53 protein-coding genes and 1 riboswitch are annotated in these 54,272 nt (G+C 68.0%); of the genes, 38 read left to right on the forward strand and 15 right to left on the reverse strand.

From position 1 onward, the window contains the following. The 3 genes from RJ03_RS01870 to RJ03_RS37720 all read left to right on the forward strand — a co-directional run. On the forward strand, nt 1-2,086 hold a 2,086-nt coding region (locus RJ03_RS01870), incomplete at its 5' end, for an ATP-binding cassette domain-containing protein (protein WP_051024144.1). A 213-nt stretch (nt 2,087-2,299) separates the two neighbouring features. Then, nucleotides 2,300-4,705 (forward strand): serine/threonine-protein kinase, encoded by a 2,406-nt coding sequence (locus RJ03_RS01875; protein WP_051024153.1) that lies wholly within the window; start codon nt 2,300-2,302, stop codon nt 4,703-4,705. Nucleotides 4,706-4,871: 166 nt separating this feature from the next. Continuing rightward, entirely contained in the window at nt 4,872-5,027 is a 156-nt protein-coding gene (locus tag RJ03_RS37720) for a DUF6131 family protein (RefSeq protein WP_086006819.1), read from the forward strand. A gap of 96 nt (nt 5,028-5,123) precedes the next feature. Here RJ03_RS37720 and RJ03_RS01885 read toward each other — a convergent pair whose 3' ends face one another. The 3 genes from RJ03_RS01885 to RJ03_RS01895 form a co-directional block, all read right to left on the reverse strand. Beyond that, nucleotides 5,124-5,975, reverse strand: a complete 852-nt coding sequence (locus RJ03_RS01885; RefSeq protein ID WP_036497421.1) for an alpha/beta fold hydrolase — start codon at nt 5,973-5,975, stop codon at nt 5,124-5,126. A gap of 42 nt (nt 5,976-6,017) precedes the next feature. Continuing rightward, nucleotides 6,018-6,875: a cyclopropane mycolic acid synthase family methyltransferase gene (locus RJ03_RS01890; RefSeq protein WP_036497422.1), complete on the reverse strand. Its 858-nt coding sequence runs from the start codon at nt 6,873-6,875 to the stop codon at nt 6,018-6,020. Nucleotides 6,876-7,051: 176 nt separating this feature from the next. Then, nucleotides 7,052-9,010, reverse strand: a complete 1,959-nt coding sequence (locus RJ03_RS01895; RefSeq protein WP_036497424.1) for a heavy metal translocating P-type ATPase — start codon at nt 9,008-9,010, stop codon at nt 7,052-7,054. A gap of 93 nt (nt 9,011-9,103) precedes the next feature. On the opposite strand from RJ03_RS01895, the gene RJ03_RS01900 reads away from it, so the two are divergent. Continuing rightward, on the forward strand, nt 9,104-9,466 hold the full coding sequence (locus RJ03_RS01900) for an ArsR/SmtB family transcription factor (RefSeq protein WP_036497426.1): 363 nt from the start codon (nt 9,104-9,106) through the stop codon (nt 9,464-9,466). 265 nt (nt 9,467-9,731) lie between these two features. Further along, complete coding sequence (locus RJ03_RS36885) at nt 9,732-10,076, forward strand: YrdB family protein (RefSeq protein ID WP_036497427.1); 345 nt, start codon at nt 9,732-9,734, stop codon at nt 10,074-10,076. 48 nt (nt 10,077-10,124) lie between these two features. On the opposite strand, the gene RJ03_RS01910 is transcribed toward RJ03_RS36885, so the two are convergent. Together RJ03_RS01910 and RJ03_RS01915 are read right to left on the reverse strand one after the other, a co-directional pair. Next, nucleotides 10,125-10,640, reverse strand: coding sequence for a L,D-transpeptidase (locus RJ03_RS01910; protein ID WP_051024145.1), 516 nt, complete (start codon nt 10,638-10,640; stop codon nt 10,125-10,127). A 172-nt stretch (nt 10,641-10,812) separates the two neighbouring features. Beyond that, on the reverse strand, nt 10,813-11,601 hold the full coding sequence (locus RJ03_RS01915) for an SDR family oxidoreductase (RefSeq protein ID WP_036497428.1): 789 nt from the start codon (nt 11,599-11,601) through the stop codon (nt 10,813-10,815). A 99-nt stretch (nt 11,602-11,700) separates the two neighbouring features. On the opposite strand from RJ03_RS01915, the gene RJ03_RS01920 reads away from it, so the two are divergent. From RJ03_RS01920 to RJ03_RS01930, 4 genes are read left to right on the forward strand one after another with little or no spacing between them, the layout of a single operon-like run. Continuing rightward, nucleotides 11,701-12,324 (forward strand): TetR family transcriptional regulator, encoded by a 624-nt coding sequence (locus tag RJ03_RS01920; RefSeq protein ID WP_146161177.1) that lies wholly within the window; start codon nt 11,701-11,703, stop codon nt 12,322-12,324. Between the two features lie 31 nt (nt 12,325-12,355). Then, nucleotides 12,356-12,544, forward strand: coding sequence for a hypothetical protein (locus RJ03_RS38910; protein WP_305080233.1), 189 nt, complete (start codon nt 12,356-12,358; stop codon nt 12,542-12,544). Further along, nucleotides 12,486-12,938 carry a DUF2752 domain-containing protein gene (locus RJ03_RS01925; RefSeq protein ID WP_051024147.1) on the forward strand — a complete coding sequence of 151 codons (453 nt, stop codon included), beginning with the start codon at nt 12,486-12,488 and terminating at the stop codon, nt 12,936-12,938. Before RJ03_RS38910 ends, RJ03_RS01925 begins: the two co-directional genes overlap by 59 nt. Nucleotides 12,939-12,967: 29 nt before the next feature. Further along, complete coding sequence (locus RJ03_RS01930) at nt 12,968-13,156, forward strand: hypothetical protein (RefSeq protein ID WP_036497470.1); 189 nt, start codon at nt 12,968-12,970, stop codon at nt 13,154-13,156. Nucleotides 13,157-13,172: 16 nt separating this feature from the next. Here the strand turns inward: RJ03_RS01930 and RJ03_RS01935 are convergent, their stop codons facing one another. Further along, complete coding sequence (locus RJ03_RS01935; RefSeq protein WP_083870542.1) at nt 13,173-14,639, reverse strand: aminotransferase class V-fold PLP-dependent enzyme; 1,467 nt, start codon at nt 14,637-14,639, stop codon at nt 13,173-13,175. 47 nt (nt 14,640-14,686) lie between these two features. Beyond that, nucleotides 14,687-14,800: riboswitch (SAM riboswitch) on the reverse strand. 107 nt (nt 14,801-14,907) lie between these two features. After that, on the reverse strand, nt 14,908-15,372 hold the full coding sequence (locus tag RJ03_RS01940) for a flavin reductase family protein (RefSeq protein ID WP_083870549.1): 465 nt from the start codon (nt 15,370-15,372) through the stop codon (nt 14,908-14,910). Between the two features lie 184 nt (nt 15,373-15,556). Between RJ03_RS01940 and RJ03_RS01945 the strand changes: the two genes are divergently transcribed. Next, nucleotides 15,557-16,378: a crotonase/enoyl-CoA hydratase family protein gene (locus tag RJ03_RS01945; RefSeq protein ID WP_036497431.1), complete on the forward strand. Its 822-nt coding sequence runs from the start codon at nt 15,557-15,559 to the stop codon at nt 16,376-16,378. Nucleotides 16,379-16,436: 58 nt separating this feature from the next. Here the strand turns inward: RJ03_RS01945 and ppa are convergent, their stop codons facing one another. Beyond that, entirely contained in the window at nt 16,437-16,928 is a 492-nt protein-coding gene (ppa, locus tag RJ03_RS01950; RefSeq protein ID WP_036497432.1) for an inorganic diphosphatase, read from the reverse strand. Nucleotides 16,929-17,197: 269 nt separating this feature from the next. On the opposite strand from ppa, the gene RJ03_RS01955 reads away from it, so the two are divergent. From RJ03_RS01955 to RJ03_RS01975, 5 genes are all read left to right on the forward strand, one after another. Then, complete coding sequence (locus RJ03_RS01955; protein ID WP_051024148.1) at nt 17,198-18,625, forward strand: D-alanyl-D-alanine carboxypeptidase/D-alanyl-D-alanine-endopeptidase; 1,428 nt, start codon at nt 17,198-17,200, stop codon at nt 18,623-18,625. A gap of 14 nt (nt 18,626-18,639) precedes the next feature. After that, nucleotides 18,640-19,776 carry an Rv3626c family coenzyme F420 biosynthesis-associated protein gene (locus tag RJ03_RS01960; RefSeq protein WP_083870543.1) on the forward strand — a complete coding sequence of 379 codons (1,137 nt, stop codon included), beginning with the start codon at nt 18,640-18,642 and terminating at the stop codon, nt 19,774-19,776. After that, the gene (tilS, locus tag RJ03_RS01965) at nt 19,752-20,771 is read left to right on the forward strand and encodes a tRNA lysidine(34) synthetase TilS (protein WP_051024149.1); all 1,020 of its coding nucleotides are present in this window, start codon (nt 19,752-19,754) and stop codon (nt 20,769-20,771) included. Before RJ03_RS01960 ends, tilS begins: the two co-directional genes overlap by 25 nt. Nucleotides 20,772-20,795: 24 nt before the next feature. Then, entirely contained in the window at nt 20,796-21,350 is a 555-nt protein-coding gene (gene hpt / locus RJ03_RS01970; protein ID WP_030517362.1) for a hypoxanthine phosphoribosyltransferase, read from the forward strand. 376 nt (nt 21,351-21,726) lie between these two features. After that, nucleotides 21,727-22,608 carry a LysR family transcriptional regulator gene (locus RJ03_RS01975; protein ID WP_036497434.1) on the forward strand — a complete coding sequence of 294 codons (882 nt, stop codon included), beginning with the start codon at nt 21,727-21,729 and terminating at the stop codon, nt 22,606-22,608. Between the two features lie 49 nt (nt 22,609-22,657). Here the strand turns inward: RJ03_RS01975 and RJ03_RS01980 are convergent, their stop codons facing one another. The 3 genes from RJ03_RS01980 to RJ03_RS01990 form a co-directional block, all read right to left on the reverse strand. Beyond that, nucleotides 22,658-23,986 (reverse strand): amidase, encoded by a 1,329-nt coding sequence (locus tag RJ03_RS01980; protein ID WP_036497476.1) that lies wholly within the window; start codon nt 23,984-23,986, stop codon nt 22,658-22,660. A gap of 479 nt (nt 23,987-24,465) precedes the next feature. Further along, the gene (locus RJ03_RS01985) at nt 24,466-25,305 is read right to left on the reverse strand and encodes an SDR family oxidoreductase (RefSeq protein ID WP_036497435.1); all 840 of its coding nucleotides are present in this window, start codon (nt 25,303-25,305) and stop codon (nt 24,466-24,468) included. Then, nucleotides 25,302-26,885, reverse strand: a complete 1,584-nt coding sequence (locus RJ03_RS01990; protein ID WP_051024155.1) for an aldehyde dehydrogenase family protein — start codon at nt 26,883-26,885, stop codon at nt 25,302-25,304. The genes RJ03_RS01985 and RJ03_RS01990 overlap by 4 nt, the downstream gene beginning before the upstream one ends. A gap of 389 nt (nt 26,886-27,274) precedes the next feature. Here RJ03_RS01990 and RJ03_RS01995 point away from each other — a divergent pair, with 389 nt between their 5' ends. Beyond that, nucleotides 27,275-28,666, forward strand: a complete 1,392-nt coding sequence (locus RJ03_RS01995) for a PucR family transcriptional regulator (RefSeq protein ID WP_036497437.1) — start codon at nt 27,275-27,277, stop codon at nt 28,664-28,666. Nucleotides 28,667-28,670: 4 nt separating this feature from the next. Here the strand turns inward: RJ03_RS01995 and RJ03_RS02000 are convergent, their stop codons facing one another. After that, nucleotides 28,671-28,922 carry a DUF2277 domain-containing protein gene (locus RJ03_RS02000; RefSeq protein WP_036497439.1) on the reverse strand — a complete coding sequence of 84 codons (252 nt, stop codon included), beginning with the start codon at nt 28,920-28,922 and terminating at the stop codon, nt 28,671-28,673. 184 nt (nt 28,923-29,106) lie between these two features. Here RJ03_RS02000 and RJ03_RS02005 point away from each other — a divergent pair, with 184 nt between their 5' ends. Then, entirely contained in the window at nt 29,107-29,928 is an 822-nt protein-coding gene (locus RJ03_RS02005) for a DUF1266 domain-containing protein (RefSeq protein ID WP_245552159.1), read from the forward strand. Nucleotides 29,929-29,932: 4 nt separating this feature from the next. Here RJ03_RS02005 and RJ03_RS02010 read toward each other — a convergent pair whose 3' ends face one another. Further along, a complete protein-coding gene (locus tag RJ03_RS02010; RefSeq protein ID WP_036497442.1) occupies nt 29,933-30,856 on the reverse strand; it encodes a hypothetical protein in 924 nt (307 codons plus the stop codon). 311 nt (nt 30,857-31,167) lie between these two features. Between RJ03_RS02010 and ftsH the strand changes: the two genes are divergently transcribed. From ftsH to RJ03_RS02115, 21 genes are all read left to right on the forward strand, one after another. Further along, nucleotides 31,168-33,558: an ATP-dependent zinc metalloprotease FtsH gene (gene ftsH, locus RJ03_RS02015; RefSeq protein ID WP_036497444.1), complete on the forward strand. Its 2,391-nt coding sequence runs from the start codon at nt 31,168-31,170 to the stop codon at nt 33,556-33,558. Nucleotides 33,559-33,633: 75 nt separating this feature from the next. Further along, a complete protein-coding gene (folE, locus tag RJ03_RS02020) occupies nt 33,634-34,305 on the forward strand; it encodes a GTP cyclohydrolase I FolE (RefSeq protein WP_036497445.1) in 672 nt (223 codons plus the stop codon). Nucleotides 34,306-34,315: 10 nt separating this feature from the next. Next, nucleotides 34,316-35,266 (forward strand): dihydropteroate synthase, encoded by a 951-nt coding sequence (gene folP / locus RJ03_RS02025; protein WP_083870545.1) that lies wholly within the window; start codon nt 34,316-34,318, stop codon nt 35,264-35,266. Beyond that, entirely contained in the window at nt 35,263-35,655 is a 393-nt protein-coding gene (gene folB / locus RJ03_RS02030; RefSeq protein ID WP_036497446.1) for a dihydroneopterin aldolase, read from the forward strand. The genes folP and folB overlap by 4 nt, the downstream gene beginning before the upstream one ends. After that, nucleotides 35,652-36,176 carry a 2-amino-4-hydroxy-6-hydroxymethyldihydropteridine diphosphokinase gene (gene folK / locus RJ03_RS02035; protein WP_036497448.1) on the forward strand — a complete coding sequence of 175 codons (525 nt, stop codon included), beginning with the start codon at nt 35,652-35,654 and terminating at the stop codon, nt 36,174-36,176. The genes folB and folK overlap by 4 nt, the downstream gene beginning before the upstream one ends. A 22-nt stretch (nt 36,177-36,198) precedes the next feature. After that, nucleotides 36,199-36,669 (forward strand): DUF3180 domain-containing protein, encoded by a 471-nt coding sequence (locus tag RJ03_RS02040; protein WP_036497449.1) that lies wholly within the window; start codon nt 36,199-36,201, stop codon nt 36,667-36,669. A 70-nt stretch (nt 36,670-36,739) separates the two neighbouring features. Continuing rightward, on the forward strand, nt 36,740-37,828 hold the full coding sequence (locus RJ03_RS02045; protein ID WP_157163319.1) for a DUF6779 domain-containing protein: 1,089 nt from the start codon (nt 36,740-36,742) through the stop codon (nt 37,826-37,828). A 90-nt stretch (nt 37,829-37,918) separates the two neighbouring features. Then, complete coding sequence (locus RJ03_RS02050; RefSeq protein WP_036497450.1) at nt 37,919-38,902, forward strand: AurF N-oxygenase family protein; 984 nt, start codon at nt 37,919-37,921, stop codon at nt 38,900-38,902. 197 nt (nt 38,903-39,099) lie between these two features. Further along, nucleotides 39,100-40,083: a Rossmann-like and DUF2520 domain-containing protein gene (locus RJ03_RS02055; RefSeq protein WP_083870546.1), complete on the forward strand. Its 984-nt coding sequence runs from the start codon at nt 39,100-39,102 to the stop codon at nt 40,081-40,083. Next, nucleotides 40,083-41,036: a pantoate--beta-alanine ligase gene (gene panC / locus RJ03_RS02060; protein WP_051024151.1), complete on the forward strand. Its 954-nt coding sequence runs from the start codon at nt 40,083-40,085 to the stop codon at nt 41,034-41,036. The genes RJ03_RS02055 and panC overlap by 1 nt, the downstream gene beginning before the upstream one ends. Before the next feature lie 14 nt (nt 41,037-41,050). Then, on the forward strand, nt 41,051-41,470 hold the full coding sequence (gene panD, locus RJ03_RS02065) for an aspartate 1-decarboxylase (RefSeq protein WP_030517343.1): 420 nt from the start codon (nt 41,051-41,053) through the stop codon (nt 41,468-41,470). Nucleotides 41,471-41,491: 21 nt separating this feature from the next. Further along, nucleotides 41,492-42,286 (forward strand): type III pantothenate kinase, encoded by a 795-nt coding sequence (locus tag RJ03_RS02070; RefSeq protein ID WP_036497452.1) that lies wholly within the window; start codon nt 41,492-41,494, stop codon nt 42,284-42,286. A 176-nt stretch (nt 42,287-42,462) separates the two neighbouring features. After that, a complete protein-coding gene (locus RJ03_RS02075) occupies nt 42,463-43,122 on the forward strand; it encodes a cupin domain-containing protein (protein ID WP_083870547.1) in 660 nt (219 codons plus the stop codon). After that, nucleotides 43,119-43,556 (forward strand): rhodanese-like domain-containing protein, encoded by a 438-nt coding sequence (locus RJ03_RS02080; RefSeq protein ID WP_036497453.1) that lies wholly within the window; start codon nt 43,119-43,121, stop codon nt 43,554-43,556. Before RJ03_RS02075 ends, RJ03_RS02080 begins: the two co-directional genes overlap by 4 nt. A gap of 165 nt (nt 43,557-43,721) precedes the next feature. Then, nucleotides 43,722-45,188 (forward strand): lysine--tRNA ligase, encoded by a 1,467-nt coding sequence (lysS, locus tag RJ03_RS02085; RefSeq protein WP_036497454.1) that lies wholly within the window; start codon nt 43,722-43,724, stop codon nt 45,186-45,188. 114 nt (nt 45,189-45,302) lie between these two features. Further along, complete coding sequence (locus RJ03_RS02090) at nt 45,303-45,668, forward strand: histone-like nucleoid-structuring protein Lsr2 (protein WP_030517338.1); 366 nt, start codon at nt 45,303-45,305, stop codon at nt 45,666-45,668. A 187-nt stretch (nt 45,669-45,855) separates the two neighbouring features. Then, nucleotides 45,856-46,479 (forward strand): FHA domain-containing protein, encoded by a 624-nt coding sequence (locus RJ03_RS02095; RefSeq protein ID WP_036497456.1) that lies wholly within the window; start codon nt 45,856-45,858, stop codon nt 46,477-46,479. 117 nt (nt 46,480-46,596) lie between these two features. Beyond that, nucleotides 46,597-47,562 (forward strand): esterase/lipase family protein, encoded by a 966-nt coding sequence (locus RJ03_RS02100; protein ID WP_036497457.1) that lies wholly within the window; start codon nt 46,597-46,599, stop codon nt 47,560-47,562. Nucleotides 47,563-47,855: 293 nt separating this feature from the next. After that, nucleotides 47,856-50,405, forward strand: a complete 2,550-nt coding sequence (locus tag RJ03_RS02105) for an ATP-dependent Clp protease ATP-binding subunit (protein WP_036497458.1) — start codon at nt 47,856-47,858, stop codon at nt 50,403-50,405. A gap of 154 nt (nt 50,406-50,559) precedes the next feature. Further along, nucleotides 50,560-51,345 (forward strand): phytanoyl-CoA dioxygenase family protein, encoded by a 786-nt coding sequence (locus tag RJ03_RS02110; RefSeq protein ID WP_036497459.1) that lies wholly within the window; start codon nt 50,560-50,562, stop codon nt 51,343-51,345. Nucleotides 51,346-51,420: 75 nt separating this feature from the next. Beyond that, nucleotides 51,421-52,329, forward strand: coding sequence for an LLM class flavin-dependent oxidoreductase (locus RJ03_RS02115; RefSeq protein ID WP_036497460.1), 909 nt, complete (start codon nt 51,421-51,423; stop codon nt 52,327-52,329). A 20-nt stretch (nt 52,330-52,349) separates the two neighbouring features. On the opposite strand, the gene RJ03_RS02120 is transcribed toward RJ03_RS02115, so the two are convergent. Further along, entirely contained in the window at nt 52,350-53,015 is a 666-nt protein-coding gene (locus tag RJ03_RS02120; protein ID WP_036497462.1) for a response regulator transcription factor, read from the reverse strand. 34 nt (nt 53,016-53,049) lie between these two features. Further along, on the reverse strand, nt 53,050-54,272 hold a 1,223-nt coding region (locus RJ03_RS02125), incomplete at its 5' end, for a sensor histidine kinase (protein WP_306304658.1).

A 54,272-nucleotide genomic window follows, 5' to 3' on the forward strand; every position in this document is an offset into this window, starting at 1 on the left:
GATGCTCGTCCCCGATCCCGGCTACCAGCTCGACGATGAAGCCACCATGACGACGGTCCATCCGGGGGGCCGCCCCCGCCAGGTCGCGCGGTCGTCGCCTCCGGCGGCTCGCCCCAGCGCGGTCGTCCCGATCGTCTCGGACACACTCCGGATCGGGCGGGCCTCCGACAACGACATCGTCGTGCCCGACCTCATGGTCTCCCGTCATCACGCCGAACTGCGAGTGACCGGCGCAGGCCGGTATCGGGTCGTCGACCTCGACAGCCACAACGGCACCTACGTCAACGGCGCCCGCGTCGATTCGGCGGACCTGTCCGAATCCGACTTGATCGGCATGGGGCATACCACCTACCGGCTGGTCGGCGACGAACTGCGGGAGTACGTCGACACCGGTGACGTGTCGGTCTCGGTGCAGAACCTCATCGTGCGGACATCGGAAGGCAAGGTTCTCCTCGACGAGGTGAGCTTCCCGATTCCGCAGCGCTCGCTCGTCGGGGTCATCGGACCCAGTGGAGCGGGCAAATCGACGTTGCTCGGCGCGGTGACCGGGTTGCGTCCGGCGACAGAGGGGACGGTTCGTTACGACGGACGCGACCTCTACACCGACTACGACGAACTCCGCCACCGCATCGGACTGGTTCCGCAAGAAGACATCCTGCACAGCCAACTTCCGACGCGGCGCGCGCTACTGTACGCGGCCGAACTCCGCTTCCCCGGTGACACGCGCCCCGAGGAGCGCGGGCAGCGGGTCGACGAGGTCCTCGCCGAGCTCGGCTTGGCCCGGCATGCCGACACCCGCATCGATAGGCTCTCCGGTGGCCAGCGCAAACGGGTGAGCGTCGCACTGGAGTTGCTGACCAAACCGTCTCTGCTGTTCCTCGACGAGCCGACCTCCGGCCTCGACCCGGGCTTGGACAAGACGGTCATGGACATGCTGTCCGAACTGGCCCACGACGGGCGCACCGTGATCGTCGTCACCCATAGTGTCGCGAACCTCGATTCCTGCGACCGCCTCCTCGTGCTGGTACCCGGCGGTCGGCTGGCCTATTACGGACCGCCCGCGGAGGGGTTGCAGCAGTTCGGGCAGCGCAGTTGGGCCGAGGTGTTTCAGTCCTTCGACCGCGAGGAGGACCGCGACTGGGCTGCTGAATTCCGGGAATCGCCACGCTTCGAGCAGTACGTGGAGATCGGGCCGACCGACGATGTCGGCCCGGCGGACGTACACGCACCGGCACCCCCGCCCGCGTCGCAGTCCAAGCTCAGCCAGCTCAGTACGGTGTGCCGGCGATACCTGGCGGTCATCGCCTCGGACCGAAGTTACCTGGCGCTGCTCGGCGTGATGCCGCTGATTCTCGGTGGCTTGATCGCCGCGGTGCCGTCGGGCGAGGGTTTCGCCGGGGCGCCCGGAACCAACACCGATGCCCCCACCAAGCTCATGATCTTGATATTCGGTGCCTGTTTCATCGGCACCGGCAACTCGATTCGCGAGATCGTCAAGGAGCAGACGATCTACCGCAGAGAACGCGCGGCCGGACTGTCCGCAGGGGTCTACCTGATGTCGAAGCTCCTGGTCTTGGGCGTGATCACCATCCTGCAGGCGGCGGTGCTGTTCTTGATCGGCACCATCGGGGTGAGCATGCCGGCGACAGGCGTATTCACCTCGGTCCCGCTGGAGTTGATCCTGGCGATGGCGATGCTCGGCATCGCCTCGCTGGCGTTGGGCTTGCTGGTCTCGGTGTCGGTCAACACCTCGGAGAAGACGCTGCCGCTGCTGATTGTGCTGTCCATGGCGCAACTGGTGTTCACCGGCGGTCTGGTACGGCTGCCCGGCACCCCTGTTCTGGAACAGCTGTCCTACCTGTCGCCGTCCCGCTGGGGCTACGCTGCGGCAGCGTCCACCCTCGACCTGGACACCCTGTCGCCGCACAACGGCGCACCCGACCCGCTGTGGCGACATACCCTGGGCACGTGGCTGATCGACATGGGGGTCGTCGCCGGCCTGGGGGCCGTCTTCCTCGCGCTGGCCGGATACCGGCTGTATCAGCTGCGTCCACGGCGGCGCGGCGCCCGCCCCGCGCGGATTTGACGCCGGCAAACCGATTACGGCACGACCTCGAAGACATCGCCCGGATCGACGTAGTCACAGCGGGCCTCGGCGCCCCGGGGGTCGACCGGATGCGGCCGTGCGATTTCTCCTCGATCGGACCGCCTCTCGGGGATGATGGTGTTGGGTGTGGCGGATCGCATCCATCGCTTCACCGACCGGCCAGTGTGCGGTTCGGATTCGACAGGAGCGGATATGACCGACGGCTCCGGCTCAGACAGCGACTTCGGACGATCAACGGCCGGACTCGAATCCGGCGCGGTGGCCGCCTTCGCAGCCGCGTGGGAATCGGACGCCCCGGCCCCGGCTATCAGCGATTACCTGCCCGACGCAGAGACCTTGCGCTTGGACGCGTTGATCGAACTGATCCGCGTCGACCTGCGCCAGCGCTGGCTGCGCCGGCCCGCGCTCACGCCGTCCGGCGGACCCGAGCCGCCGCCCCGCAAGCGGCTGCGGAACTACTGCGCGGAATTCGCCGAGCTGTCGCCGGACCGCGTTCCGGCCAGCCTGGTCTATGAGGAGTTCGTGATTCGCCGGCACAGCGGCGAGCGGGTCGATCCGAGCGAATATCTGCGCGAATATCCCGCGCAAGCGCCCGAGCTGAGCGAGTTGCTCAATGCCGACGACGAGGATCGGAGCACTCAACGCGCCGGTGCGGACCCGACTGCCATCGCCTCGACCATGGTCGCCCCCGAAGGCACCCGCACCCCGGGCGACGTGTTCGCCGAACAGGAGACGACCGGATCGCAGGTCGCTCGGCTGGACAGCATCCAGGTAGGCGATTGCATCGATGATTTCGATCTGCTCACCGGGCTGGGTAGCGGAGCCTTCGCGCGGGTGTTCCTGGCCCGGCAGCGCTCGTTGCAGCGGCTGGTGGCGGTGAAGATCTCCGCCGACCGCGGCACCGAACCGCAGACGCTGGCCCAGCTCGACCACGACTACATCGTCCGGATCTTCGACCAGCGGCTGCTGGGCGAACCGGACCCGCACGGTGATTCCCGCAGCCGCCGACTGCGGCTGCTGTACATGCAGTTTCTGCCCGGTGGCACCCTGCTGGGTGTGTTGCGCCGGGTCCGGTCCACCCCTGCCGACCAGCGCAGCGGTCGGTTGCTGCTGGACGCGGTCGACGCCGCGATGGAGGAGAAGGGTGAGATCCGCCCGACCGATTCCAGCGTGCGCGCCGAGATCGCGGCACTGTCGTGGCCGGAAACCGTGGCCTGGCTGGGCCGCCGGCTCGCGGAGGCGCTGGCCTACGCCGACGAGCACGGCGTGCTGCATCGCGACGTCAAACCGGCGAACGTGCTGCTCACCGCCGAAGCGGTGCCGAAACTCGCCGATTTCAACATCAGTTTCAGCCGCGAGGTGGCCGGCGCCAATCCGGTGGCGTACTTCGGTGGGTCGCTGTCGTACATGTCGCCGGAACAATTGGAGGCCTGCCATCCCGGCTACCACCGTTCCGCCGACGATCTGGATACCCGTTCCGACATCTACTCGCTGGGTGTGGTGCTGTGGGAGCTGCTGACCGGTGCCAAGCCGTTCGACGACAGCACCGCGGGTGAGCGCAGCGACTCCACCGCGCTGGGGGCGATGCTCGCACGTCGCCGTGCCGGTGTGGATTCGGCTGCGCTGCAACGGATTCCGTCCGATTGTCCGGCGGCACTGTGCAGGGTGTTGCTGACCTGCCTGGCGCCCACGCGTGACAAGCGGTGGTCCAACGGCAACGAACTGGCCCAGCAGTTCGAACTGTGCCTGGACGCGCGGGCCCGCGAACTGGTGGATCCGGCACCCACCAGCTGGCGTTTCCGGGCGCGGAGGTGGCTGGTGCCGCTGGTGGTGCTGGCCTTCGGCGCCCCGAATGTGATTGCGGCCGTGTACAACACGCTGCACAATCGAACCCTGATCATCGACCGGATGAGTGTGTCCGCCCAACAGACATGGTGGATTTTCACCAGCACGGTGAACGCGGTCTTCTTCCCGGTGGGTGTCGTGACCGTGCTGTACTTGTCGCGCTATCTACTCGCCGTTCCGCGCGGTATGCGGCGCGGACGCGAATACGACTCCCGGATACTCGCCCGCGCCAGATCCGATGCCCTGCTGTTCGGTGATCGGTGTGTGGTGGTGGCGTTCTCGCTCTGGAGCCTGTCGGCGATTCTGTTCCCGCTCGTGCTGCACTTCGCGACCCACGAGCTCACCGGACAGGAGATGGTGCACTTCGTGGGCGGGCTGCTGGTGTGCGGCGCGATGGCGGTGGCATATCCGTTCTTCCTGGTGACCTTCTACATGGTCCGCTGCGTCTACCCGCTGTTTCTCCGGCACGGCGACATCAGCCGCGAGGATGCGGTGCAGCTGCGCCGGCTCGATCGCCGCTGCAACGGATATCTCGCGGTGGCGGCGTCGGTGCCACTGCTGGCGGTGGCCGGGGTGACATTCCTGCCGCTGAGCGATACTCCGAAGATCATCGTCGCGGTGCGGGTGTTGTGCGTGGGGTCCATCGTCGCCTTCGTGGTCGCCTATGTGCTGTTCCGGGCGCTCGAGGCCGATCTGCGCGCGCTGGAGCGAGTGGTGGATCCCGAACATCAGGAGGCTGCCGGTCGGCGTTGAGCTTCCGAAACTCGCCGACTTCTCGACGCTCCGATCAGCGAATCGTCCCCGCAATGAAGAGAGTTCGTTTCACTCCCGGATATGCGGGTATCGGATGGTTCGAGCCACCGCTGATCGCAGCCGGTCGCCGGATCGGTGCGAGGTGAGCGAAAGTGAGGAGATTGCTGTGATCACTCTCGGGGTTGTCCTTCTGGTGCTCGGTTTCCTGCTCGGGATTCCGATCCTGTGGACGCTGGGCATCATCGCGCTGGTCGTGGGAGCTGCGCTGGCTCTGCTGGGAGCGCTGGGGCGCCCGGTGGCCGGCCGCGCGCACTACTACTGACGCGCGCGGCCGCCGCGGGCTGCGCGCGGCAGCGACGTGAACACGCGACCGCCCCGGAAGCCGATTTCCGGGGCGGTTTCGCATAAGTCGCGGACGTCAGCGCAGCAGGAATTCCATGGTGACCCGCTCGAACGCCTCCTTGGCCTCGATCATCACCCAGTGCCCGCAGTTCGGGAAGATGTGCAGTTCGGCGTCGGGAATCAGGCGCATCGGGATCATCGGCATATCGGGTGGGCACTGGCGGTCGTCGCGACCCCAGGTCAGCAGGGTGGGGCACTGCACCGTACCCAGCATGGACCAGTACGGCGGCACTCCGGAGGTGGCCATCATCTGCTGTTGCGCGGCGAACGCCCGGGAGCCGTACATCGCCGCGAGCGTCTTGTGCGAGTCCGGATCCTTCGCGGTTTCCCAGCGCTCCTCGATGCGTTCTTCGGTGATCAAGCTGCGGTCGTAGACCATGCATTCCAGCCAGCGCACCAGTTTCTCGCGACTCGGGGCGTCGGCGAAGTCCTGCAGCAGTCGCGTGCCCTCGCTCGGGTTCTGGCTGAAGATGTTGGGCCCCAGACCGCCGATGGTGACCAACTTGCGCACGCGCGCAGGGTGTTTCATCGCCACGTTGACGCCGACCACCCCGCCCATCGAGTTGCCGATCATCGCGGCGGACTCGATGCCCAGCGCATCCATGAATCGGACGACCGACGACCCCGCGGTCAGCACGGGATGCCCGTCGACGGGATCGCTCACCCCGAATCCCGGGAACTCCAGCACGTAGCAGTGGAACCGCTCCGCGAACGCGCCGAGGTTGCCCCGGTAGTTCCGCCACCCGCTGACGCCGATCCCGGAGCCGTGCAGCAGCAACAGCGGCGGACCGTTCCCGGCCTCGTGGTATCGCAGCACGCCCTTGTCCGTCGCGATCTCCCGCGCGGTCCCCTCGTAACTCACATCCATGCCGCCACACTAGAACACGTTTCAGTTCGGTGGCGGCGTCCGTCATGCCAGCAGGACGTGCTGGCGGACGTCGATGTAGCCGTCGCGGAAGAGGTCGGCGCAGCCGGTCAGGTAGCGGAGGTAGCGGTCGTAGACGGCCGGGGAGGTCAGGGCGACGGCTTCGGGCCGGTGGTCGCGGAGGGCCTGTGCCCAGAGGTCGAGGGTGTGGGCGTAGTGCGGCTGCAGCGATTGGACGTCGTGCAGGGTGAAGCCGGCTCGTTCGGCGTATTCGCCGATCCACTGCGGCTGCGGAAGTTGACCGCCGGGGAAGATCTCGTCGAGGACGAACTTGCTGAACGCCAGATATTCGTGGGTGAGGGGGATGCCCATCTCGCGGAGCTGGTGGCGGTGGAAGCCGATGATGGTGTGCAGCATCATGCGGCCGTCCGGGGGCAGCAGGTGGTGGCAGCGGTCGAAGAACGCGTCGTAGCGTTCGCGCCGGAAATGTTCGAAGGCTCCGATCGAGACGATCCGGTCGACCGGATGGTCGAATTCCTCCCAGCCGCGCAGATGCACCTCCCCGGTGCCGGGCGGCAACCGGTCCAGCAGGTCCCGCACGTGCTCGTACTGGTTGCGGCTCAGCGTCAGGCCGATCACGCGCACGTCGTATTTCTCGACGGCGCGCAGCATGGTCGAACCCCAGCCGCAGCCGATGTCGAGCAGGGTCATCCCCGGATGCAGATCGCATTTGCCGAGCGACAGGTCGATCTTGGCGAGCTGTGCCTGTTCCAGGGTGAGGTCCGGTTCACGGAAGTACGCGCAACTGTAGGTGCGCGTGGGATCCAGGAAGAGGGCGAAGAAATCGTCGGACAGGTCGTAGTGGGCCTGCACGTCGGCGTAGAACGGTGACAGATCGGTCATGGTGACCTCTGATGGTCGGTTTCGGGAACGTTCTGTCTCTGATACGAGGTACCCCGGCGGTGGGTTCGACCCCGGCCGCCGCACCATGCGCGCTCGATCAGTATGCGCCTCCCGCCACGGCGAAGGGACGCGATCGGCGGATCGGCCGAGGTCCGGGCAGGTGGCCGCCGAAACCGTCAGTTGCTCCCGTGCGTCGTCCCGCTTCCCCACGCGCTGCGCCGGAGCAGGCGCAGACCGTTGAGTCCGACGATGACCGTGGAACCCTCGTGTCCGGCGACGCCCAGCGGTAGCGGAAGGTGGCCGACGAGATCCCAGGTGATCAGGACGGCGATGAAGGTCGCGGCGATGATCAGATTGGCGATCACGGTGCGGCGCGCGCGGCGCGAGAGGGCGATGACCGCGGGCACGGTGGTCAGATCGTCGCGGATGACGACCGCGTCGGCGGTATGCAGGGTGAGGTCGGACCCGTTGCCGCCCATGGCGATTCCGGCGTGCGCGGCGGCGAGCGCGGGTGCGTCGTTGATGCCGTCGCCCACGGCGGTGACCCGGTCGCCCGCCGCTTCCAGTTCTTCGATCGCGGCGACCTTACCTTCCGGCAACAGCTCAGCCCGGACATCGGTGAGTCCGAGCCGGCCGGCGAGCTGCCGGGCGGCGGCGAGGTTGTCGCCGGTGAGCAGAACCGTTGCGGCTCCGGTGATTTCGGTGAGCGCGCCGACGGCATCGGCCGCTTCGGGGCGCGTCTGATCGGTGATGCCGAGAATCGCGATCGACCGGTGCTCGCGCCGCACGATCACAGCGGTATGCCCCGCGCCCTGTATCTCCGCTACGACGGACGCTGCGTCCTTGTCGGTCGAATCCAGCAGTGCGGCAGGCGATCCCACCTCGATGAGGTGACCGTCCACGGTGGCGGTGACACCGCGCCCGGGTTGCGCGCTGAAATGGTCGACGGGCGGCAGGTCGAGTCCGCGTTCATGACAGGCGCGGACGACCGCGGTGGCCAGCGGGTGCTCGCTGGAGTATTCCGCGCCCGCGGCCCAGCGCAGGACTTCTTCGACCGTGCAGGGGCAATCGGGCAGCACCCGGACATCGGTGAGTTCCGGGACGCCGCGGGTGAGCGTGCCGGTCTTGTCGAAGGCCACCCGGGTGGTGCTGCCCAGCCGTTCCATCACGACCGCGGATTTCACCAGTACGCCGTGCCGGCCGGCGTTGGCGATCGCGGCGAGCAGGGGCGGCATGGTGGACAGCACCACCGCGCACGGTGAGGCGACGATCATGAACGTCATGGCCCGAAGTAGCGAATCGCGCAGCGCCGCACCGAAGATCAACGGCACGGCGAACACCGCGAGCGTCACCGCGACCATGCCCACCGAATAGCGCTGCTCGATCTTCTCGATGAACAGCTGCGCCCGCGCCTTGGTCCGGCCGGCCTGTTCGACCAGGGCGGCGATCCGGGCCACCACCGAATCCTCGGCCCGGCGCCCGACCCGCACGCGCAGGACCCCGGTGCCGTTCGAGGTTCCGGCGAACACCTCGTCACCGGGTGTTTTGTCCACCGGCATGGGCTCGCCGGTGATGGTTGCCTGGTCGACCTCGCTCGCCCCCGCCACGACCGTGCCGTCGGCCGCGATGCGATCTCCGGGACGGACCAGGACCACATCGCCCACCTCCAGATCCGCTGCCCTGACGGTCGTTTCGACGCCCTCGTCGATCCGGGTGGCGGTATCGGGTGCCAGATCGAGCAGGCCGCGCACCGAATCCTCGGTGCGCGCGGTCGCGAACGCCTCCAGTGCGCCCGAGGTGGCGAAGATGACGATCAGCAGTGCGCCGTCGGTGATCTGCCCGATCGCGGCGGCGCCGATCGCGGCCACCACCATCAGCAGGTCGACATCCAGTGTCCTTTCGCGCAGGGCGCGCACGCCGGCCAGGGCGGGCTCCCAGCCGCCGGTGAGATAGCAGGCCAGATAGAGCGACCACCACACCTCGGGAGGTGTGTGCAGGAGCCGGGCCACCGAGCCGGCCGCGAAGAGCAGGAGAGCCGCTGCGGCCCAACGAATTTCGGGAAGTGCGAACGGCCGCGTCCGCCGCGCGGGTATCGCCGTGAGCGCGGCGGGGCGCGTGGCGGCCGGTGCGGACACGAAAACCTCCGAAGGTCGGGAGCGGACAACCCGAGAATAACAGAACACGTGAAGAGGTCTTCATGTATACCTGGTCGGCTAAACTCCACGGTTATGGGACATGGGGTCGAGGGCCGCGATCGGCCGGTTGCCCGGCTGGACAGTGAGTCCGCCGCGCATGTAGCGACCACCCTGCAGGCCCTGGCCACGCCGAGCCGGCTGCTGATCCTCAGTGAATTGCGCCAGGGGCCGCGGCCGGTCTCCGAACTCGCCGAGGCGGTGGGGATGGAGCAGTCCGCGGTCTCTCATCAGCTCCGTCTGCTGCGCAACCTCGGCCTCGTCATCGGAACTCGCGCCGGTCGCAGCATCGTCTACAGCCTCTACGACACCCATGTCGCGCAATTGCTGGACGAGGCGGTGTATCACAGCGAGCACCTGCGTCTCGGCCTGTCCGATCGACCGCGAACGGCCGGCTGAGGACGTTCCGGGACACTTCACGGGCCTTTCGGTCCTGTGGGGGGCCGGTGTCTCCGTTTTGTCCGCGCCGGCGGGAACCGGCCTGCGGGTGGCGTCGGTAAGTGCCGGCCATTTTCGCGGATGTCGACTCGATTCGTCCGATATCGCGCCGCTAGCGCGGCCCTTCCGTGCGCGATCCATCCCCGTTCCGGTTGACAACACCCCATCCCTCGCGCACACTGCTCTTATTAGAGAGCGCTGCTCTCCAGAAAACGAGAGGGCAGTCATGCAGGAACTGTGGAAGTGGGCCAACCTGACCGTCGCGTTCGCCGTGGAGCTCGGCGCGCTGGTGGTGCTGGGACTGTGGGGGTGGCGCGCCGGTGACAGCACCGTGATGAAAGTGATTCTGGCGCTGGGCATCCCGCTGGCCGCCGCGGTGGCGTGGGGAATGTTCGCGGCGCCGAAGGCGAGTTTCGATATTCCGCTGCTCGCGGTGATCACCAAGGTCGTCGTGTTCGGTGGCGCCGCGGCCGCGCTGTGGGGACTGGGCCATCGGGTGGCGGCGGTCGTCTTCGCGGGCGTCGTGATCGCGAATCTGCTGGCGATCAAGCTGGGCCACCTGAATTCGTAGCCCTGAATTCGTAGCGCGCCGGCCCGGAGTCCGGGCCGGCGCCCACGCTCACGGCACGACTTCGAAGACGTCACCCGGATTGACGTAGTCGTAGAAGGCCTTGGCCCCCTCGGGGGTCATCCGGATGCAGCCGTGGGACTGCTCCTCGATGGGCCCGATATGGGTGGCGATATCGCCGTTGAAGAAGACCGCCCAACGCATTTCGGCGTTGTGCATGGTGCTCCAGTGGTACGGCTCCTTGAACGCGACGTGGAAGGTGCCGGGCGGTGTCTCGTACCCGGGCCGCCCGTGCGAGATGGGGGTCGGGCCGTAGACCACGCGGCCGTTGTCCATCAGCCAGCCCTCATTGGTCGACAGGCGCAGGCAGGCGCGTGCGGCGGCCGAACACGGAGCCGAGATCTGGCCGGGCGGGGAAGGAACGAGTTGCGGAACGCCGGGGATGTCGGGGCCGCCGGGCCACACCGGATCGGCGCCCGCGGGCACCGTGACGGCGAATCCGGCAGCCGCGATCGCGGTCGCGGCCGCCGCTCGGATCGTCCATCGGGTGATGCTCGTGCAGTTCATATGCGTCCGACCTCTCTACCCGGCCCGCTGTCCGGCCGAGCCGGGCGGCGGGCACATTCGTCGACAAGCTGGGACGGCACCGTCAGCGATCGATGTGTGCTCGATCACGATGCATAGTTGATCATTGTGACCCGCCGCGGGCCCCGATGGTGCGGAAGAATCCGCCTTGTTATCACAAATCGGGCAGGCCGAGTTCCAGGTTGGGCGCGGCGATACCGCCGTCGATCTCGAGAATCTTGCCGGTGAGATAACTGCCCGCGGGGGAGCACAGGTAGACGATGCCCGCCGCGATATCGGTCGGATCGCCCAGCCGATGCAGCGGCGTATCGGCCTCCATCTTCGCCTTGACCTCGGGATTCTGTGCCACGACCTCGAGTGCGGAGGTCAGCACCGAGCCGACCGCGATGCCGTTGACCCGGATCCGCGGCGACAGATCCGCGGCGGCCAGCCGGGTCCAGTGCGCGAGCGCCGCCTTGGCCGTGCCGTAGGCGAGGAAGCCGCGCCCGGGCGCCCGGCCCATCATCGAGGAGATGTTGACCACCGAGCCGCCCTCGCCGGCGAGCATGTGCGGGACCGCCGCGCGGGTGAGGGCGTGCGCGGTGGAGACGTTGAAGCGGAAGGCCTCCTCGAGGAATTCCGGCGAGGTGGTCAGGAAGGTGTTCGGCATGGTGCCGCCGACATTGTTGACCACGATGTCGATGCGGCCGAATTCGGTGGCGGCGGCGTCGGCCAGTGCCGTGACGGCATCGAGATCCGACAGATCGCAGGCCACGGGGAGGGCGCGCCGCCCCGTCGCCCGGATCTGCTCGGCGACCGCGTCCAGTTGCGACTGCGTGCGCGCGGCGATCGCCACATCGGCGCCCGCCTCGGCCAGGGCGAGGGCGGTGGCGGCGCCGATGCCGCGCCCCGCGCCGGTAACGACGGCGGCGCGCCCGTCGAGTCGGAATTTGTCCAGGATCATCGCTAGTCCTCTCGGTTGTTGTCCTCGCAGTGTTAAGAATTAGCTCTTAACTGTCAAGGACTAGTGCTCAATCCGCTGGTAGGACGTATCGTGCTCAGGGTGGAAGCAGTGAGTGCCCGGGAGCGGTTGATGGTGGCGGGGGAGCGGCTGATCGCCGAGCGGGGATATCTGGTGCCGCTGCGCGATATCGCCGCCGCGGCCGGGCAGCGCAACAACTCGGCGATCCCGTATCACTTCGGCTCACGCGACGGACTCGTCGAGGCGGTGGTCCAGCAGCGGCTGGCGACTTTGGAGGTGCGCCGGTTGGAGTTGCTGGCGCAGCGCCCGGCCGCGGCCGCCGACGATGTGCACACTCTGCTCGACGCACTGGTCATCCCCATGTTCGAACTGGGAGCGCGTGACGAAAGTTCCTATTACGCAAGGTTTCTCGAACAGATCCGCACCCATCCCGCAGTGTCGGACGCGGCCAATCTGGACAGCGCCGAACGGACCTCGGTGCGAGTGATCGTGGGCGGGCTCGACCGCGCTCTTTCGGACCTGCCGCCGCGCCTGCGGCATCGCCGGCTGCGCAGCCTCACCACGGTGCTGTTCGCGCTGCTGGCCGACCACGAACGCGCCGTCGAGGCAGGCCGGATCGCCGCCGACGACCGGGAGGCCTGGGACCAGGTGATCGACATGCTCGCCGGCACCCTCACCGCCCCGGTGACGACGCGTACCCGCTGACCGTGTGACCATCGGTTAGAACCGAATTTCCCTGGATGCCCAGGTTTCGCGCTCGGACGCACGACAGCATCCGAGTGAGCATCACGGCGACGGCACCCCCGGATCGGTGGTGTGGAGCCGAGGCTGGCGGCTCACCACGCCCGCCGATTACCGTGAACCCTGTGGATATCGCGCGCGAGCTGCCCGGCGAACGGTCGGTGCCGCGTACTGGATGGCGTAGTCAGGGCGGGCCGCTACTGGCGGCCGGTGCGGTGGTCGCCGCGGCCGCGGTGCTGCACTTCCACGATCCGCACAGCCAGGGGGCATACGGGATATGCCCGTTCTATGCGCTGACGGGATGGTGGTGTCCGGGCTGCGGTGGACTGCGGGCTGTGCACAATCTCACCGAAGGCCGGGTACTCGACGCACTGCACAGCAACGTATTCGTGCTTCCGCTGCTGCTCACCCTGGTGCTGTGGTGGGGGCGGTGGGCTCTGAGCCGCTGGCGCGGCCGAGCCGACACCGCCTTCCCGTTCACCCTTCGTGGCCAGGCGCAATGGTGGCTGATCGGGCTGCTCGTGCTGTTCACCATGGTCCGCAATACCCCGTGGGGTACATGGTTGGCCCCGGTCTAGGCGGGCATGCTGGAAATATGACCCAGGAAATCGCTGATTCACTGAAGGCTCGGGTGCGCGAGAAGATGCTGCGCCAATTGAACGAGGACGGCGCGCCCGACGCCGAGCAGGACGATCCGCGCCAGATCGCCATCGAGAAGGATCTCGAGGCCATCGACTCCGTTCCCGACGGCGATCCGCTGATCGAAGAATTGGCCGCCCGCTACCTGGTGCCGTAAATCGGATCGTGCCGGATCAGATCGCGCAGGGTGCCGCGCCCTGCCCCGCCTCCGTCAAGCCGGGCCGGGTCTCCGGCAGCGGGGACCACTGGCCGCCGGCATACGTGTAATTCCACGAAGCGCCGTCTCGAACCAGTCGGCTCAGCGCCTCGAGCAGGCGATCCACATCCGCGACCGACGTGCCCAGACCGACGCTCGCGCGCACCGCGCCGTCGACACCGAGCCGCTGCAGCAGGGGATGTGCGCAGAAACGCCCGTCACGCACGCCGATACCGAATTCGGCCGACAGATACGCCGCGACCCGGCCGGGCTCGAACCCGTCGACGGTGAATGCCACGATGCCCACACTGTCGGCACTGTCGGAAAAGATGCGCAGTTGCCGAACGCCCGCAACGGTTTTCAGGCCGTCGCGCAGGCGGCGGATCAAGTGGTGTTCGTGCTCGACCACGGCCTGTTCGTCGAGGGCATACAACGTTTCGCAGGCCGCCGCGACGGCCGCCGCGCCCAACACGTTCGGGGATCCCGCCTCGTGCCGCTGCGGTGCGGGCGCCCAGTGCGCCTGCTCGGTGGTGACCGCGGTGACCGCCCCGCCGCCGGCCAGATACGGCGGCGCCGCATCCAGCCAGTCGCGGCGGCCCACCAGCACACCGGCGCCGAAGGGCGCGTACAACTTGTGCCCGGAGAAGGCCAGGTAGTCGATGCCGGTTCCGCCGGATTCCGCGAACGACTGCAGGTCGATTCGGCGATGCGGGGCCAGTTGCGCGGCATCGACCAGGATGCGGGCGCCGTGGCGATGCGCGATCGCGGTCAGTTCCGCCAGCGGCAGCACCTCACCGGTCACATTCGACGCGCCCGTAACCGCAAGCAGCGCAGCGGGTTCGGCGCACAGCGCGGCCTCGATCCGCCGCAGCGTCTCCACGATCGTCGCGGCGGCGGGAACCACCCGCCGACCGCGGCGCGTCCAGGGCAGGAGATTCGCGTGGTGCTCGATATCGAGCACCACGGTGTCGCCGGGAACGCAGCACGCCAGCAGATTCAGCGAATCGGTGGTGTTGCGGGTGAACACCACCACCTGGTCGTCGGCGCAGTTCACCGCCCGCGCTACCGCAACACGCGCTGCCTCGTAGCGGTCGGTGCTGATGCGGGAGGCGTATCCGGCGCCGCGGTGCACGCTGGCGTAGTAGGGGAGCAGCTCGTTCACGCGGTCGGTGACCTGGGCCAGGGCGGGGGCGCTGGCGGCGTAGTCGAAGTTGGCGTAGGTACGGAAACCGCCCTGTACGAACGGAACTCGCAGATCGCAGCCGGAGACGCGCGCGATCGGTTCACCGGTGCGGCAGGAACGGGTGGCATGGCCGGCGCAGTCCGGCGCCGAGCAGGTGCAGGAGGCGCCGGAGCGGGAGGCGTAGCCGCCGTGAGCGCAAACCTGTTCCGGGACAACGGTTTCGGCGGTAGCGGCGGCAATTGTCGAGACAGCAGTACGCATCGGGGCGATCCCTTTGTTCAGGGACTCCGGACGTGGAGGGTGATCGGAGTCCGCGCTTGCCGTGCTCGGTCGAGCATCGGCCAGGTCGTCACCCGGAGCACCCCACCGCGGAGGAGGGTTGCCGACCAGCTAGCCGGGGCTTGACGCTGGTACTCGTGACCTGAGCCGAGAGTGGCAGAACCGGCCCGGCGTTGTCAAGCACCCGACTCGAGCGAGCAGTGGCGCCGCGCCGCCCGCGAAATCGGCGACGCGTGAAAGGAATTGCGGCTCAGTCCAATCCGGCTGGGCGGTGATAGGTGCCGTTGTAGTACAGCAGCGGGTTGCGCATCGGCTCGCCACCGGTGTCGTCGTGCACCCGGGTGACCAATCCGACCACCAGGGTGTGGTCGCCGATGGGAATCAACCGATGCACGGTGGCCCGCACCCAGATCGGGGTGCCGTGCAGCACCGGCTCGCCCGTCTCCAGCGTCGACCACAACTCCGGGTCGGCGAAACGCTCTTCGGCGGCGCGCGAAAACCGTTGTGCCAGATGCTGTTGATGTTCACCGAGGAAGTGCACGACGACCGAATCGGCCTCGCTCATCGCGTCGATGGACGAGGAGGTGTGCGCGATGTTGAACGAGATCAGTGGCGGATCCAGCGACAGCGAGGCGAAGGAGGTGGCGGTGAAGCCCACCGGGCGTTCCGGCCGGCTCAGGGTGACGATCGTCACTCCCGCGGGGTAGTGGCGCATGGCTGCCCGGTACTGCGCTGCGGTGACGCCGTCGTGCTGAGATTCGAGATGCTGAGGGTCGAGATCGGCCAGCTCGGCGTCGGGTCGCTGGGAACTGCTCACGCCTCCAACCTACGTCGTGCCCGCCCTCCCGCAATCCCGACGCCGTCCCGGCGCCGCCGAACTGCCCCGATACGCTGGACGAATGAGTGATTGGAAGGCTTTCGACGTCGAGCGCACCGGTCACGTCGCGCGAGTGACGCTGACCGGACCCGGCAAGGGTAATGCCATGGGCCCGGATTTCTGGAGTGAACTGCCGCTGATCTTCGGCGAGCTGGACGCCGACCCGGAGATCCGCGCGATCGTGCTCACCGGTTCCGGTAAGCACTTCTCCTACGGCCTCGATCTGCCCGCGATGAGCCCGACCTTCGGTCCGCTGCTGGGCGAGAAGGCCCTGGCCGCACCGCGCACCGATTTCCTCTACGAGATCCGCCGCATGCAGGCCTCGGTGACCGCGGTCGCCGACTGCCGCAAACCCGTGATCGCCGCGATCTCCGGCTGGTGCGTGGGTGGCGGACTCGATCTGATCGCCGCCGCGGATATCCGCCTGGCCAGCGCGGAGGCCAGCTTCAGCCTGCGCGAGGCCAAGGTCGCCATCGTCGCCGACATCGGATCGCTGCACCGGCTGCCGGGCATCATCGGCGAGGGCCATGTGCGCGAGCTCGCCTATACCGGCAAGGACATCGACGCCGCGCGTGCGGAGAAGATCGGCCTGATCAACGACGTCTACCCGGACCAGGAGGCGGTGCTGGCCGCCGCGCACACGCTGGCGGAGGAGATCGCTGCGAATCCGCCGCTGGTCGTGCAGGGCATCAAGGACGTGCTGGATCAGCCCAAGGCCGGCAAGGTGGCCGACGGGCTGCGGTACGTCTCGACGTGGAACGCGGCGTTCCTGCCCTCGGAGGATCTGACCGAGGCGATTCAGGCCGTCTTCGAGAAGCGCAAGCCGAACTTCCAGGGCAAGTAGCGCACGTGCGACGGCGCTCGGCGGGACGCATACGCCCGCGAGCGCCGTCGACCGGCACTCAGTGCCCGCCCTGCTCCTGCAGCCGCTCGAACGCCTCGGTGGTGAGAGTCTCGGCCTTGGCCCGGCCGTCCCAGCCATCGACCTTGACCCACTTGCCGGGCTCGAGGTCCTTGTAGTGCTCGAAGAAGTGCTCGATGGCCTTGCGCTCGAATTCCGGGATGTCGTTGACGTCCTGGATGTGATCCCAGCGCTTGTCACCGGCCGGCACCGCGACGACCTTCTCGTCGCCGCCCGCCTCGTCGCTCATCAGCAACACGCCGACCGGGCGGGCCTCGACGATCACGCCGGGGAACACCGACTCCGGCAGCAGCACCAGGCAGTCCAGCGGGTCGCCGTCGGAGCCGAGGGTGTTCTCGATGTAGCCGTAGTCGGCCGGGTAGACCATCGGGGTGTAGAGGTAGCGGTCCAGCCGCACCCGACCCGTCTCGTGGTCGACCTCGTACTTGTTGCGCTGCCCCTTGGGGATCTCGATGGTGACGTCGAACTCCACGTCATCTCCTTCGTCCGATGCGTATGGCGTTGATGCGGTACGGCTGCTCGCCGGCGTGTGCCGCGGCCGACTCGCCGACCGGTCCGGTGGGCTGCCGACGCGCCAGCTCGTTCGGTGGAACGCCGGCGAGGTGAGGATAGTGTGGTCGATGCGCGCATGGGTGCGGCAGGGAGCGTCCGCCTCACACGGGTGAATAGGGAGACAGCTGTCACGTGGTAGGTCGAGGTAGGAAGAACATCGGTGGGCTGGCCGCTCGCCGACGCCGCAATATGTGGGTCGCGGTGCTGGTCGCAACCGTTGTCGCCGTCGTCGTGGCCACGGTGGCTCTGGTGACGGTGCGGCCGTGGACCGAGGAGTTCCGGCACGGGGGTTTGACGATAGCCGCACCCCCGGCCCCCGTGAAGCCCTTTCCCCAGCTGAATCCCGCCTCGGCGAGTGCGCCCGAACCCAGCCGCCAGGGTCTGGCCGCTGCCCTTGCCCAGGTGGCTACCAGTCCGGACCTGGGCAATTTCGCCGGATCGATCTCCGATCCCGACACCCGCGCCACGCTCTGGAGCGCCGATCCGGACAAGCCGATGATCCCGGCGTCCACCCTGAAGGTCATGACCGCGGCGGCGGCGCTGCTGGTGTTGCCGCCGGATCGTCGGCTCACCACGCGGGTGGTGGCCGGTTCGGCGCCCGGTGAGGTGGTGCTGGTCGGCGCCGGCGATCCGACTCTGACCGCGCAGGCCGACGGCAAGGGCTACTACCCGAACGGGCCGAAGTTGTCGGATCTGGTGGCTCAGATCCGTGCCGCCGGGCATCCGGTCGACACGGTCGTGGTCGACACCTCGCTGTATTCGGGTCCGACTTCGCCGGCCGGCTGGGATCCGGCCGATATCGCGGGCGGTTCGTGGGCGCCGATCGAACCGGTGATGATCGACGGCGGCCGCCTCGACCCGCTGGTCGAATATTCGCCGCGTTCGGCCACGCCCGCCCTGGACGCGGGTCGCCGGCTGGCGCTGGAACTGGGCGCCGACCCGGCGAAGGTACGGCTGGGCAAGGCCGCCCCCGGCGCCGCCGAATTGGCCCACGTGGATTCCGCGGAACTGCGGGACCGCTTGCGGGACATGATGATTCACTCCGACGATGTGCTCGCCGAGACGATCGGCCGGGAGATCGCGGCGGCGACCGGTGGCGAGCAGTCGTTCGCCGGTGCCGCCTCCGCCACCCTGACGGCGTTGAAGGCGGCGGGTTTCGACACCGCGGGCGTCACCCAGATCGACAACAGCGGACTGTCCACCGACGACCGGGTTCCGGCGCGACTGCTCGACCGGATCATCGCCGAATCGGCCGCGTCCGCGCAGCCGGGCGGTGCGGATCCGGGCGGCACCACACCGCCCTCGGTCGTGAACACCGGCGACGCCGCCGCGGTCGCCTCGCCGCTGGCGCCGCTGCTGGACTATCTGCCGGTCGCCGGTGGCACCGGATCGCTGGCCGTACGGTTCGTCGACGGCGGCCCCGAGCGCGCCGGAGCGGGCTGGGTGCGTGCCAAGACCGGAACTCTGTCGGTGTCGAGCGCGTTGGCTGGATATGTGTTGGATCGCGACGGCCGCGTCATGACCTTCGCGCTGATGTCGAACGACCGGCCCCCTGAGGCCAGCCGCCCGGCATTGGACGCCGTCGCCACCACGCTTCGCAACTGTGGATGCTCCTGACGGGTGGAAATGCGATGACCGGATCCGGTGACCCCGCCGATGGCCGTACCGCCGACGACGCCGTGGTCGCCGGTCGCGAAGCCACGGACGTGGCGAAGAACGCGTCCGCGAAACGCTCGGTGCTGGCCGGCTCGGTCGATTGGCAGCTGGCCGCACGAGCCGGTAGCGCCGTCGTGCCGTCCGGTCCGCGCACCACGCGGTATTCCGCCGAACAGGTCGTCGAGGAACTGTCCGAGGCGTCCGTGCGGGCCGAGGGCCCGGTGCGCGAGGTGAGTCTGCTCCTCGACGACCAGCCCGTTCCGCAGGCCACGATCGTCGATCGCCGCGGCTGGATCCGCGCGGCCGCCGAATCCATGTCCGAACTCACCGGATCCGCCGACGACGACCGTGGCCGCTTCGCCGGGAAACCGGCCGGCGTCCAGGCCGGGGCGATGCTGGCCTTCCTGTCCACCGCGATCCTCGGCCAATACGATCCGTTCAGCGGGCCGGACGGCACCCTGCTGCTGGTCGCGCCCAACATCATGGCCGTGGAACGCGCACTCGGCGTCTCGCCCAGCGATTTCCGGCTGTGGGTGTGCCTGCACGAGGTGACGCACCGGGTGCAGTTCTCCTCCGCGCCCTGGCTGGCCGACTATATGAAGCAGAACGTCGACACCCTCGGCGCCGTCGGCGACGAATCGGTGAACGAGGTACTCACCCGGCTGCTGGAGGAAATGCGTCGCCGCCGCGACAACGGGGTGAGCGACGATCCCGCCGATCGCGGCATCCTCGGCCTGCTGCGCGCCACCCAGCCGCCGCCGCAGCGCGACGCGCTGGACCGGTTGCTGATGCTCGGCACGCTGCTGGAGGGCCATGCCGACCACGTGATGGACGCCGTCGGCCCGGCCGTGATCCCCACCGTCGCGCAGATCCGCGAGGCCTTCGATCAGCGTCGCCGGCGCCCGGCCAATCCGGTCCAGCGGCTGTTGCGCGCCCTGCTCGGGGTGGACGCGAAGGTCGCGCAGTACGTGCGCGGCAAGGCGTTCGTCGACGAGGTCGTCGGCAAGGTCGGCATGCAGCGGTTCAACACCGTGTGGACCGACGCCGACACCCTGCCCCGGCCCGACGAGATCAGCACCCCGCAACGATGGATCGACCGAGTCCTGGGGTGACCCCGGCGGGCGCCGCCGGGGTCGCGCGCGCCCGGCTTCCGGAGACGGCGGCGGTGCTGGGGATGCGGCACGCCGTACGCGAGTGGCTGCTGCGGTATCGGCCGGAGGGCGCGGTGGCCGTCGCCCTGTCCGGTGGGGCGGATTCGCTGGCCCTCACGGCGGCGGCGCTCGCCGAGGCCGACCAGGTCGACGCGTTGATCATCGATCATGGATTGCAGGACGGCTCGGCGGCGGTCGCGGCGGAGGCCGCCGAGATCGCCCGGCGGCTGGGATGCCGGGCGGTGCGGATGCGCCGCGTGTCGGTGACCGGACCGGGCGGGCCGGAGGCCGCGGCGCGGCAAGCGCGCTACGCGGCACTGGACGAGCTGCGCGACGGCCTGCCGGTGCTGGTCGGGCACACCCTCGACGATCAGGCCGAAACCGTGCTGCTCGGATTGGCGCGCGGTTCGGGCCAGCGCTCGATCCAGGGCATGGCCGACTACGACGAGCCCTGGGGCAGGCCGCTGCTGGGCGTGCGGCGCGCGGTCACTCGGGAGATGTGCCGGGATCTGGGTCTCGACCCGTACGAGGACCCGCACAACGCCGCTCCGGAATTCGCCCGCGTCCGGTTGCGGACCGAGGTGCTGCCGCTGCTGGAGGAGGTCCTCGGCGGGGGTGTGGCACCGGCGCTGGCTCGCACGGCCGCGCAACTGCGCGAGGACGGCGAGGCGCTCGATGCGATTGCCGATCGATTGCTGATCGATGCGCGTGATGGTTCGTCGCTGTCGGTCGAGACACTCGCCACGGTTCCGCCCGCGATCCGTCGGCGTGTCATCCGGGCGTGGCTCCTCGGTGGCGGCGCAAAGGCCTTGACGGACAAGCATTTACGCGCGGTGGAGTCCTTGATCACCGATTGGCACGGGCAGGGCGGCGTCGCGGTCGGCGGAGGAATGCCGGGGATCAGGTTGGTTGCCAGGCGCGAACGTGGCAGGCTGACGTTGGCGTTCGCACGATAACGACCCGAAGGGAACCCAGCACACGTGTACGGGGACGACATAGCGTCGGTGCTGATCACCGAGGAGCAGATCCGAGCCAAGGTCGACGAGCTGGCCGAACTCATCGCGAAGCGATATCCCCCGGACGCGCCCGAGGGTGATCTGCTGCTGGTCGGCGTGCTCAAGGGTGCGATCTTCTTCATGACCGAGCTGGCGCAGGCGCTGCCGATCCCGACGCAGATGGAGTTCATGGCCGTCTCGTCCTACGGGTCGTCCACCTCGTCCTCGGGCGTGGTCCGGATTCTGAAGGATCTGGACAAGGACATCGCCGGGCGCAACGTACTGATCGTCGAGGACATCATCGACTCCGGTCTCACGCTGTCGTGGCTGATGCGCAACCTCTCCAGCCGCAACCCCGCCTCACTGGAGGTGGTGACGCTGCTGCGCAAGCCCGATGCGCTGCGCACCCACATCGAGGTCGCGCACGTAGGTTTCGACATCCCGAACGAATTCGTCGTCGGGTACGGGCTGGACTACGCCGAGCGTTACCGCGATCTGCCCTACATCGGCACCCTGAACCCGCGGGTCTACAGCGCCTGAACTGGGCACATGACCGAATTGGTGACCGAATTCCGCCGGAGTGTGGCGAAAATCACCGTTTGACGATGTTCCCTGCGCAATCGCTATCGATGGAAGTTGCTGATCGCCCGGGATGACGGGCCGCATCGGCGGCGGAACTCTCCGCGCCGCGCTGAACGTGACATCACCGCTGGTCGACGCCTGCGGTGATGTCGTTTCATCGGCTTCTCGCGACGGCTGTCGCGTTCGCTGAGAATTGACCGAGGCGATTGTGCTGGAGTTATGGCGGAGCCCTATGCTGTCAGTAACAAACCGTTTGGCTGTTTATGACCCTCTATTCAGACTTGAAGGTCTAAAGCGGCTAGATTTCCCTGACCAATTCTGATAGCAAGGTGCTATGGACCCGCATTTGCGCGACCTGCGGTACTTCGTCGCCGTCGCTGAGGAACTGCACTTCACCAATGCCGCGCAGCGGCTGCACATCGCTCAACCCACCCTCTCGCGGCAGATCCGCCAGCTCGAGCGTCAGCTCGACGTGGTCCTGTTCGATCGCAACCAGCGCAGCGTCGCGCTGACCGTCGCCGGTAAAGAACTGCTCGAGGGAGCCCGTCGCATCCTGGAGCTGTGGGAGGTCACCAACGTGGCCCTCCAGGAAGCCGGTGAGGTGTTGCGGGTCGGTATCCAGAGCTCGATCGGACGCGGTCTGATCGCCGAACTGGAAAGCGCCAGCGGACATCGGCTGGCCCTGCATTCGGCATCGTGGACCGATCCCTCCAGCGGCCTCGCGGGCCGGCAGGCCGATCTGGCGTTGATGTGGTTGCCGGTGCCCGATTCCGGGCGCTACCGCTGGCAGGTGCTGCGCACCGAAGCGAGGTGGGTGCTCCTCCCCGAGAACCACCGGCTGGCCGATCACGAGGCCATCGAATTCGCCGATCTGATCGACGAGCCGTTCATCGCGATGCCCGCCGAAGCCGGTGCGGCACGCGACTTCTGGCTCGGCGGCGACGCCCGCGGTGGGCGGCAGGCCAAGATCGGCGGCGAGGCCGCCACCGCAGAGGAACGGCTCGAGGCCGTCAGCCTCGGACTCGGCGTCTGCCTGCTGGCCGAGAACAACGTGCCGATGTATCGGTGGCCCGGGCTCACCGCCCGCCCGGTCGCCGGCCTCGCGCCGTGTGAACTCGCGATGGTGTGGCGCGCGGACGACGACCGGCCGACCATTCTCGATTTCGCCAATCGCGTTGTCGCCGGAGGGTTTTCCGTCGTCGAAGACGACCGGTGAGCGCTGTCGAAGACGACCGGTGAGCGCTGTCGAAGACGAGCGGTAGCGCTCAGGCGGTGCGCTGCCAGGGCTGAGCGGTCTCCAACTGGGCGGCCAGGCGTAGCAGCGTCGATTCGCTGCCGGGCGGCCCGGCCAGTTGCGCGGCCACCGGCGTCCCGGTGCGCGGGTGCAACCCCATCGGGACGCTCACCGCGGGCCAGCCGACCAGATTCCACAGCGGCGTGAACGGCGAGAAGCGAACGTTGGCAACGACATTGGCCAGCCAGCCCCGGGCGTGCCAATTGCGCGCCGCGAGGGCGGGCGTGGCCAGCGTCGGGGTGATCACCACATCGTGCTGCTCGAAGAAGTCGAGCAGCCGCGCCTCGATCCGGTCGACCTGATTCGGCTGGACCAGACCGGCCTTCAGCACCGCCCGGCCCAGCGCGATATGCACGCGGCTACGGCGTTGCAGCAGTTCCGGATTCGCGACCGCACCCGCCTCGCGCGCCGCATTGGCCAGCCAGCGCCACGCCAGCGCGGTGGTCGCGCCCTGATACGGCAGTGCGGCGGACACGACGCCGTGACCGGCCTCCTCGGCGAGCCGGGCGGCGGTCTGCGCGGCCGCGGCCCAGTGCTTGTCCACCCGGACCAGCGGAGACGGCGATCCGGGCGCGATCGCGATGCGCAGCGGCGTCGGCGGTTCCAGATCGGCCAGGGCCGGCCGGTCGGCCAGCACCGACAGCATGAGTGCCGCATCGGCGACCGTGGTCGCGAGCACCCCGTTCTCGGTCATGCCGCTCCAGGAGTCGACCCCCACCTGGGCCGGGACCACGCCGCGTCCCGGTTTGATGCCTAAGACGCCGCAGCAGGCGGCGGGTATGCGCACCGACCCGAGCCCGTCGTTACCGTGGGCCACCGGCACGAGTCCGGCACCGACCGCGGCGCCCGATCCACCCGAGGAGCCACCGGCGCTGTAGCGAATATTCCACGGGGAACGAGCAATTCGCTCGGGCGTGTCGGAGGTGCCCCACAGTGCGCCCTCCGGCATCTCGGTCAGGCCGACCACGACCGCGCCCGCGGCCCGCAACCGCCGCACCACCGGGTGATCCGTGGCGGCGGGGACGCCCGACCCCGCGCGCGAACCCGCGTCGGTGATCTCACCGGCCACATCGATGTTGTTCTTCACCGCGACGGGGACGCCGGCCAACGGGAGGATGTCGAGGTCGGCGCGGTCGGCCAGGGCGCGGCTCTCGGCCCGTGCCCGCTCCGCGCGGACGGTGTGGAAGGCGCCTACCCGCGTATCGCCCCCGGCGATGCGATCCAGCGCGGCGTCGACCACCTGCCCGGCCGTGACCAGACCGTCGCGCACCGCGGCGGCGATCGCGACGGCGGTCGTCAGCTTCGCCGGATCGGGGGCCTTCTCGGCGTCCGCGGCACCGCCGCCGGTGACCGGCTCACTGCTCGCGGCGGGGGGTTGCGCCCGGTCGCCCGGCGGGGTGCTCGACCCGGAACCGGTGCTGGAAACGTGCTGCGGTTCAGCGTTTTCCGCCGGCGACCCGGAGGTCTGATCCGCTGGTCCCGAACCGGTGGTTTCGTCTGCGTCCACTGCTACCTCCCGGGTGGCGCGCGAGACGGCGTTCGATGTCGCGTCGGCCAGTGCGGTGCCCTCGTTGTGCATATGTCGAAGCCCCCGTCGCGTTGTGGTCGATATGGGCTGTTTTCGATGTTGTCGCGCAAGTTATCACTTTCGGCGACGCACACCGTTGATGATCACGGGGCGTGGCGGATGGTGCTGTAAACCACGACCGCGATGCCCGAATGCACGGTGGCCGCGGCACCCACTGGACACCGCGGCCGGACAGCACATTTCGCTCCGCGCTATTCGGTGCCGTTGCGGACCCGTTCCTCGTAGGCCTTGCGGGCGGCCGAATCGACGTCGCCGAGGAAGGTCTGCTGCGCGCCCAGAGCACGTCCGATCGCATCGCCCACCGACTCCGGCAGCAATCCGACCACCTGCGAGATGGCGCCGGCCACCTTCGTCACGCGGACCTTCGACTTCGGTGCCACCAGGAGTTTCGCGATGGCCTCGGCAATCTCCTCCGGCTCGGCCGGGCGCATCAGCTTCGGCGCCGAAACACCCGATCCCAGTTCGGTATTGGTCAGCGTCGGCAGCACCGACGAGAACGACACGCCCGTATCGCGATACTCCTCCCGCAGCGTGTCGGTGAAGCCCAGGACCGCGTGCTTGGTGGCGTTGTAGGTCGCCAGACCGGGGATGTGGGTCTCCCCTGCGAGGGAGGCGATATTGATGATATGGCCGCTGCGCCGCGGCAACATCCGGGCCAGCGCCAGTTTCGAGCCCAGGATGACGCCGTAGACATTGATATCGATGATGCGGCGGGTCAACGCATCCGGTTCGTCGACCACCCTGCCGGTGGGCATGATGCCGGCGTTGTTGATCAGCACATCGACGGGTCCCAGCGCCCGTTCCACCTCGTCGAGGAAACTGCTGAACGACTGCTGGTCGGTGACGTCCACCCGGCCGTAGTGATCGAAATCGTGGTCGGTGCCGGACTGTTTGACGGCCGTCTCGTCCACATCGCCGATGGCGATCTTCGCGCCGAGTTGCTGCAGCCGCGTCGCGGTCGCCAGGCCGATACCGCGGGCGCCGCCCGTGATGACGACGACCTTGCCGCTGATCTTGCCGAAGTCGGTCACTTCTTCCCTCCGACCGTGTCGAGCACGTCCTTGATGCCCAGCCGGCGCATGCCGCGCGCACCCGCGGCGCGCATCGCGGCCAGCGCGAAACCGAGTTTGGTGGTGTTGTACGGGAACCACATGAGTTCTTTTTCCTGCGTGGGCAGGATCGGCACGGTGATGGCCTGTTTGCGGCAGTACTTGCGCACGCCGTCGGCGCCGCCCCAGCGCGCGCCCACACCGGACTGCTGCCAGCCGCCCATCGGCAGCGCGAAACTGAACATGTTGGCGAAGACGTCGTTGATGTTCACCGCGCCCGCATTCAGCCGGCGCGCAACGCGTTCCCCGCGGGCCTTGTCGCCGGTCCACACCGACGCGGACAGGCCGTAGATCGAATCATTGGCCAGCCGAACGGCTTCGGCCTCGTCGGCGACCTTCATCACCGGGATGGTCGGGCCGAAGGTCTCCTCGGTCATACAGCTCATCGAGTGGTCGACGTCGGCCAGCACGGTGGGCTGGTAGAAGGTGCCCACACCGGTGGCCTTGCCGCCGGTCACCGCTCGCGCGCCCTTGGCGATCGCATCCTCGACGTGGTCGGAGACGATGGATTTCTGCGCGTCGTTGGCCAGCGCGCCGACATCGTATCTCGGCTCCCGCCCGTCGGCGCCCTGACGCAGTTCGCGCACGTGCGCGGCCAGTTTCTCGACGAAGGTGTCGTAGACCGGAGCCTCGACGTAGACCCGCTCGACCGAGATGCACACCTGCCCGGCGTTGAACAGACCGCCGAAGGCGATGCCGTAGGCGGCGCGGTCGATATCGGCGTCGGCCAGCACGATCGCCGGATCCTTGCCGCCGAGTTCCAGGCTGTAGGGGATGAGCCGCTCCACGCAGGCCGCGGCGATCCGCTTACCGGTCTTGGTCGAACCCGTGAACTGCACGTAGTCGACGTTGTCGACGACCGCCGCGCCCGTCTCGCCGGCGCCGGTCACCACGGCCAGTACCGGCGGCGCACCGATTTCGGACCAGCCGCGCGCCAATTCCAGCGCCGACAGCGGAGTCACCTCGGACGGCTTGAGAACGACGGCCGCACCGGCGGCCAGCGCCGGAATCACGTCGATCACCGGCATCGCCAGCGGGAAGTTCCACGGCGTGATCACGCCGACCACGGGATAGGGCCGGTAGGCGGTGGTCAGCTTCTTGACCCGGGCCAGCGGGCTGTGCGGCGAGGGATGTTCGTCGGAGAGGAACTTGCCGGCGCGCCGGGCGTAATAGCCGGTGAGATCGACCGAGAAGCTCGGATCGATCAGCGCGTCGACGCGGGCCTTGCCGGTTTCGGACTGCAGCACATCGGCGAGATGATCGGTGTGATCGATGATCCAGTCCTGCAGCTTCAGCAGCCATTCCTTGCGGCCCTCCGGCCCGATGGCCTCCCATTCGGGCTGGTAGAGCCGCAATTCGCGGACCTTGGCGGCAACCGCGTCGGCCGATTCGGCGGGGACGGTGCCCACCAGCTCGCCGGTCGCCGGATTGCGCACCTCGATGTCGGTGACCAGCGCGGTCGCCGCTGTCGCCTGCCGCGCGGGTGCCGGGTCCTTCTTCACGGTTGCCGCCGGAGCCGATTTCGTCGCCGCCGGCGTGCTCGACTTCGCGGCCGGGGCGGACTTCGCCGCCTTCGCGGGCGTCTTCTTGGCCGCGGTCCGGCCCGCGGTCTTACGGGCGGCCGGCTTGTTTGCGCCGGTCGATTTCCCGGCCGTGGATTCGCCGGGTGACGGTTCGGTATTCGGCACGATGCTGTCTCTCCCCACGTGCGCTGCGCTGCGAACGGTTGACATTGTGAATCACTTCACTGATCTATGATCGTGTCACAATGATTCGCGTGCTGCTTGGTCTTTGCGGTCAAGGACTCGGCTGTAATTTGGCACCGGAGCACAAAAACTTCGCGGCCGCCGGCGGGCTGCACAACGAGATCGGGTGAACGAGGGGATCGGTGATGGCGACAGCCCCGTCCGATGTGGCGGTCCGGCAGTGGATGGCCGATTTCGTCGCCGAGACACTGCGCGGCGAGACCCTCGAACAGATGGTGGCCCGGCTCGACGCGCAGATCATCGGCCGCGTGCCGGAACTGACCGATCGCGATCTGCGCCGCGATCTGGAATCCAGCACCCGGGCACACGCCCTGGCCGTCCTCAGCGGCCTCACCCAGGACGCGATGGAGTACGCGGTCCCCGAACAAGCGCACGCCTTCGCCCGCACGCTGGCCCGCCGTGGCTACGACCTGCGGCTCCTGCTCCGCGTTTACCACGCCGGCCAGGAGGCCGCGATCGACTACATGACCGAGGTGATCGACGAGCGCCGGCTGCCCGAGCAGTTCGAACGCTCGGCGCTGATCCGGCTGTTCGAACGCTCCACCCGCTGGGTGAACACCTCCGTCGAGGCGCTGACCGACACCTATATGCAGGAGCGGGAGCGCGGCCTGCGCGCGGCGCTCAACCAGCGCACCGAGATCGTGCGGACCTTGCTGTCGGGTGAGGACATCGACGCGGACCACGCCTCGGCGCGGCTGGGATTCCGTCTCGGGCAACGCCAGGTCGCGATCGTGCTGTGGACCGATTCTGTTGCGCGCGGTGCCGGTGCGCTCCTGTCCGCCGCGGTGGACGGGTTCGCCCTCCCCGGCGCGGGCGACGGCCGGCGGGAAGGCCCGGACGCCGTGACCGGCCCGCAGGGCGATGGCCTCGCCGGCAACAGTGGCGCCGCGGGGGATATCGGCGCGGACGACCGGCTGGCGGCCGGCAGTGATGAACTCGGACGGCTGGAACGAACGGCCACGCGGCTGGCCACCGCGCTCGGCGGGGTCGGCGTCCTCACCGTGCCGGCGGGTTCGGCGGCGCTGTGGGCGTGGCTCGCGGCCGATGCCGAGGCGGTCGCCGCCGCGGCCGCCGATATCGTCGCCGCGCCGATCCGCCTCACGCTGGGCTCGTCCGCGACGGGTGTGGCCGGATTCCGGCAGAGCCATCGCGATGCGATCGCGGCCAGGCAGGTGGCCGAGCGGGCGGCCGTCGATCTCGGCCGGGTGCTGCCGTACGCGCGGGTCGAACCCGCCTATCTGGCCGGTGCGGACGTCGCGGCGATGCGCGCGCTGATCCGGCGGGAACTCGGAGCGCTGGCCGCACCGGATGCGAATTCGGCGCGGCTGCGCGAGACGCTGCTCGCCTATCTGCGCTGTCACCGCAGCCCGGAGGGTGCGGCGGCGCGTCTGGGCGTGCACAAGAACACGGTCCGCTACCGCATTCAGCGCATCGAGGAAACGCTCGGGCGTCGCATCGAGGAATGTGGCCTGCGGCTCGAGCTGGCGCTGGAATGCGTGGCGGTCTACGGGGTGTGAGCGCTCAGACGCGGTCGCCGGTCGCGCGCAGCGGCGGTTCCGCGGCCGCGGTCACCGGATGGTCTGGCAGTTCGGCCAGCAGCGTCGTCGTCGCCGCGGCCACCGCGGCCACCGCCTTGTCGAAGGCCGGTTTCGTGACATACGACAGACCGGTCAGGCCACCCACCTTCCGCACGTATTCCTGTGCGGCAGCGAAGATTTCCTGGTCGGTGGCGCGGGGTTCGAGCCCGCGCAGCACGGTGATGTTGCTACCCATGGCGCCGAGAGTAGCCCTAGTCAGGGGCTTACGGCGCCCGATGAAACGGCAAATGTGAAAAATGTGTGTATCGGACTGTGGCGGTATGTCCAGAAGCGCCGGAATCCGGCCTTCCGGGTCACAGTCGACACGGCATCGGGAGATAACCGAACCCCCGGATGGCCGATGCGACACAATCGGAACCATGGCTGCCCGCGACATGCCGACCCTGACCACATTCCCCTATCCGGAACTGGACGAGCGCGAGGACGACCACTGGTCCGGCGCTCAGGTTTCCGACGACGAATTGCGCGCGCTGTCCCTGGGGGCGTTCTATTCCGCCCGCTGGGACGCCTTCCACGATGCCCTGCTGCTCGGACCCGAACGAGAACATCCGCTCGGCGACCGCCGCGAACTGGCCATCGACACCCTGACCGGGGCCTGGGGCATCACCGACGGGACCGAGGCGATGGCGTCGATGGAACAGCTGCTCGACGGGATGCACGCACCGCTGTACGCGCTGGTCCATCCGCTGGTGAACGCGGCCCTCAATTCGCCCGAACGGGACCGCTTCGGTGAGCGCGCCGATCGGCATCGCGCCTTCCTGCGGCAGGTCGGGGCGTTTCGGGGGATGGACAACCCGGAGGCGCTGGTCCGCGACTACGACATCTGGTCCCAGGCGATCAAACTCGATCTGACCGGCCATCTGGTGCAGCCGCTGCCCGCCGATATCCAGGCCTGGGATCTCGCCCGGGTGGTCGCGGTGGCACGGATGGCCTTCACCGCCGGCTACCTCGAGGCCGATACGGCCTGGGATTACGTGATGCGCGCGCTGCCGCCGACGCAGAAGCGCTACCGCAATTGGCGGCAGTTCGGCGACGCCTATCTCACCGGCTGGACCTACTGGCAGGCCTGTGAGGACATGGCCGTGCTCAAGTCCGGCGGCACCGATCGGCGGCTCGAACTGGTCCGACTATGGATGCGGCCGACCAGTCCGTGGCGGCGCATCGCGCTCCAAGGCGAGTAGCGCCTCAGTCGGGGAGCGAGCGCAGGATCCCGCGGCCGTAACGCTGGAACTGCGCATCGTCCACCATCGCCAGCGAATGTCGCTCGACCAGTAGTTCCCACTCCGAATACAGCTGGGCCACGCCCGGATCCGGCGGCGCCACGGCGCCGTCGGCGGATTCGCGCTGAATCGCGAAGTTCACCGCGCCGACGATCCGATCGGTATCGGCCCGGTCGGTCCCCAGAAAACTCAGCGTCGTATTGCCGTCGGTGAGGTCGATGCCGTAATCGCCACCCGGTTCGTCGCCCGAACCCTTACCGACCTCGGCCGAGATCAGCGCCGAGACGGGCATCTCGTGCGCATAGCGCGGGGTGGAACCGATCGAGAGCAGCAGTACCCGCCCGGTGGTGACGGCCAGCAGCCCGCGCCCGCGTCCGGCCGGTGGGACCGCGGTGACCATCGCCGTCTCCAGCATGAACTCGTCGGGTGTGACCATCGTGTGCAGTGCTCCGGCGGCCGAGCGGGTCTCCCGCCGGGGTGCCATCCGCCGGATCGCGCGGTCGACGTCGGCCCGGGTCGGTCCGGTCTTACCCCAGACCGGTGCGGGAGGGACCAGATCGGGCGCCGACATATCGATGCGCTGGGTTGCCAGGATCTGGGAGTTGATCCGCTCCACGATCACGGTCGCGGCCGGCACGTCGTGTTCGGCGATCAGCACCGGGAGCGGGGTGCGGTCGGCCGGGACGCCGGTGAGGACCGGACTCGGATAACGCAGGTAGATCTCGATCACGACGGCGTCGTCGGCGCGCCGGTTCAGCCGGACCTTCAGCAGGTCCGACACCGGAACGTCGAGCACCCGCTCGCCATCGGTGCCCGGCCGCAGAACCTGGAGTCGCCCGCCGCCGTGGCGCAGTATCGCTGTGGGTGTCCGTAGCTCGACTATGTCCATACCCCCTGCGTTCGTCCTGTGTTGTCGCTCACAATAGGTCGTGCATGCCATGATTGGGACCACTTGGACGGACACCGCGAGGTGATCGCCCGATAGGCCGGGAACCACCAGCGTTCTCCGACCGTTTACCTGTTGAACTGCATCAGCTGCCGAACTGCGCGATGTATCGAGTAGACCGTACGCGGTAACGTGGCTTGTCCGCATCCGTTCTGCCCGACCCGGTCGGTGCCGGTATGGATACGGCCCCGCCCGACGCATAGTAGGCATACACCGGAAACACCGGAAAGGACTGGCCCGCCGGCCGACGCTCTATGAACCGCAAGACAGTGTTTCGCAACCTGGCCATAGTCGCGGGCATCCTGCTCGTGATCTATCTGGTCAGCTACTTCAGCAACGACACGCGCGGCTGGAAGAACGTCGATACCTCGGTGGCGCTCACCCAGCTTGCCGACAAGCAGAACGTCAAGCAGGTCCAGATCGATGACAAATCGCAGCAGCTGCGCATCACCCTGAAAAACGGCAACGACGCCACCGGCGGCCAGACCCAGATCATGGCCAAGTACCCCGGTGGCAGCGAGGTCTCGGCGCAGATCCTGCGGGATGTCCAGGCCTCGGGCGCGCCGTACAACACCGAGGTCAAACAGGACTCCTGGTTCACCCAGGTGCTGCTGTTCGTGCTGCCGATGGTGATTCTGCTGGGCCTGTTCGTCTTCGTGATGGCCCGCATGCAGGGCGGTGGCCGCGGCGGCATGATGGGCTTCGGTAAATCCAAGGCCAAACAGCTGTCGAAGGATATGCCGAAGACCACATTCGCCGATGTGGCCGGCGCCGACGAGGCCGTCGAAGAGCTGTACGAGATCAAGGACTTCCTGCAGAACCCGGCTCGCTATCAGGCGCTGGGCGCCAAGATTCCCAAGGGCGTGCTGCTCTACGGCCCGCCCGGAACCGGTAAGACGCTGCTGGCCCGCGCGGTCGCGGGTGAGGCCGGGGTGCCGTTCTTCACCATCTCCGGTTCCGACTTCGTCGAGATGTTCGTCGGTGTCGGCGCCTCGCGCGTGCGCGACCTGTTCGACCAGGCCAAGCAGAACAGCCCCTGCATCATCTTCGTCGACGAGATCGACGCGGTCGGCCGCCAGCGCGGCGCCGGCCTCGGCGGTGGTCACGACGAGCGCGAGCAGACGCTGAACCAGTTGTTGGTCGAGATGGACGGTTTCGGCGATCGCACCGGCGTCATCATCATCGCGGCCACCAACCGGCCGGACATCCTGGACCCGGCGCTGCTGCGTCCGGGCCGCTTCGACCGCCAGATCCCGGTCGGCAATCCGGACCTCGCCGGTCGGCGCGCGATTCTGCGGGTGCATTCGCAGGGCAAGCCGATCGCGCCCGATGCCGATCTGGACGGCCTCGCCAAACGCACCGTCGGCATGTCGGGTGCCGATCTGGCCAATGTGATCAACGAGGCGGCGCTGCTCACCGCGCGTGAGCACGGCAACGTCATCACCGGACCGGCCCTGGAGGAATCGGTCGACCGGGTGATCGGCGGTCCGCGTCGCAAGAGCCGGATCATCAGCGAACACGAGAAGAAGATCACCGCCTACCACGAGGGTGGTCACACCCTGGCCGCGTGGGCGATGCCCGATATCGAGCCCGTCTACAAGGTCACCATCCTGGCCCGCGGTCGCACCGGCGGCCATGCCATGACCGTGCCCGAGGACGACAAGGGCCTGATGACCCGGTCGGAGATGATCGCCCGCCTGGTGATGGCGATGGGTGGCCGCGCGGCCGAGGAACTGGTCTTCCACGAGCCGACCACCGGCGCCTCGTCCGATATCGACCAGGCGACCAAGATCGCGCGCGCGATGGTCACCGAATACGGCATGAGTGCCCGGTTGGGCGCGGTGCGCTACGGCCAGGAACAGGGCGACCCGTTCCTGGGCCGCACGATGGGCACCGGCTCGGACTACTCGCACGAGGTGGCCCGCGAGATCGACGAGGAGGTGCGCAACCTCATCGAGGCCGCGCACACCGAGGCCTGGGCGATCCTCAACGAATATCGCGACGAACTCGACGCGCTGGCCACCGCGCTGCTGGAGCGCGAGACCCTGCACCGCAAGGATCTCGAACAGGTCCTCGCCACCGTCGACAAGCGTCCGCGCATCACCGCCTTCAACGATTTCGGTGAACGTGTGCCCTCGGACCGGCCGCCGGTGAAGACCCCGCGCGAGCTCGCCGCCGAACGCGGCGAACCGTGGCCGGAGGAGGCAGAGACCCGCAAGCCGAGCCGGCCCGCTCCGCAGCCGGTGCCGGCCAACGGTTATCCGCAGGAGGGTCATCGCAACCCGGCCCCGGCTCCGACCCCCGGCTACGGCTATCCGGCCCCGCAGCCCGGTAACTACCCGCGGCCCGCGAATGGCCCGGGATATCCGCCGCGGCAGGGTACGCACGGCTCCCGCCCGGATTACGGCGCTCCCGCCGACTGGTCGGCTCCGGGCTGGCCGCCGCAGGAGGATCCGTCCGCGGGCGGTGCGCCGCAGCAGCAGCCGGAGTACGACAGTGGCTACGGCGGATCCCAGGGATACGGCGAACCCCAGCGCTACAGCGGTGGTCATCGCCGGCCCGAGTGGTCCGGAGATCAGGAGGGTTCGACGCAGAACGGCACCCAGGATCACGGCGATTGGGACGGACCGAACAGCCGCCGCTGACCGGCTGCGATTAGGCTCGACGGTCGAACCGCGCTGTCGGCGCGTTGATTTACGTGATTGTGGAGGTGTCCTCGTATGTCGGCCAACAACAGCGCTCCCGCCGGCTCCGATTCGGCGTCGGGCGCGGGTGCCGCCGTGGTTGCGGAGGCACCGGCTCCGATCGCGCTGGGGACCGGTCGGACCTTCGATCAGAAGCGGGCCGAGGCGGCGGTACGGGAACTACTGGTCGCGGTCGGGGAGGATCCCGACCGGCCCGGGCTGATCGATACCCCGGCCCGGGTCGCGCGCGCCTATCTCGAAATGTTCGCGGGTCTGTACGTGGAACCGGATTCGGTGCTGAACACCACCTTCGACGAGGGGCATCAGGAATTGGTGCTGGTGCGCGACATCCCGATGTATTCGACCTGCGAACACCACCTGGTGTCCTTCCACGGGGTCGCGCACGTCGGCTACATCCCGGGTCCGCAGGGGCGGGTCACCGGTCTGTCCAAACTGGCCCGCCTCGTCGACCTGTACGCCAAGCGGCCGCAGGTTCAGGAGCGGCTGACCAGCCAGATCGCCGACGCGGTGATGCGGAAACTGGATCCGCGCGGCGCCATCGTGGTGGTCGAGGCCGAACACCTGTGCATGGCGATGCGCGGCATCCGCAAGCCGGGCGCCAGCACCACCACCTCCGCGGTGCGTGGCCTGCTGCAGACCAACGCCTCCTCGCGCGCCGAGGCCCTCGACCTGATCCTGCGCAAATGAGCGATCGCCCATGAGCGCAGTGATCACTCCCCGGGACGGGCGCTCGTGCGTGGTGATGGGCGTGGTGAACGTCACCAGCGACTCCTTCTCCGACGGTGGCCGCTATCTCGACCCGGCCGTCGCGGTCGCCCACGGGGTGCGGTTGTACGAGGCGGGCGCCGACATCATCGATGTGGGCGGTGAATCCACCCGCCCGGGCGCCGTTCGCATCGATCCCGAGACCGAGGCCCAGCGGGTGGTCCCGGTGATTCGCGGTCTGGTGGAGGCCGGCGTGCCGACCAGCGTGGACACCATGCGGGCGAGTGTCGCGGCCGCCGCGATCGACGCCGGAGTGAGCGTCGTCAACGACGTGTCCGGTGGTCGCGCGGATGCCGAGATGGTGAAAGTCGTTGCCGCCGCAGAGATCCCGTGGATTCTGATGCACTGGCGGGCTAATGCCGACCATCGCCACATCGGCCCGGCCGATCATTACGACGACGTCGTGCGCGAAGTGCTGGCCGAACTCTCGGCGCAGGTGGATCTGGCCATGGCGGCCGGCGTGCATCCGAGCCGGCTCGTCCTGGACCCGGGCCTCGGCTTCGCCAAGAACGCCGGGCACAACTGGGCCCTGCTGGGCGCACTGCCGGAACTGACGGCCCAGGGGTTGCCGATTCTGGTCGGCGCCTCCCGCAAGCGTTTCCTGGGTTCGCTGCTGGCCGACGAGTCCGGACCGCGCCCGCCCGACGGGCGCGAGGTCGCCACCGCCACCATCTCGGCCCTGGCCGCCCAGCACGGCGCGTGGGGCGTGCGAGTGCACGATGTGCGGTCGTCGCTCGACGCCATCGCCGTCGCGGATGCCTGGCGGCGAGCCGCCGAATCCGGGCAGCGGCGAGCCGCCGAATCCGGGCAGCGGCGAGCCGCCGAGTCCGGGCAGCGGCGAGCCGCCGAATCCGCTGGTTCACACCATCAGGGGAGCGAGTGAGTACCGATCGCATCGAGCTGCGCGGCCTGCGCGCCTACGGTCACCACGGCTGCTTCGATTTCGAGCGCCGCGACGGCCAGGAATTCCTGGTCGACATCACCCTGTGGCTGGATTTCGCGAAGGCGGCCGCGACCGATGAGCTGTCGGCCACCGTCGACTACGGCGAGCTGGCGCAGCACGCGGTCGCGATCGTCTCCGGCCCGCCGCGCAATCTGATCGAGACCGTCGCCGCCGAGATCGCCGACGATGTGATGCGCGATGAGCGCGTCGTCGCCGCGGAGGTGGTCGTGCACAAGCCCTCGGCGCCGATTCCGCATGCCTTCGCCGATGTTCGCGTGGTGGCCACCAGGCGGCGAGACGTACCGCCGACCCCGGAGGTGGCCGGATGAGCCGTGCGGTGCTGTCGATCGGGTCGAATCTGGGAGATCGGCTCGCCCATCTCCGCAGCGTGGTGGAGGCGCTGACGCCGCAGCTGGTCGCGGTGTCGCCGGTGTACTCGACCGCGCCGTGGGGTGGAGTGCCGCAGGAGGACTACCTCAATGCCGTTGTGGTGGTGGAGGATTCGGAGCTGGGCCCACGCGATTGGCTCGACCGCGGACAGCAGCTCGAGCAGCGGTCCGGGCGTGTCCGCGAGATCCGCTGGGGCGCACGAACTCTGGATGTCGACGTGATCTGGTGCGCCGAGGGGCTGCGGCCGGTGACCAGTGCGGATCCGGAACTGACGCTGCCGCACCCGCAGGCGCACCACCGCGCATTCGTTCTGGTGCCGTGGGCCGAGATCGAACCCGATGCGACGCTGGAGGTCGACGGCCGGACCCGGCCGATCCGGGACCTGCTGTCCGAACTCGATCCGGACGAGATCGACGGCGTCCGGCTCACCGACCTGTCGCTGTCCGCGGCGCAACGATGATCGGTGGCTGGTCGTGAATGTCATGAGGCCGACCAAGATTCTGGACCTGCTCGCGAACGTCCTGATCGCCGCCGCGGTGGCGTGGGTGGCGACTCGCTGGGCCTATTCGAGCTTTCCGCCGATCACGGTGATCGCGGCCGCCTCGCTGTATCCGGTGGCCGCCGTGGAAGCGGTGCTGGCGTTCGTGATTCGCGCCCGCGTCGGCGATCACCGCATCGGTGACGGTCCGAAACAGTTGCATCCGATCACCGCGGCCCGCGCGGTGGCGCTGGCGAAGGCTTCGGCCCAGGTGGGTTCCCTGGCGGCCGGCGTGTGGCTGGGCTTCCTGATCTGGGTGCTGCCGCAGCGGTCGGATATGCGCGCGGCCGCGTCGGACACTCCCGGCGCCATCGTGGGTCTGATCGCCGGTGTGGTGTTGGTCGCCGCCGCGCTGTGGCTGGAGTATTGCTGCCGCGCGCCACATGAGCCACCAGACGAACCAGCTACCTCATAGCTAACACGGTTGAGTCGAGTTCCGGACCGGCTGCGCGCCGAAATCCGCTATTCGAGTTACCCTTGCGGACATGGTTTCACCCTCCCGTAGCAGTGCTTCCCCGCGACAGCGGGACAACGCGGGAAAAATCGTCGTCGGCGTATTAATTCTGCTCGGTCTGATTGCCAGCGTGTTTCTGATTTTCAGCAACAATGTGCAGTTGGTCCGGGTCGGTTTGGTCGCGGCTCTGTGGGCCGCCGCGGTGGCCGCGCTGGCGGCGACCCGCTATCGCCGGGATGCGGCGATCGATCAGGCCAAGGCTCGTGACCTGCAGAAGGTCTACGAGTTGCAGCTCGAACGCGAGATCACCGCCCGGCGTGAATACGAACTCGGCGTCGAATCGCGGGTGCGCCGGGAGATCGGCGCCGACGCCGCCGAACTGGCCGCGCTGCGGAGTGAGCTGACCGTGTTGCGCGAAAGCCTGCAGCGACTGTTCGACGGCGACCTACTGGTCGACCGACCGGCGCTGCGTGCCGAGGCTGTGCGCGTGCAGGAGCTCACCCGCGCCACCGTGGCGAACGGTAGCTCGCAGGAAACCGACACCTGGGACGCGTGGAGCGCGCCGGCCGTGCCGCTGCACGTGGTCTCGCCGGTCTTCGATCCCGACCATCCCGAACCTCCGGCCTTCGCCAGTCCGTACGACGATCCGGTGACGGCGGAGACCGCCGTGGTGTCGGTGGAGGCGTCGGATGAGGAAGGGGAGTCGTCCGTCCGATCGACGGATGATGAAGGGAACGGCGACCGCCGGGACGCGACCGCCGAGTCTGGGCAGCCGGATCCGTCGGGGTTCGGATCTTCGAAGGCCGAGGCTCCCGGATCCACATCCGACCGGACGGCCGCTGACGGGCAGGCCGGCCCCGCGTCGACCTCGGTGAAATCCGGCACCGCGTCGGCGAACGAGAATTCCGAGCCGGCGAAGGCGGGCGCTGCGGAATCCGGCGACTCGCGCCCGAATTCCTCGGTGCCGCGGCTGGCCCCCGTCCAACCGGCGACGACCATGGGTACCGCCGGTTCCCGTCGCCGTCGCCACGCCGATTCCGACGAGAATCAGCCGGGACGCAAGCTCACCGTCGCGGAAATCATGGCCAACCTGCGATCGGAGCAGAACGGCTCGTCGTGATACCCAGCGACGGCTGCCGTGAAACAGGTTGCATGTGACGCGCAGTATCGGTAACTTTCGCAGGAGGAGTATGCGAAGGAGACACCGAAGATGCTGTCCGCTGCTGTAAAGAACACGTCGGCCGATCCGGATTATCACGAGATCCTGCGTGGTCTGTCCGAGGGGTCGGTCCACAAGAACTTCGACCCCTACGTCGACATCGATTGGGACTCACCGGAATTCGCGGTCGATCCGACCGACACCCGCTGGGTCTTGCCGGACGAGGACCCGCTGGGCCGCCACCCCTGGTACAAGGCGCAGCCGGTGGAACGTCAGATCGCGATGGGTATGTGGCGGCAGGCCGGCATCGCCAAGGTCGGCTTGGATTTCGAACAGCTGCTGATCCGCGGCCTGATGCAGTACCTGGTGTCGGTGCCCAACGGTGATCCGGAATTCCGCTACGTGACGCACGAGGCGGCCGAAGAGTGCAACCACACGATGATGTTCCAGGAGATGATCAACCGCATCGGCGAGGATGTGGTCGGCATGGGCACCATCGACCGCAAGCTCACCATGATCATCTGGCCGGCCGTGAAGTACTTCCCGGAGCTGTTCTTCACGATGATCCTCGGCGGTGAGGAACCCATCGACCACCTGCAGAAGTCGCTGCTGCGCGCCGGCACCGACCTGCATCCGATGGTGCAGCGGGTGATGCAGATCCACGTGGCCGAAGAGGCCCGCCACATCTCGTTCGCGCACGAATATCTGCGCCGCAACGTGCCGGGCATGCATCCGGCCACGAAGTTCGTGCTGTCGCTGCTCTTCCCGACCGCGATGCGGATCATGCTCGACATGATCATGACTCCGCCCAGGGAGTTCGTGGAGAAGTTCGACATCCCCGCGGAGGTGATGCGCGAGGCCTACTGGGGTAGCGCGGAGTCCCAGGTCACCATGCGCAACATCTTCGGTGACGTCCGAGCCCTGGCCAGCACCAGCGGCCTGATGAACCCCGTGGCCAAGGTCGCCTGGCGCCTCCTGGGCATCCACGGCCCCACCTCCCGCTACCGCAGCGAACCCGCCCGCAAGGCCGCCTAGGGCCGGTCCCCGCCGCTTGGCAGGTCATCCGTCAGGGTGCATGTCGACATCGATGTGCACCCTGACGGTCTTTCAGCCGTACTGAGGGAAATATCACGCGCGGGTCCTCTGGCAGCGCCCCCGGTCACTACCTATTCTCGACTCGTAACGTCCGGTACCCGCCATGCGGGACTGGAACGCCTTCCGAGAGGACAACGGTGACCTCCGATTTTTCGCGGCCCGACGAGGCCGGTTCATCGCGCCCCGCCGCGCCCGCGGTATCGGGCTCATCCGCTGTTTCCGGCTCCGATCCGGCGCCTGCTCGGCTGACGGTCGGCATCGTGTCGGCGGGCCGGGTGGGCTCGGCGCTGGGTGTCGCGCTGGAGCGCGCCGGCCATGTGGTGTTCGGGGTGTGCGCGATTTCCGATGCGTCGCGGCATCGGGCGCGGACGCGGTTGCCGGAGTCGCAGATCTTGCCGGTGGAGGAGATCGCGGCGCGCAGCGAACTGCTGATTCTGGCCGTGCCGGACAGTGAACTGCCCGGTCTGGTGGCCGGTTTGGCGACCGCGCAGGTGGTCCGCCCGGGAACGATCGTCGCGCATACCTCGGGGGCGAACGGCGTGGCCGTATTGTCCCCGCTGACCGGTGTCCGCCCGCTGGCGATCCATCCGGCGATGACCTTCACCGGCCACGACGAGGACACCGCCCGCTTGGCGAATGCCTGTTTCGGCATCACCGCGGCCGACGAGATCGGTTATGCGATCGCGCAGTCGCTGGTGATCGAGATGGGCGGCGAACCGGTGCGGGTGCCGGAGGAGAACCGGCCGCTCTATCACGCGGCTCTCGCGCACGGCAGTAATCATCTGGTCACTCTGATCGTCGACGCGGTGGCGGCGTTGCGGGCGGCGCTGGACGGCCCGGGTCTGCTGGGGCAGCAGGTGGTCGACGAGCAGCCCAACGGTTTGGCGGAGCGGATGCTGGCGCCGCTGGCGTCGGCGGCGCTGGACAATGCGCTGCGTCGTGGTCTGCCCGCCTTGACCGGTCCGGTGGCGCGTGGTGACGCCCTCGCGGTGTCGGCGCACCTGGAGGCACTGGCCGCGGCCGATCCGGAGCTGGCCGCGGGCTATCGCGCGATGTCGCTGCGGACGGCGCAGCTGGCCCGCACGAGCCCGGATCTGATCGGTCTGCTGGAGGGACACTGATGTCGAATTCGCGAGCGAAGAAGCTGACCCCGGAGCAGTTGCGCACCCTGTATCGCCCGGGCGAGCTGACGGTGGTGCACGAGCCGGCCGGGCTCTCGGCGGTGACCTCCGCGTTGCGCGGGGTGGGTCGCAAGGTCGCGCTGGTGCCGACGATGGGTGCCCTGCACGAGGGCCATCTGGAGTTGGTGCGCCGCGCCAAGCGCACGAATCAGGTTGTGGTGGTGTCGATTTTCGTCAATCCGCTGCAGTTCGGCGAGAACGAGGACTTCGACAAGTATCCGCGCACGCTCGACAGCGATGTGGCGCTGCTGCGCGAGGAGGGCGTGGCGCTGGTGTTCGCGCCGAGCGTGGCCCAGATGTATCCGGAGGGCCCGCGCACCTCGGTCCATCCGGGACCGCTCGGCGCCGAGTTGGAGGGCGCCAGCCGGCCGACCCACTTCGCCGGAATGTTGACGGTGGTGGCGAAACTGCTGCAGATCGTCCGTCCGCACGAGGCGTTCTTCGGCGAGAAGGACTATCAGCAGCTGACTCTGATCCGGCAGATGGTCCGGGATCTGAACTTCGACGTCGAGATCGTCGCGGTGCCCACGGTGCGCGAATCCGACGGCCTGGCGCTGTCCTCGCGCAACCGCTATCTGGACGCGCAGCAGCGCGAATTGGCGATCACCTTGTCCGCCGCGCTGGCCGCGGGCCGGCATGCGGCGGGGCGGGGTCCCGACGCGGTGGTGGCCGCGGCCCGTTCGGTGCTCGACGGCGCGACCGGTGTCGATGTCGACTACCTGGAGTTGCGCGGTTCGGATCTGGGCCCCATTCCGAGCAGCGGGAACGCTCGTCTGCTGGTGGCCGCTCGAATCGGCGCCACCCGTTTGATCGACAACGTCCCCGTCACCGTCCCCGCCGCGGGCGGCCACAACGCTGTCCCCGATTTCCAGCCTGCCCAGGCCGACGCATAGGAAAGGCGACCACGATGTTGCGCACCATGATGAAGTCGAAGATCCACCGTGCCACGGTGACCCACGCCGATCTGCACTATGTCGGTTCGGTGACCGTGGACCCGGATCTGATGGATGCCGCCGATCTGCTCGAGGGCGAGCAGGTCTGCATCGTCGATATCGACAACGGCGCTCGCCTGGAAACCTATGTGATCGCCGGTGAGCGCGGTTCGGGTGTGATCGGAATCAATGGCGCCGCAGCGCATCTGGTGAATCCGGGTGATCTCGTCATCCTGATCGCCTACGGCATGATGGACGAGGCCGAGCTGCGCGAGTACCAGCCGCGGGTGGTGTTCGTCGACGACCGCAACCGTCCGGTGGAGCTGGGTTCGGACCCGGCGCACGCCCCGGAGGGTTCGGGGTTGACCTCGCCGCGCTCGCTGACCTTCGCCTGAGCCGCGGGCAGCGGGGCGAGGATGCTGCTGACGATCGACGTCCGCAACACCAGTATCGAGATCGGCCTGTTCTCGGGCAGTGGTGCGCATGCGGAACTGGTGCACACCTGGCGCGTGCACACCAATCCGTTGCTGACCGCCGACGAATTCGCCATGCAGGTACGGGGTTTGGTGGGCGAGCGGCTGGATCAGGTGGTCGGGGTGTCGGCCCTGTCGACGGTGCCGCCGGTGCTGCGGGAGCTGCGAACCATGTTGGGCCGCTACTGGTCGCACGTGCCGCACGTGCTGGTGGAACCTGGTGTGCGCACCGGAATTCCGCTGCTGGTCGACAATCCGAAAGAGGTCGGCGCCGACCGGATCGTGAATTGCCTTGCGGCATATCACCGTTTCGAATCGCCGGCGATCGTGGTCGATTTCGGCACCGCCATCTGTGTCGACCTGGTGTCGGCGAAGGGAGAGTTCCTCGGCGGGACCATCGCGCCCGGGGTGGAGATCTCCACCGAGGCGCTGGTGGCCCGCAGTGCGCTGCGACGCGCGGAGCTGACCCGCCCGCGGTCGGTGGTGGGTAAGAACAGCATGGAATGCATGCAGTCCGGTGCGGTGTTCGGCTTCGCCGGGCTGGTCGACGGTTTGATCGACCGGATCCGCGACGAGCTCGACGCCTTCGCCGGTGACGACGTGTCGGTGGTGGCGACGGGCCCGACCGCACCACTGATCGTCCCCGAATCCGAGACCATCGACCACCACGAGCCGCATCTGACCCTGGACGGGCTGCGTCTGGTCTACGAGCGCAACCAGCAGCGCCGCCGCCCGTGAGGGCGCTGCTGTGGGGTGGAACACACCGCTCTTGCACGCGCCGACCACCCTGCTAGACTTCGGCTCGTGACTTTCCGCGTGAGCACCCAGGAGTGTTGTCGAGGCTGATTCGCCTCGGCTGATTGTCGAGGCTGCGTATCCGCCCTCGGCCATCCACTACTCCTGGAGCTTCGCTCATGCGTTCCTCTGTAATCACCTCTGCTGTTACCTCCGCCGCGAGCGGTGACGCCGCGCGCCGCCGGACGGGGCAGTTGCCGCCCGCTCGCCCGGCCAACCGGCTCGCCGCGGAGATCACCGATCGTTCGGTCTCGTCCGCGTTGCCGACCCGGTTGCGGCCGGCGGACCTGTTGCGGCTGACGGACGAGGGTGCCGAGGACGTCCTGGCCGGCCGCTTCGATCATCTGCTGCCGTCGGCCGGCGTGTGGCCCACCGAAAACCGTTGGGCGGTACGCCTTCTCGCCGACGACGAGGTCGACGTCTGGTTGATCAGCTGGGTGCCGGACCGGTCGACGGAATTACACGACCATGCCGGCTCGCTCGGCGCGCTGACCGTGTTGAGCGGCGCGCTCTCGGAATTCCGCTGGAACGGTAAGGAATTGCGTCAGCGCACCCTCGCCGCCGGTGATCAGGCCTCCTTCCCGCTCGGCTGGGTGCACGACGTGGTGCGTGCCCCGGACCACGTCGCGGGTGTGCCCGAACCGTCGAATCCGACGCTGTCGGTGCACGCGTATTCACCACCTCTGTCCGCCATGTCGTATTACGAAGTGACCGGCCACGGAACGCTGCGGCGCACCCGTACCGTGCTCACCGACCAGCCCGAAGGCGATGTGAAATGACGCACACGCATCTCACCATCAATGACATGCTGGAGGCGGCGCGTGCGCGATTGACGCGCATGTACGCATTCGAATTACCGGAGGCGATCGCGCGCGGCGCCCTGCTGGTCGATATTCGCCCGCAAGCCCAGCGCGTCAAGGAGGGCACCCTGCCGGGCGCCCTGGTGATCGAGCGCAACGTGCTGGAGTGGCGGCTGGACCCCACCAGCTCCGCGCGGCTCGCACTGGCCACCGATCACGACCGGGAATGGGTGATCGTCTGCTCGGAGGGCTACACGTCGAGTCTGGCGGCCGCGGCACTGCAGCAGTTGGGTCTGCACCGGGCCACCGATCTGGTCGGTGGCTATCAGGCGGTAAAGGCCGCGGGGCTGCTGTCTGTGGCCGCCGGCGCACCGCATCTGGCCGGTGAGATCAACGCACTCGTCTCGCTCTAATCGCCCGGGTGAGCGGGGGTCGGGCGCGCGCGAAACGATTTCCGGCGCACGATAGGGTGGTTCGCTGTGAGCACCCCGAACAGCCCTTCGTCCGGTGGCTCCGCGGGCCGGGTTCCCGCGGGGCAATCGCATCCTGCCGCAGCGGAAGTCGACGTTCCCGAGCAGATGCGGATCCGCCGGGAGAAGCGTGAGCGGCTGATCGACGCGGGCGTCGAGGCGTATCCGGTCGTGGTGCCGCGGACCCACAGCCTCGCCGAGATCCGCGCCGCCTATCCCGACCTCGAGCCCGACACCAGCACGGGGGTGCAGGCCGGTGTGGCCGGCCGCGTCATCTTCATGCGCAATACCGGCAAGCTGTGCTTCGCCACGCTGCAGGAGGGTGACGGCACCAAGCTGCAGGCGATGATCAGCCTGAACGGTGTCGGCGCCGACGCGCTGGCGGCGTGGAAGGCCGATGTCGATCTGGGTGATTTCGTCTTCGTGCACGGTGAGGTCATCTCCTCCCGTACCGGGGAACTGAGCGTGATGGCCGATTCCTGGTCGATGGCGGCCAAATCGCTGCGTCCGCTGCCGGTGGCGCACAAAGAACTGAGCGAGGAGTCGCGGGTCCGGCAGCGCTATGTCGACCTCATCGTGCGGCCGGAGGCGCGGGAGAACGCCCGCACCCGGATCGCGGCGGTGCGCGCACTGCGAAATGCGTTGGAGCGCAGGGGTTTCCTCGAGGTCGAGACGCCGATGCTGCAGACCCTGCACGGGGGTGCGGCGGCGCGGCCGTTCGTCACCCATTCCAATGCGCTGGATATGGATCTGTATCTGCGCATCGCGCCGGAGTTGTTCCTGAAGCGCTGCGTGGTGGGCGGGATCGAGAAGGTCTTCGAGATCAACCGCAACTTCCGTAACGAGGGTGCCGACTCGACGCATTCGCCCGAGTTCGCGATGTTGGAAACTTATGAGGCCTACGGCACCTACGACGATTCCGCGCTGATGATGCGGGAATTGATCCAGGAAGTCGCGCAAGAGGTCTTCGGCACTCAGGTCGTCACGCTCGCCGACGGTACGGAATACGATCTGAGTGGTGAGTGGAACACCGTCGAGATGTATCCTTCGCTATCCGATTCGCTGGGTGTCGAGGTAACGCCGGAAACTACTGTTCCGGAATTGCTCGCACTGGCCGATCGGGTCGGTCTGGAAATTCCTCCGGACAAGGGTTACGGCCACGGCAAACTTGTCGAGGAACTGTGGGAACACAGCTATGGCGACAAGCTCTATGCCCCCACTTTCGTGCGTGACTTCCCGGTGGAGACGTCGCCGCTGACACGGCAGCACCGCAGTAAGCCGGGCGTCACCGAGAAGTGGGATCTGTATGTCCGCGGATTCGAGTTGGCCACCGGCTATTCGGAACTCGTGGATCCGGTCGTGCAGCGGGAACGTTTTGTCGACCAGGCCAGACTGGCCGCCGCTGGTGACGACGAGGCCATGCGGCTGGACGAGGACTTCCTCGCCGCCATGGAACACGGTATGCCGCCGACAACGGGTACCGGTATGGGAATCGACCGCTTGCTGATGGCACTGACCGGACTCGGAATCCGGGAAACCATACTCTTCCCAATTGTGCGTCCGTCCGGTCGCTGAGTACCGGGTTTGAATGCCGATTCCCCGTCTTGGAAATTTCGTATCTAGAGGTATTCTCGACTCGGGCATCGGCCTGGTATCCGGGTCGCACGATTTCGAGAGGACGTTCATCTCATGGCAAAGAAGGTCACCGTTAGCCTGATCGACGATGTCGATGGTGAGTCCATTGCGGACGAGACCATCGAGTTCGCGATCGACGGTGTTTCGTACGAGATCGACCTGTCCGCGGCGAATGCGGCGAAGCTGCGGGACGGGCTGGACGTGTGGGTCGCCAATGCCCGTCGGGTGAGCGGTCGCCGGCGCAGCAAGCCGGTCGGTGCGACCACCGGTGCGCCGAAGGGCCGAGTTTCCATGGATCGCGAACAGAGTGCGGCAATTCGGGAATGGGCGCGGCGTAAGGGCCACAAGGTTTCCGCGCGTGGTCGCATCTCCGCCGATGTCGTGGAGAGCTACCACAAGGAAGTCGGCCGCAACAACTAGTGCGGTCGAAAAGACCCGGCTGCGTCTGTGCCGCTGCCGCCCGGAGGAATCGTGCGACGTCCGGGCGGCAGCGGCATTTCGATGCGGCCCCCGGCGTGGTGATCTTGCTCGCCGCCGCGTCGGCGCGGCACCATGGGGCTTATGCAGACCACGTCACTGGCGGTACGAGGGTGGGGGTAGCAACGCGGTGACGGACATTCACGAATCGTTTCTCCGGTTCATCGACGACACCGGCAGCCGGCACGAATTGACGCTGACCCCGGATCATCAGCGCATCACCATCGGGCGTTCGCCGCAGGCGGATCTGTCGCTGGGCTGGGATGCCGAGGTATCGCGATTGCACGCGGCCGTGGAATATCTGGGCGCGCACTGGACCATCGTCGACGACGGACTGTCGCGCAACGGCACCTTCGTCAACGGGGAGCGACTGGCCGGCCGCCGCCGGCTCGAGGCCGGCGACCGCATCCGGGTCGGGACCTCGATGCTGTCGTTCCACGATTACACCGGCAGGGTCGACGATGCGACCCGGACCTCGGTCGGCTCGGTCCCGAGTCCGCGATCGCTCACCGATACCCAGCGCGCGGTACTGATCGCGCTGTGCCGCCCGTATCGCGGCAACACCGAATTCGCCACGCCCGCATCCAATCAGCAGATCGCCGACGAGTTGTACCTGAGCGTGGACGCGATCAAAACCCATCTGCGCGCGCTGTTTTCGAAGTTCGGCGTCGAGGACCTGCCGCAGAATCAGAAGCGGGTGCGACTGGCGGCGCTGGCCATCCAGAACGGCATCATCTCGCACCGCGACCTCTGATACCCGGCCGCCGGATGTGACCGGCGATTCCGGTTACCCGTCGGTATCGATCCGAATGGTCCCCTTTTCCCGCTAGCGTGTTGAAACACGTTCTATTTTTTTTGGGAGGGGATCCCGATGCCGTCTCATATCGCGCATCTGCCGCGCCGGGCGCTCGGAGCCGCGCTCGTCCTGGCGATCTCGAGCATGCTGTGGGTGACCGCCGCCGCCGCGGCCCACGCCGAATATCCGGTGGACTACAACTTCTTCTCCGGCATTCCGTACGAGCTGCGAAATCCGGGTGGATCCCTGCCCGGCGCCGACGACTGGTCGTGCCGGCCCAGCGACGCCCATCCCGAACCCGTCGTGCTGGTGCACGGCACCGGCGGCGGGGCGCAGACGAACTGGGGCGTGTACGCGCCGCTGCTGGCCAACGAGGGATATTGCGTCTATTCGCTGACCTACGGCGCCTACGATCTGCCGTGGCCGCTCTCGGCGATCGGCGGGATGCGGCCGATCGAGGACAGTTCGGCGCAGCTCGCGGAGTTCGTGGACCGGGTGCTGGCGGCGACCGGCGCCGAGAAGGTCGATCTGATCGCGCACTCGCAGGGCAATCTGGTGGGCAACTACTTCGTGAAGCGACTGGGCGGTGCCGACAAGGTCGACAAGTTCGTGGCGATCGCGGCGCCGTGGCTGGGCACCTTCGGCCCGGTGATCGACCCGGCTCGCGATATCGCGGGGCGGCTGGGCGCGGGGCCGGCCTTCGACGCCGCCCTGGGGGCGAGCCCCTGTGCCGCTTGTGCGCAGATGACGGGTAGCACGGATTTCATCCGCTCCCTGAACGCCGACGGCGTGTACGACCCGGACGTCACCTACACCAATATCGAGACCCGCTACGACGAGCTGGTGGTGCCGTACACCGTCGCCCTGGTACCCGGCCCGAACACGACGAACGTCGTGGTCCAGGACGGCTGCGCGGCGGACTACTCGGAGCACGCGGGCATCGCGGGCAGCGACCGGGCGGCGGCGTTCGCGCTCAACGCCCTGGATCCGGACGATCCGCGGCCGGTGCCCTGCCACTTCATCCCGCCGATCACCGGATAGTTCCGTATCCGGGCCGCGAACCCCGCCGTCGCGAAGCGGAAGGGGAAAATTCAGCTGTGGGCGTAGTTGCTGGGGAAACGTTCCGGGTTGGTGCCGCGTTGGAACGGTATGACTCGCGTTGTCGCCCGTTCGCAATAGGGTGGACGGACGACGGCCGTGACCCCCGCCAACTACAGTAGAGGCGGGGGATGCAACCCCAGGGCTTCATGGCAGGCTGGCGCCACAGGTGTGAAGCACGAAGCACAACAGCAGCGCCGGATGCCGTGGATAGCGGAGCAGGAAGTGAGGGAGCGATGTTCGAGAGGTTCACCGACCGCGCGCGGCGGGTCGTTGTCCTGGCCCAAGAAGAGGCTCGGATGCTCAACCACAACTACATCGGCACCGAGCACATCCTGCTGGGCCTGATCCACGAGGGTGAGGGTGTCGCGGCGAAGTCCCTGGAGTCGCTGGGAATTTCGCTCGAGGGTGTGCGCAGCCAGGTGGAGGAGATCATCGGGCAGGGCCAGCAGGCGCCGTCCGGTCACATCCCCTTCACCCCCCGGGCCAAGAAGGTGCTGGAGCTGAGCCTGCGCGAAGCGCTGCAGCTCGGCCACAACTACATCGGCACCGAGCACATTCTGCTCGGCCTGATTCGTGAGGGCGAAGGCGTCGCGGCCCAGGTGCTGGTGAAGCTGGGCGCCGACCTCAACCGGGTGCGGCAGCAGGTCATCCAGCTGCTGTCCGGCTACCAGGGCGGTAAGGAGGCGGTGGAGTCCGGCGCTCGTGGCGAGTCCGGGACCCCGTCCACCTCGCTGGTCCTCGACCAGTTCGGGCGCAACCTGACCCAGGCCGCACTCGAAGGCAAACTCGACCCCGTCATCGGCCGCTCGAAGGAGATCGAGCGCGTCATGCAGGTGCTGAGCCGCCGCACCAAGAACAACCCGGTCCTGATCGGTGAGCCCGGCGTCGGTAAGACCGCCGTCGTCGAGGGTCTCGCCCAGGCCATCGTCAACGGCGAGGTGCCGGAGACGCTGAAGGACAAGCAGCTCTACACCCTCGACCTGGGTTCCCTGGTCGCGGGCAGCCGCTACCGCGGTGATTTCGAGGAGCGCCTGAAGAAGGTGCTCAAGGAGATCAACACCCGCGGCGACATCATCCTGTTCATCGACGAGCTGCACACGCTCGTGGGTGCGGGTGCCGCCGAGGGCGCCATCGACGCGGCCTCGATCCTGAAGCCGAAGCTGGCCCGCGGTGAGCTGCAGACCATCGGTGCCACCACCCTCGACGAGTACCGCAAGTACATCGAGAAGGACGCCGCCCTGGAGCGCCGGTTCCAGCCGGTCCAGGTGGGCGAGCCGACGGTCGAGCACACCATCAACATCCTCAAGGGTCTGCGCGACCGCTACGAGGCGCACCACCGGGTGTCCATCACCGACGGTGCGCTGGTGGCCGCGGCCACGCTGGCCGACCGGTACATCAACGATCGGTTCCTGCCGGACAAGGCGATCGACCTGATCGACGAGGCCGGTGCGCGGATGCGCATCCGCCGGATGACCGCTCCGCCGGACCTGCGCGAATTCGACGACAAGATCGCCGATGCGCGCCGGGAGAAGGAAAGCGCCATCGACGCGCAGGACTTCGAGAAGGCCGCGCGGTTGCGCGACAAGGAGAAGCAGCTCGTCGCCAAGCGCGCCGAGCGGGAGAAGCAGTGGCGTTCCGGTGATCTGGACGTCGTGGCCGAGGTCGACGACGAGCAGATCGCGGAGGTGCTGGCCAACTGGACCGGTATCCCGGTGTTCAAGCTCACCGAGGAGGAGACCACCCGTCTGCTCCGTATGGAGGACGAGCTGCACAAGCGGATCATCGGCCAGGAGGACGCGGTCAAGGCCGTGTCGAAGGCCATCCGCCGTACTCGCGCCGGCCTGAAGGATCCGAAGCGTCCGTCCGGTTCGTTCATCTTCGCCGGTCCGTCCGGTGTCGGTAAGACCGAGCTGTCCAAGGCGCTCGCGAATTTCCTGTTCGGCGACGACGACGCGCTCATCCAGATCGACATGGGTGAGTTCCACGACCGCTTCACCGCCTCGCGGCTGTTCGGTGCCCCTCCGGGCTACGTCGGCTACGAGGAGGGCGGCCAGCTCACCGAGAAGGTGCGCCGCAAGCCGTTCTCGGTCGTGCTGTTCGACGAGATCGAGAAGGCCCACCAGGAGATCTACAACACCCTGTTGCAGGTGCTGGAGGACGGTCGTCTCACCGACGGTCAGGGTCGTACGGTCGACTTCAAGAACACCGTGCTGATCTTCACCTCGAACCTGGGCACCTCCGACATCTCGAAGGCCGTGGGTCTGGGCTTCGCCCAGTCCAACAACGAGGGCTCGAACTACGAGCGGATGAAGCTGAAGGTCAACGACGAGCTGAAGAAGCACTTCCGTCCGGAGTTCCTCAACCGTATCGACGACGTCATCGTCTTCCACCAGCTCACCAACGAGCAGATCGTGGAGATGGTGGATCTGATGATCAACCGCGTCGCGACCCAGCTGCGGAACAAGGATATGGAGATCGACCTCACCGAGAAGGCCAAGAGCCTGCTCGCCAAGCGCGGATTCGACCCGGTGCTGGGCGCCCGCCCGCTGCGCCGGACCATCCAGCGCGAGATCGAGGATCAGCTCTCGGAGAAGATCCTGTTCGGCGAGATCGGCCCCGGCCAGATCGTCGAGGTCGACGTCGAGAACTGGGACGGCGAGGGTGCCGGCGAGGACGCCAAGTTCACCTTCGCGGGTAAGGCCAAGCCCGCGAAGGCGGAGGCCGAACCGGTCGCGGCGCTGGCCGGCGCCGGTGAGACCACTCCCGAGGCCTCGGCCGAGTAAGTAGTCCGCACAGATCGGTAGATGCCGGTCATCCCGCACGGCGGGGTGGCCGGCATCGTCGTATGCGCACAAAAGTCGTAGCGCACAAAATGAGTGGCGGCCGCGCGGGCGAATGTTCCATTCTGGCGATGTTCGCGAGCGGAAAGAGGGCTGTGTGCTGACCGATGCCGAGGTGGAGTGCTTCGTCGCCGAGGGTTTCGTCCGAGTGGAGGGTGCGTTCTCCGAGTCCACCGCGGCCGAGGCGAGGGAAATCCTGTGGCGCGCAACCGGATGCGATCCGGCGGATTCCGGAACGTGGACCCGGCCGGTGGTCCGCCTGCCCGGATTCGCCGACCCGCCGTTCGCCCGGGCCGCGCGCAGTCCGCTGCTGGCACAGGCGTGTGATCGGCTGGTCGGTGCGGGCCGATGGGTTCCGTACCAGGGGCTGGGGACCTTCCCGATTCGGTTCCCCAGCGAGCAGCCGCCGGGCGACGACGGATGGCATATCGACGCGAGTTTTCCGGGCGAGGATCCGCAGGAGTATCTGCGGTGGCGCATCAACGTGCGGTCGAAGGGCCGGGGCCTGCTGATGCTGTTCCTGTTCTCCGACGTCGGCCCCGACGATGCGCCGACGCGGATCCGGGTGGGCTCACATCTGCCGATCGCGAAGGTGCTGGAACCGTACGGTGCGGCCGGGGTCGCGATGTCGGACTTGGTCGAGGACTTCGCCGCCACCGAGGGCCTTCCGGAAGTGGCGGCCACCGGCCGGGCCGGAGATGTGTATCTGTGCCACCCGTTCCTGGTGCATGCCGCCCAGGCGCATCGCGGACGCAACCCGAAATTCATGGCCCAGCCGCCGCTGCGGCTGCGCGAACCGTGCGTGCTGGACCGGCCCGACGGTACGTATTCACCGGTGGAACAGGCGATTCGGCGGGGACTCGAGCTCGGCGCCATCCGCTGACTACGCGCGGGGACGTACCCGGGATGTGTTCTCCGGACGGATGATTCGCGCCGCCCGGAGGCAGAGGCTGAAGTCATGGACATCGGATTGCATCTCACGAACTTCGCGCTGGACACCCCCTCGGAACGGATCGGACCGGGTCTGGCCGAGGTGGTGCGCACGGCCGAGGACAGCGGGTTCTCGCTCATCGCCGTGGGTGATCACCTCTGGCAGAGCCCATGGCTCGGGCGTGTGGAACAGAATGTGCTGGAGGCGTATTCGGCGCTGTCGTTCATCGCGGCGCATACGTCGCGGGTCGAGCTGACCGCGGTGGTGTCGGGGGTGCACTATCGGCATCCGGCCATGCTCGGGAAGCTCGTCACCACCCTGGATGTGCTGTCCGGCGGCCGGGCCTGGCTGGGGATCGGTTCGGGCACATCCACCGGCGATGTGGAGGGATACGGCCTGCCGTTCCCGCCGCTGCGCGACCGCTACGAGATGTTGGAGGAGACGTTGCGGATCTGCCGGGCCATGTGGACCGGCGAGCGGGGCGGATCGGAACCCGTGCACGGCGAGCACTTTCACGTCGAGCGCCCGCTCAACGCCCCGCAGGCGGTGCGGACCTCGCTCTCGGGTGCGCATCGCCCGCATCCGCCCGTGCTCATCGGCGGGGACGGTGAGCGGCGCACGCTGCCGCTGGTGGCGCGGTACGCGGATGTGGCGAGTCTGCGGCCGGGTCCGGAGCTGGCGAACAAGATCGAACTGCTGGACCGGTTGTGCGTGGAGATCGGCCGCGATCCGCGCGAGATCCGCAAGAGCTGTGTCTTCGCCTTCGATCTCGGACCGGACGGGGGCGGCGTCGGTCAGGTGCTGGGGCAGCTGAAGCGGATGGCGGATACGGGCATCGACCTGGTGATCGGCCGGGTGGCCGGCGTCGACGAGCTGACGTCCCTGAAGGTGATGGGGCGCGAGGTGATTCCGGTGGCCGCGGAATTCGGTCGCTGACACCGGCCGCGGCGGCCGGACTACTGCCAGCCGGGCCGGACCAGACCGGATTCGTAGGCCATCACCACGAGTTGCGTCCGGTCCCGAGCGCCGAGTTTCACCAGGATTCGACTCACGTGGGTGCGGGCGGTGGCGGGGCTCATGAAGAGGCGCCGGCCGATTTCGGCGTTGGTGAGCCCTTCGGCGACCAGCGCCATCACCTCGCGCTCGCGGTCGGTGAGTTCGGACAGAGCCGCGGTCGGCGCGGGTTTGGCGTGGGTGGCGAATTCGGCGACCAGGCGGCGGGTGACACTGGGCGAAAGCAGTGCGTCCCCGTCGGCGACCACCCGCACCGCCCGCACCAGATCCGCGGGTTCGGTGTGTTTGACCAGGAAACCCGTGGCGCCCGAACGCATGGCCTCGAAGACGTACTCGTCGAGTTCGAAGGTGGTGAGGACGACCACTCTTACGCCGGTGAGATCGGGATCGGCGGCGATCTCCCGGGTCGCGGCCAGGCCGTCGAGCAGCGGCATCCGGATATCCATCAGAACCACATCCGGGCGCAGTTCCCGGGTCAGCCGCAGCGCGTGCTCACCGTTGTCGGCCTCGCCCACGACCGCGATCCCGTCCTGAGCGTCCAGCAGCGCGGCGAATCCGGCGCGGACGAGGGCTTGGTCGTCGGCGACCAGGACGCGAATGTCGTTCACGAAACCTCCTGTAGCTCAGGGTATTCGGAGCCGATCACCGAGGTCCGGGTGGTTCGGCCGCTGGGGCGGGTGTTCCGGGATCGCCGGCGGCGGTCACCGGGATCGGTAGCCGAGCATCCACCCGGAACCCACCGTCGGCGCGCGGCGTCGCCGACACCTCCCCGCCCAGTGCGTGCGCGCGTTCGACCATGCCGGGAATCCCGTTCCCGCCACCAGTTGTGGACGACTGTGGAGAATTCGGAGGTCGCTCGTTGTCCACAGTGATGCACAGCTCGCTCGGTGAATAATCCACAACCACCGTCGTTTCCGCGCCGGGCGCGTGTCGCAGCACATTGGTCAGCGATTCCTGCACGATGCGGGCGGCGGCCACGTCGACCACCACGGGAAGCCGGCGCGGTGTGCCCGTAATCCGGGTGTGGACCGCCGTCCCGGCGGCGCGGGTCGGAGCCAGCAATGATTCCAGATCGCCGATGCCGACCGCCGGACCGGTCGGCGCCGCAACGGTTTCCGCGCCGGCACGGATCGAGCGCAGCAGACTGTGCACCTCACCGATCGCATCGCGGCTGACCTCTTTGATCGCCGACAGCGCGGTCGCGGCCTGTTCGGGTTTGCGGTCGAGCAGTTCCAGCGCCACCGACGACTGCACATTGATCAGCGACAGGCTGTGCGCGAGCACATCGTGCAGTTCGCGCGCGATGGCCAGCCGCTCCTGGGCCGCCCTCTGTTCGCGCTCGGCGAGTTCGCGGGCGCGTTCGGCCTCCCGGTTGCGCCGCGCCGCCTCGGCGCGCTGACGCCGCGCGATCAGCGCCGAACGCCGCTGCCGGATCCCCTCGGCGATCGCGATCAGCACCACCAGCCAGGCCAGGATCCCGGCGACCGGCCAGCCCCCGGGGCCGTCGCCGCGCAGGGCGGGCACCGGCCACACCATCAGCAGATATCCCAGCGGCACCAGCGGATAGGTGTACCAGCGGGAGCCGCGCGAGGCCGCGGTCAGGAAGGCGATGACCAGCGATACGAAGACCGGTCCGTAACCGTAGCCGACCAGCAGATAGGCGACGGTGACCGCGAGCACGCCCACGAACACCGCCCGGGGATACATCGAGCGCAGCGCCAACAGCAGCGGGCCGGCCACCAGCAACGCGTATCCCAGCGCATCCAGTGGTCGCACGCCGGACTGATGCGCATTCGCCGCATGTCCGACGCCCAGTTGGACAGCGGCCACGACGACGCTCAGCATCACATCCCGGGCACCGGGCC

Source organism: Nocardia aobensis NBRC 100429, from assembly GCF_000308375.1.
In the GTDB taxonomy this organism is placed as follows: Bacteria; Actinomycetota; Actinomycetes; order Mycobacteriales; family Mycobacteriaceae; genus Nocardia; species Nocardia aobensis.

Bases quoted from the DNA above. Each gene is read 5' to 3' on its own strand.
- RJ03_RS01875 (WP_051024153.1), top strand. From the start codon at position 2,300: ATGACCGACGGCTCCGGCTCAGACAGCGACTTCGGACGATCAACGGCC.
- RJ03_RS01885 (WP_036497421.1), bottom strand. From the start codon at position 5,975: ATGGATGTGAGTTACGAGGGGACCGCGCGGGAGATCGCGACGGACAAG.
- RJ03_RS01890 (WP_036497422.1), bottom strand. From the start codon at position 6,875: ATGACCGATCTGTCACCGTTCTACGCCGACGTGCAGGCCCACTACGAC.
- RJ03_RS01900 (WP_036497426.1), top strand. From the start codon at position 9,104: ATGGGACATGGGGTCGAGGGCCGCGATCGGCCGGTTGCCCGGCTGGAC.
- RJ03_RS36885 (WP_036497427.1), top strand. From the start codon at position 9,732: ATGCAGGAACTGTGGAAGTGGGCCAACCTGACCGTCGCGTTCGCCGTG.
- RJ03_RS01910 (WP_051024145.1), bottom strand. From the start codon at position 10,640: ATGAACTGCACGAGCATCACCCGATGGACGATCCGAGCGGCGGCCGCG.
- RJ03_RS01915 (WP_036497428.1), bottom strand. From the start codon at position 11,601: ATGATCCTGGACAAATTCCGACTCGACGGGCGCGCCGCCGTCGTTACC.
- RJ03_RS01935 (WP_083870542.1), bottom strand. From the start codon at position 14,639: ATGCGTACTGCTGTCTCGACAATTGCCGCCGCTACCGCCGAAACCGTT.
- RJ03_RS01940 (WP_083870549.1), bottom strand. From the start codon at position 15,372: ATGCGCCACTACCCCGCGGGAGTGACGATCGTCACCCTGAGCCGGCCG.
- RJ03_RS01945 (WP_036497431.1), top strand. From the start codon at position 15,557: ATGAGTGATTGGAAGGCTTTCGACGTCGAGCGCACCGGTCACGTCGCG.
- RJ03_RS01955 (WP_051024148.1), top strand. From the start codon at position 17,198: ATGTGGGTCGCGGTGCTGGTCGCAACCGTTGTCGCCGTCGTCGTGGCC.
- RJ03_RS01960 (WP_083870543.1), top strand. From the start codon at position 18,640: ATGACCGGATCCGGTGACCCCGCCGATGGCCGTACCGCCGACGACGCC.
- tilS (WP_051024149.1), top strand. From the start codon at position 19,752: ATGGATCGACCGAGTCCTGGGGTGACCCCGGCGGGCGCCGCCGGGGTC.
- RJ03_RS01975 (WP_036497434.1), top strand. From the start codon at position 21,727: ATGGACCCGCATTTGCGCGACCTGCGGTACTTCGTCGCCGTCGCTGAG.
- RJ03_RS01995 (WP_036497437.1), top strand. From the start codon at position 27,275: ATGGCGACAGCCCCGTCCGATGTGGCGGTCCGGCAGTGGATGGCCGAT.
- RJ03_RS02000 (WP_036497439.1), bottom strand. From the start codon at position 28,922: ATGGGTAGCAACATCACCGTGCTGCGCGGGCTCGAACCCCGCGCCACC.
- RJ03_RS02005 (WP_245552159.1), top strand. From the start codon at position 29,107: ATGGCTGCCCGCGACATGCCGACCCTGACCACATTCCCCTATCCGGAA.
- RJ03_RS02010 (WP_036497442.1), bottom strand. From the start codon at position 30,856: ATGGACATAGTCGAGCTACGGACACCCACAGCGATACTGCGCCACGGC.
- ftsH (WP_036497444.1), top strand. From the start codon at position 31,168: ATGAACCGCAAGACAGTGTTTCGCAACCTGGCCATAGTCGCGGGCATC.
- folE (WP_036497445.1), top strand. From the start codon at position 33,634: ATGTCGGCCAACAACAGCGCTCCCGCCGGCTCCGATTCGGCGTCGGGC.
- folP (WP_083870545.1), top strand. From the start codon at position 34,316: ATGAGCGCAGTGATCACTCCCCGGGACGGGCGCTCGTGCGTGGTGATG.
- folK (WP_036497448.1), top strand. From the start codon at position 35,652: ATGAGCCGTGCGGTGCTGTCGATCGGGTCGAATCTGGGAGATCGGCTC.
- RJ03_RS02040 (WP_036497449.1), top strand. From the start codon at position 36,199: ATGAGGCCGACCAAGATTCTGGACCTGCTCGCGAACGTCCTGATCGCC.
- RJ03_RS02045 (WP_157163319.1), top strand. From the start codon at position 36,740: ATGGTTTCACCCTCCCGTAGCAGTGCTTCCCCGCGACAGCGGGACAAC.
- RJ03_RS02050 (WP_036497450.1), top strand. From the start codon at position 37,919: ATGCTGTCCGCTGCTGTAAAGAACACGTCGGCCGATCCGGATTATCAC.
- panC (WP_051024151.1), top strand. From the start codon at position 40,083: ATGTCGAATTCGCGAGCGAAGAAGCTGACCCCGGAGCAGTTGCGCACC.
- panD (WP_030517343.1), top strand. From the start codon at position 41,051: ATGTTGCGCACCATGATGAAGTCGAAGATCCACCGTGCCACGGTGACC.
- RJ03_RS02070 (WP_036497452.1), top strand. From the start codon at position 41,492: ATGCTGCTGACGATCGACGTCCGCAACACCAGTATCGAGATCGGCCTG.
- RJ03_RS02075 (WP_083870547.1), top strand. From the start codon at position 42,463: ATGCGTTCCTCTGTAATCACCTCTGCTGTTACCTCCGCCGCGAGCGGT.
- RJ03_RS02080 (WP_036497453.1), top strand. From the start codon at position 43,119: ATGACGCACACGCATCTCACCATCAATGACATGCTGGAGGCGGCGCGT.
- lysS (WP_036497454.1), top strand. From the start codon at position 43,722: ATGCGGATCCGCCGGGAGAAGCGTGAGCGGCTGATCGACGCGGGCGTC.
- RJ03_RS02090 (WP_030517338.1), top strand. From the start codon at position 45,303: ATGGCAAAGAAGGTCACCGTTAGCCTGATCGACGATGTCGATGGTGAG.
- RJ03_RS02100 (WP_036497457.1), top strand. From the start codon at position 46,597: ATGCCGTCTCATATCGCGCATCTGCCGCGCCGGGCGCTCGGAGCCGCG.
- RJ03_RS02105 (WP_036497458.1), top strand. From the start codon at position 47,856: ATGTTCGAGAGGTTCACCGACCGCGCGCGGCGGGTCGTTGTCCTGGCC.
- RJ03_RS02115 (WP_036497460.1), top strand. From the start codon at position 51,421: ATGGACATCGGATTGCATCTCACGAACTTCGCGCTGGACACCCCCTCG.